56 protein-coding genes (1 of these 56 running past the window's edge) are annotated in these 57,671 nt (G+C 44.7%); 14 read left to right on the forward strand and 42 right to left on the reverse strand.

What is annotated here, in order from left to right:
* Positions 1-195: 195 nt before the first annotated feature.
* The 5 genes from treC to gmhB form a co-directional block, all read right to left on the reverse strand.
* Complete coding sequence (gene treC / locus ACQEXS_RS17315) at positions 196-1,881, reverse strand: alpha,alpha-phosphotrehalase (RefSeq protein ID WP_427014672.1); 1,686 nt, start codon at positions 1,879-1,881, stop codon at positions 196-198.
* Between the two features lie 84 nt (positions 1,882-1,965).
* Positions 1,966-3,390: a PTS trehalose transporter subunit IIBC gene (gene treB, locus ACQEXS_RS17320; RefSeq protein ID WP_427014673.1), complete on the reverse strand. Its 1,425-nt coding sequence runs from the start codon at positions 3,388-3,390 to the stop codon at positions 1,966-1,968.
* A 168-nt stretch (positions 3,391-3,558) separates the two neighbouring features.
* Complete coding sequence (treR, locus tag ACQEXS_RS17325) at positions 3,559-4,506, reverse strand: trehalose operon repressor TreR (protein ID WP_427014674.1); 948 nt, start codon at positions 4,504-4,506, stop codon at positions 3,559-3,561.
* 114 nt (positions 4,507-4,620) lie between these two features.
* Positions 4,621-4,962: an MliC family protein gene (locus tag ACQEXS_RS17330; protein ID WP_367988381.1), complete on the reverse strand. Its 342-nt coding sequence runs from the start codon at positions 4,960-4,962 to the stop codon at positions 4,621-4,623.
* 84 nt (positions 4,963-5,046) lie between these two features.
* Positions 5,047-5,619 carry a D-glycero-beta-D-manno-heptose 1,7-bisphosphate 7-phosphatase gene (gmhB, locus tag ACQEXS_RS17335; protein WP_367988380.1) on the reverse strand — a complete coding sequence of 191 codons (573 nt, stop codon included), beginning with the start codon at positions 5,617-5,619 and terminating at the stop codon, positions 5,047-5,049.
* A 278-nt stretch (positions 5,620-5,897) separates the two neighbouring features.
* Between gmhB and metN the strand changes: the two genes are divergently transcribed.
* The 4 genes from metN (at position 5,898) to ACQEXS_RS17355 (ending at position 8,819) form a co-directional block, all read left to right on the forward strand.
* Complete coding sequence (metN, locus tag ACQEXS_RS17340) at positions 5,898-6,932, forward strand: methionine ABC transporter ATP-binding protein MetN (protein ID WP_427014675.1); 1,035 nt, start codon at positions 5,898-5,900, stop codon at positions 6,930-6,932.
* Entirely contained in the window at positions 6,922-7,599 is a 678-nt protein-coding gene (locus tag ACQEXS_RS17345; protein ID WP_427011631.1) for a methionine ABC transporter permease, read from the forward strand. The genes metN and ACQEXS_RS17345 overlap by 11 nt, the downstream gene beginning before the upstream one ends.
* Positions 7,600-7,628: 29 nt before the next feature.
* Positions 7,629-8,438 carry a methionine ABC transporter substrate-binding lipoprotein MetQ gene (metQ, locus tag ACQEXS_RS17350; RefSeq protein ID WP_427014676.1) on the forward strand — a complete coding sequence of 270 codons (810 nt, stop codon included), beginning with the start codon at positions 7,629-7,631 and terminating at the stop codon, positions 8,436-8,438.
* A 141-nt stretch (positions 8,439-8,579) separates the two neighbouring features.
* Positions 8,580-8,819, forward strand: coding sequence for an RNA recognition motif domain-containing protein (locus ACQEXS_RS17355; RefSeq protein ID WP_367989141.1), 240 nt, complete (start codon positions 8,580-8,582; stop codon positions 8,817-8,819).
* Between the two features lie 133 nt (positions 8,820-8,952).
* On the opposite strand, the gene ACQEXS_RS17360 is transcribed toward ACQEXS_RS17355, so the two are convergent.
* The 3 genes from ACQEXS_RS17360 to ACQEXS_RS17370 form a co-directional block, all read right to left on the reverse strand.
* The gene (locus ACQEXS_RS17360; RefSeq protein WP_367988376.1) at positions 8,953-10,539 is read right to left on the reverse strand and encodes an AbgT family transporter; all 1,587 of its coding nucleotides are present in this window, start codon (positions 10,537-10,539) and stop codon (positions 8,953-8,955) included.
* A 231-nt stretch (positions 10,540-10,770) separates the two neighbouring features.
* On the reverse strand, positions 10,771-10,896 hold the full coding sequence (gene ykgO / locus ACQEXS_RS17365; protein WP_005380299.1) for a type B 50S ribosomal protein L36: 126 nt from the start codon (positions 10,894-10,896) through the stop codon (positions 10,771-10,773).
* Positions 10,897-11,157, reverse strand: a complete 261-nt coding sequence (locus ACQEXS_RS17370) for a type B 50S ribosomal protein L31 (RefSeq protein ID WP_427011628.1) — start codon at positions 11,155-11,157, stop codon at positions 10,897-10,899.
* Positions 11,158-11,281: 124 nt separating this feature from the next.
* On the opposite strand from ACQEXS_RS17370, the gene tsaA reads away from it, so the two are divergent.
* On the forward strand, positions 11,282-11,977 hold the full coding sequence (tsaA, locus tag ACQEXS_RS17375) for a tRNA (N6-threonylcarbamoyladenosine(37)-N6)-methyltransferase TrmO (RefSeq protein WP_427014677.1): 696 nt from the start codon (positions 11,282-11,284) through the stop codon (positions 11,975-11,977).
* A gap of 111 nt (positions 11,978-12,088) precedes the next feature.
* A complete protein-coding gene (locus tag ACQEXS_RS17380) occupies positions 12,089-13,804 on the forward strand; it encodes a proline--tRNA ligase (RefSeq protein WP_427014678.1) in 1,716 nt (571 codons plus the stop codon).
* Positions 13,805-13,861: 57 nt separating this feature from the next.
* Here the strand turns inward: ACQEXS_RS17380 and ACQEXS_RS17385 are convergent, their stop codons facing one another.
* Positions 13,862-14,707: a class II glutamine amidotransferase gene (locus ACQEXS_RS17385; RefSeq protein WP_427014679.1), complete on the reverse strand. Its 846-nt coding sequence runs from the start codon at positions 14,705-14,707 to the stop codon at positions 13,862-13,864.
* Positions 14,708-14,739: 32 nt separating this feature from the next.
* Positions 14,740-15,318, reverse strand: a complete 579-nt coding sequence (gene lpcA / locus ACQEXS_RS17390; protein ID WP_367988371.1) for a D-sedoheptulose 7-phosphate isomerase — start codon at positions 15,316-15,318, stop codon at positions 14,740-14,742.
* A gap of 311 nt (positions 15,319-15,629) precedes the next feature.
* Here lpcA and fadE point away from each other — a divergent pair, with 311 nt between their 5' ends.
* Positions 15,630-18,074, forward strand: coding sequence for an acyl-CoA dehydrogenase FadE (gene fadE, locus ACQEXS_RS17395; protein WP_427014680.1), 2,445 nt, complete (start codon positions 15,630-15,632; stop codon positions 18,072-18,074).
* 59 nt (positions 18,075-18,133) lie between these two features.
* Here fadE and ACQEXS_RS17400 read toward each other — a convergent pair whose 3' ends face one another.
* Complete coding sequence (locus ACQEXS_RS17400) at positions 18,134-19,384, reverse strand: TIGR03503 family protein (RefSeq protein WP_427014681.1); 1,251 nt, start codon at positions 19,382-19,384, stop codon at positions 18,134-18,136.
* An 8-nt stretch (positions 19,385-19,392) separates the two neighbouring features.
* The gene (gene dnaQ / locus ACQEXS_RS17405) at positions 19,393-20,136 is read right to left on the reverse strand and encodes a DNA polymerase III subunit epsilon (protein WP_427014682.1); all 744 of its coding nucleotides are present in this window, start codon (positions 20,134-20,136) and stop codon (positions 19,393-19,395) included.
* Positions 20,137-20,192: 56 nt separating this feature from the next.
* Here dnaQ and rnhA point away from each other — a divergent pair, with 56 nt between their 5' ends.
* Positions 20,193-20,657, forward strand: a complete 465-nt coding sequence (gene rnhA, locus ACQEXS_RS17410) for a ribonuclease HI (RefSeq protein ID WP_427011624.1) — start codon at positions 20,193-20,195, stop codon at positions 20,655-20,657.
* Here the strand turns inward: rnhA and ACQEXS_RS17415 are convergent.
* A complete protein-coding gene (locus ACQEXS_RS17415) occupies positions 20,645-21,397 on the reverse strand; it encodes a class I SAM-dependent methyltransferase (protein WP_367988365.1) in 753 nt (250 codons plus the stop codon). The genes rnhA and ACQEXS_RS17415 overlap by 13 nt on opposite strands.
* Positions 21,398-21,436: 39 nt before the next feature.
* On the opposite strand from ACQEXS_RS17415, the gene gloB reads away from it, so the two are divergent.
* From gloB to ACQEXS_RS17430, 3 genes are all read left to right on the forward strand, one after another.
* Positions 21,437-22,195 carry a hydroxyacylglutathione hydrolase gene (gene gloB, locus ACQEXS_RS17420; protein WP_367988364.1) on the forward strand — a complete coding sequence of 253 codons (759 nt, stop codon included), beginning with the start codon at positions 21,437-21,439 and terminating at the stop codon, positions 22,193-22,195.
* 70 nt (positions 22,196-22,265) lie between these two features.
* Positions 22,266-23,834, forward strand: a complete 1,569-nt coding sequence (locus tag ACQEXS_RS17425) for a LysM peptidoglycan-binding domain-containing protein (RefSeq protein ID WP_427014683.1) — start codon at positions 22,266-22,268, stop codon at positions 23,832-23,834.
* Positions 23,834-24,520: a YIP1 family protein gene (locus ACQEXS_RS17430; protein WP_367988361.1), complete on the forward strand. Its 687-nt coding sequence runs from the start codon at positions 23,834-23,836 to the stop codon at positions 24,518-24,520. The genes ACQEXS_RS17425 and ACQEXS_RS17430 overlap by 1 nt, the downstream gene beginning before the upstream one ends.
* Here the strand turns inward: ACQEXS_RS17430 and ACQEXS_RS17435 are convergent.
* From ACQEXS_RS17435 to rpsB, 21 genes are all read right to left on the reverse strand, one after another.
* Positions 24,510-25,352: an endonuclease/exonuclease/phosphatase family protein gene (locus ACQEXS_RS17435; RefSeq protein ID WP_427014684.1), complete on the reverse strand. Its 843-nt coding sequence runs from the start codon at positions 25,350-25,352 to the stop codon at positions 24,510-24,512. The genes ACQEXS_RS17430 and ACQEXS_RS17435 overlap by 11 nt on opposite strands.
* A 33-nt stretch (positions 25,353-25,385) precedes the next feature.
* The gene (glnB, locus tag ACQEXS_RS17440; RefSeq protein ID WP_427014685.1) at positions 25,386-25,724 is read right to left on the reverse strand and encodes a nitrogen regulatory protein P-II; all 339 of its coding nucleotides are present in this window, start codon (positions 25,722-25,724) and stop codon (positions 25,386-25,388) included.
* Positions 25,725-25,831: 107 nt separating this feature from the next.
* Entirely contained in the window at positions 25,832-26,143 is a 312-nt protein-coding gene (locus ACQEXS_RS17445; protein ID WP_427014686.1) for a c-type cytochrome, read from the reverse strand.
* 54 nt (positions 26,144-26,197) lie between these two features.
* The gene (tilS, locus tag ACQEXS_RS17450) at positions 26,198-27,511 is read right to left on the reverse strand and encodes a tRNA lysidine(34) synthetase TilS (protein ID WP_427014687.1); all 1,314 of its coding nucleotides are present in this window, start codon (positions 27,509-27,511) and stop codon (positions 26,198-26,200) included.
* Positions 27,512-27,630: 119 nt separating this feature from the next.
* Complete coding sequence (gene accA, locus ACQEXS_RS17455; protein WP_367988357.1) at positions 27,631-28,590, reverse strand: acetyl-CoA carboxylase carboxyl transferase subunit alpha; 960 nt, start codon at positions 28,588-28,590, stop codon at positions 27,631-27,633.
* Positions 28,591-28,629: 39 nt separating this feature from the next.
* Positions 28,630-32,109, reverse strand: a complete 3,480-nt coding sequence (gene dnaE, locus ACQEXS_RS17460) for a DNA polymerase III subunit alpha (protein WP_427014688.1) — start codon at positions 32,107-32,109, stop codon at positions 28,630-28,632.
* A 70-nt stretch (positions 32,110-32,179) separates the two neighbouring features.
* Positions 32,180-32,797, reverse strand: coding sequence for a ribonuclease HII (gene rnhB, locus ACQEXS_RS17465; RefSeq protein ID WP_427014689.1), 618 nt, complete (start codon positions 32,795-32,797; stop codon positions 32,180-32,182).
* 5 nt (positions 32,798-32,802) lie between these two features.
* Positions 32,803-33,945 carry a lipid-A-disaccharide synthase gene (lpxB, locus tag ACQEXS_RS17470; RefSeq protein ID WP_427014690.1) on the reverse strand — a complete coding sequence of 381 codons (1,143 nt, stop codon included), beginning with the start codon at positions 33,943-33,945 and terminating at the stop codon, positions 32,803-32,805.
* A gap of 114 nt (positions 33,946-34,059) precedes the next feature.
* A complete protein-coding gene (gene lpxA / locus ACQEXS_RS17475; protein ID WP_427014691.1) occupies positions 34,060-34,848 on the reverse strand; it encodes an acyl-ACP--UDP-N-acetylglucosamine O-acyltransferase in 789 nt (262 codons plus the stop codon).
* A 1-nt stretch (position 34,849) separates the two neighbouring features.
* On the reverse strand, positions 34,850-35,302 hold the full coding sequence (fabZ, locus tag ACQEXS_RS17480; protein ID WP_367988351.1) for a 3-hydroxyacyl-ACP dehydratase FabZ: 453 nt from the start codon (positions 35,300-35,302) through the stop codon (positions 34,850-34,852).
* A gap of 100 nt (positions 35,303-35,402) precedes the next feature.
* Positions 35,403-36,434: a UDP-3-O-(3-hydroxymyristoyl)glucosamine N-acyltransferase gene (lpxD, locus tag ACQEXS_RS17485; protein WP_427014692.1), complete on the reverse strand. Its 1,032-nt coding sequence runs from the start codon at positions 36,432-36,434 to the stop codon at positions 35,403-35,405.
* Between the two features lie 7 nt (positions 36,435-36,441).
* The gene (locus ACQEXS_RS17490; protein WP_427011614.1) at positions 36,442-36,951 is read right to left on the reverse strand and encodes an OmpH family outer membrane protein; all 510 of its coding nucleotides are present in this window, start codon (positions 36,949-36,951) and stop codon (positions 36,442-36,444) included.
* Between the two features lie 16 nt (positions 36,952-36,967).
* Positions 36,968-39,373 carry an outer membrane protein assembly factor BamA gene (gene bamA / locus ACQEXS_RS17495; RefSeq protein WP_367988348.1) on the reverse strand — a complete coding sequence of 802 codons (2,406 nt, stop codon included), beginning with the start codon at positions 39,371-39,373 and terminating at the stop codon, positions 36,968-36,970.
* Between the two features lie 38 nt (positions 39,374-39,411).
* The gene (gene rseP / locus ACQEXS_RS17500; protein WP_427014693.1) at positions 39,412-40,770 is read right to left on the reverse strand and encodes a sigma E protease regulator RseP; all 1,359 of its coding nucleotides are present in this window, start codon (positions 40,768-40,770) and stop codon (positions 39,412-39,414) included.
* Positions 40,767-41,975, reverse strand: a complete 1,209-nt coding sequence (gene ispC / locus ACQEXS_RS17505; RefSeq protein ID WP_427014694.1) for a 1-deoxy-D-xylulose-5-phosphate reductoisomerase — start codon at positions 41,973-41,975, stop codon at positions 40,767-40,769. Before ispC ends, rseP begins: the two co-directional genes overlap by 4 nt.
* 55 nt (positions 41,976-42,030) lie before the next feature.
* Positions 42,031-42,873, reverse strand: coding sequence for a phosphatidate cytidylyltransferase (locus ACQEXS_RS17510; RefSeq protein ID WP_427014695.1), 843 nt, complete (start codon positions 42,871-42,873; stop codon positions 42,031-42,033).
* Between the two features lie 12 nt (positions 42,874-42,885).
* Entirely contained in the window at positions 42,886-43,641 is a 756-nt protein-coding gene (locus ACQEXS_RS17515) for an isoprenyl transferase (RefSeq protein ID WP_367988344.1), read from the reverse strand.
* A 97-nt stretch (positions 43,642-43,738) separates the two neighbouring features.
* On the reverse strand, positions 43,739-44,296 hold the full coding sequence (gene frr, locus ACQEXS_RS17520) for a ribosome recycling factor (protein ID WP_367988343.1): 558 nt from the start codon (positions 44,294-44,296) through the stop codon (positions 43,739-43,741).
* Positions 44,297-44,396: 100 nt separating this feature from the next.
* A complete protein-coding gene (gene pyrH / locus ACQEXS_RS17525) occupies positions 44,397-45,128 on the reverse strand; it encodes a UMP kinase (protein ID WP_367988342.1) in 732 nt (243 codons plus the stop codon).
* 186 nt (positions 45,129-45,314) lie between these two features.
* Positions 45,315-46,157, reverse strand: coding sequence for a translation elongation factor Ts (gene tsf, locus ACQEXS_RS17530; protein ID WP_367988341.1), 843 nt, complete (start codon positions 46,155-46,157; stop codon positions 45,315-45,317).
* A gap of 131 nt (positions 46,158-46,288) precedes the next feature.
* Positions 46,289-47,017 (reverse strand): 30S ribosomal protein S2, encoded by a 729-nt coding sequence (gene rpsB, locus ACQEXS_RS17535; protein WP_367988340.1) that lies wholly within the window; start codon positions 47,015-47,017, stop codon positions 46,289-46,291.
* Between the two features lie 352 nt (positions 47,018-47,369).
* Between rpsB and map the strand changes: the two genes are divergently transcribed.
* The 3 genes from map to ACQEXS_RS17550 all read left to right on the forward strand — a co-directional run bounded on the left by map (position 47,370) and on the right by ACQEXS_RS17550 (position 51,465).
* Positions 47,370-48,248 carry a type I methionyl aminopeptidase gene (gene map, locus ACQEXS_RS17540; RefSeq protein ID WP_427014696.1) on the forward strand — a complete coding sequence of 293 codons (879 nt, stop codon included), beginning with the start codon at positions 47,370-47,372 and terminating at the stop codon, positions 48,246-48,248.
* Positions 48,249-48,347: 99 nt separating this feature from the next.
* Positions 48,348-50,972: a bifunctional uridylyltransferase/uridylyl-removing protein GlnD gene (glnD, locus tag ACQEXS_RS17545; protein ID WP_427014697.1), complete on the forward strand. Its 2,625-nt coding sequence runs from the start codon at positions 48,348-48,350 to the stop codon at positions 50,970-50,972.
* A gap of 109 nt (positions 50,973-51,081) precedes the next feature.
* The gene (locus tag ACQEXS_RS17550) at positions 51,082-51,465 is read left to right on the forward strand and encodes a DUF3461 family protein (RefSeq protein WP_427011608.1); all 384 of its coding nucleotides are present in this window, start codon (positions 51,082-51,084) and stop codon (positions 51,463-51,465) included.
* Positions 51,466-51,541: 76 nt separating this feature from the next.
* On the opposite strand, the gene pgpA is transcribed toward ACQEXS_RS17550, so the two are convergent.
* From pgpA to ribD, 8 genes are all read right to left on the reverse strand, one after another.
* Positions 51,542-52,048 carry a phosphatidylglycerophosphatase A gene (gene pgpA / locus ACQEXS_RS17555; protein ID WP_427014698.1) on the reverse strand — a complete coding sequence of 169 codons (507 nt, stop codon included), beginning with the start codon at positions 52,046-52,048 and terminating at the stop codon, positions 51,542-51,544.
* Positions 52,045-53,019: a thiamine-phosphate kinase gene (thiL, locus tag ACQEXS_RS17560; RefSeq protein WP_427014699.1), complete on the reverse strand. Its 975-nt coding sequence runs from the start codon at positions 53,017-53,019 to the stop codon at positions 52,045-52,047. The genes pgpA and thiL overlap by 4 nt, the downstream gene beginning before the upstream one ends.
* 75 nt (positions 53,020-53,094) lie before the next feature.
* Complete coding sequence (gene nusB, locus ACQEXS_RS17565; protein WP_367988334.1) at positions 53,095-53,562, reverse strand: transcription antitermination factor NusB; 468 nt, start codon at positions 53,560-53,562, stop codon at positions 53,095-53,097.
* Positions 53,562-54,032 carry a 6,7-dimethyl-8-ribityllumazine synthase gene (gene ribH, locus ACQEXS_RS17570; protein WP_193288390.1) on the reverse strand — a complete coding sequence of 157 codons (471 nt, stop codon included), beginning with the start codon at positions 54,030-54,032 and terminating at the stop codon, positions 53,562-53,564. Before ribH ends, nusB begins: the two co-directional genes overlap by 1 nt.
* 188 nt (positions 54,033-54,220) lie before the next feature.
* Positions 54,221-55,117 carry a 1,4-dihydroxy-2-naphthoyl-CoA synthase gene (locus ACQEXS_RS17575; RefSeq protein WP_427011606.1) on the reverse strand — a complete coding sequence of 299 codons (897 nt, stop codon included), beginning with the start codon at positions 55,115-55,117 and terminating at the stop codon, positions 54,221-54,223.
* 245 nt (positions 55,118-55,362) lie between these two features.
* On the reverse strand, positions 55,363-56,472 hold the full coding sequence (gene ribBA, locus ACQEXS_RS17580) for a bifunctional 3,4-dihydroxy-2-butanone-4-phosphate synthase/GTP cyclohydrolase II (RefSeq protein WP_427014700.1): 1,110 nt from the start codon (positions 56,470-56,472) through the stop codon (positions 55,363-55,365).
* A 50-nt stretch (positions 56,473-56,522) separates the two neighbouring features.
* A complete protein-coding gene (locus ACQEXS_RS17585; protein ID WP_427014701.1) occupies positions 56,523-57,179 on the reverse strand; it encodes a riboflavin synthase in 657 nt (218 codons plus the stop codon).
* Positions 57,180-57,671, reverse strand: partial view of a bifunctional diaminohydroxyphosphoribosylaminopyrimidine deaminase/5-amino-6-(5-phosphoribosylamino)uracil reductase RibD gene (gene ribD, locus ACQEXS_RS17590; protein WP_427014702.1) — the final stretch only. 621 nt of this gene lie beyond the right edge of the window; only the last 492 of its 1,113 coding nucleotides appear in the window; the start codon falls outside the window, past its right edge — the gene reads right to left on this strand; the stop codon is at positions 57,180-57,182.

The raw sequence follows: 57,671 nt of genomic DNA on the forward strand, positions 1-57,671 counted from the left end.
CGAGTGGCCAAAGGGAGCAGACTGTAAATCTGCCGGCACTGCCTTCGATGGTTCGAATCCGTCCCCCTCCACCATATACATTAAAGTCAGCTCATCGAGCTGGCTTTTTTGCATTTAAAATTCGTAAGACTCAAAAAAGGCCTTCGTCATGAAGGCCTGAATCAATTCTTAGTTATATCTGAAGGGAAACAGACCCTAAAATTCAATTAAAACAATTCGTGTTTCATAAGGCCTTAGCCATTGATGGCGAGTCACATGCTGCTCATTCCACTTGTTGTAGTTACCAAGCACATATTGCGCACCTTCTAACGCGATGTCTTCAGGCAAAACAAATTCAACCTCATCGGCATAATAGTTATTCAAACAGAGTAAAGTCTGGCGTTCAGACTGGCGTCGATAGGCAAAGACAGACGGATGCTCCGGCAACAAGTCGGTATAGTCACCCGTTGTAATGACTTCAAGCTGTTTCCGCAGTTCGATCAGTTTTTGATAGAAGTAAAATACCGAGTCTTTATCGGCGATAGCGTGTTTAGCATTGAGTTGACGATAATTCTGCGCAATATCTAACCAAGGCTGCCCTTTTGAGAAACCAGCAAACTCAGAGTCATCCCACTGCATTGGAGTGCGTGAGTTATCTCGGGATTTTTGCGCAAGAATAGCCAGCATCTCTTGTTTGGGAAGGTTTTGTCCGCCGACCATGATGTTGTACATATTGATACTTTCTACATCTCGGTACTGTGTAATGCTCTGATAGTTTGGATTAGTCATGCCAATCTCTTCGCCCTGATAAATATAAGGCGTGCCTTGCATCATATGTATCGAAGCCGCCAGCATTTTCGCTGACTCAACCCGATATTTTTTATCCTCTCCCAAGCGGCTCACAATACGTGGTTGATCGTGGTTACACCAAAACAATGCCCCCCACCCTTTGCCATTTAACCCTGTTTGCCAGTGACCAAAAATCTGCTTCAACTGAAGAAAATTAAATGGTGCCTTGGTCCACTTCTCACCGTTTGGATAATCCACTTTCAGGTGATGGAAGTTAAACACCATCGACAACTCTTTACCCTCAAGCGATGAGTATTGCTGGCAGTGCTCTAGCGTTGTCGATGACATTTCTCCCACCGTTACGCTGCCATACTTTTGAAATACCGCTTGGCTGATTTCCTGTAAGTATTCATGAACTCGGGGGCCATCGGTGTAGAAGCGGCGACCATCACCATAACTGTCATCTGGAAAGTCTTGCTGCTTTGAGATCAGGTTAATCACATCAAGGCGGAAACCATCCACTCCTTTATGGGCCCAGAACTCAATCACCTCTTTAACTTCTGCGCGAACCACCGGATTTTCCCAGTTGAGATCGGCTTGCTCTTTAGCGAATAGATGCAAATAGTATTGACCTGTTTTGTCATCCAGCGCCCACGCACTGCCACCAAACTTTGATTGCCAGTTATTAGGCACGCCCCCATCGACAGGATCTTTCCAAATATAATAATCACGATAAGGACTTGCTTTATCGCCTAATGCAGATTGAAACCATGGATGCTGGGTCGAAGTATGATTAACCACGATGTCCATAATAATGCGGATCCCACGTTGATGCGCTTGTTCAAGCAATGCATCAAAGTCATCCATGGTGCCAAAGTCTGGGTTAATCGCATAGTAATCGGAAATGTCGTACCCATTGTCGACCATTGGAGATTGATACACGGGTGTCAGCCAAATGGCATCCACACCCAGTAACTTCAAATAATCCAATTTCGAGATGATCCCTTTGATATCCCCGGTTCCTTGCGCACCACTATCACAAAAACTTTTAGGATAAATTTGATAGATGGTTGCAGTTTTCCACCAGTTTGCATCTTGATTGCGGATTGTCATCTTTCAGACTCACTTACCAAAAAAAGAAAGAATAAGGAGCAGCAAACACCGCTCCATCAGAAAAGAAGTTAGGCTATTAAGCATTTAAGCATTAATTGGCTCAAGCTCACCTTTCGCTTGAGCGCGCTTGTACAACATCAGAGTCATCATCGCGGGTAAGATAATCGCCACAAGCATTGCCACGGCGTAAATACCCCAAAACTGTGGTTGAATAGAGAGAATACCAGGCAGACCACCGACACCAATGCCGTTCGCCATAACGCCTGCACTACCACAAATCGCAGCGGCGACTGCACTACCGATCATCGCACTTAGCATAGGGAATTTGTATTTTAAGTTAATGCCGTACATGGCAGGCTCTGTTACACCAAGGTAAGCAGAGATCGCCGCAGGAACAGAAATGTCGCGCTCACCGTGTTTTTTACTGATGATGATAATGCCAACGACCGCTGAAGCTTGTGCAATATTCGATAATGCAATCAATGGCCAAATTGGAGTACCACCGAGATCTTGCATCAACTGCAAGTCAACGGCGTTAGTTGTATGGTGGATCCCCGTGATCACCAATGGTGCATACAAAAAGCCAAATATCATGGAGCCAATCACCGCAAAATCACCAGTCATGGCAGCTTTAGCAGCAAAGGCAACACCATCACCCAACACACGACCAAACGGACCAATTAGAGAGTGCGCTAAAATAACGGCGACAATGATCGAAACAAAAGGCACAACAACTAAATACAAGTAAGACGGAACAATGCGTTTTAAATGGGTTTCAATAAACGCCAGCGCCATGCCCGCCAACATTGCAGGGATCACCTGCGCTTGATAACCGACTTTTTCGATGGCAAATAAGCCAAAATCCCACACTTCAGGAACTTGCTTACCAATCAAGTAAGCATTCATCAACTGTGGCGATACTAATGTCACCCCTAGCGTGATGCCAAGAATCGGCGTACCGCCTAATTTCTTCACCGTCGACCAGCAAACACCGACAGGTAAGAAGAAGAAAATCGCTTCACCAATCAACCAGAGGAAACTATGGACTGTTGCCCAAAACTGGCTGATCTCTGTCAGTGACTGGCCATCAAACATTTTGATGTCACCAATCACATTACGGAAGCCTAGGATCAAACCACCCGTGATGATGGCAGGGAGCAGTGGTACAAAAATTTCAGCAAGATGGGAGATGCCACGCTCTAATATATTCATGTTCTGACGAGCCGCTAACTTGGCATCCTCTTTCGAGGCTTCCGTTTGTCCGGTGAGCTCAATCAGTACTTTGTAAACCTCATCCACTTCCGTTCCGATGACAACTTGAAACTGACCAGCATTGGTAAAACATCCCTTCACCAATGGTAAGGCTTCTAGCTTAGCCGTATCTGCCAAGTTCGTATCATTCAAGACAAAGCGTAATCGTGTCAAACAGTGGCTAACACTGGCAATATTGCCTTTGCCGCCGACCAGTTCTATCAGACGCTCAACCTCTTGTTTCGCTATCTTACTCATAAGTTTGTCCACCCTAGTTGGAATCTCATTCTGATATAATTTTTATTTTGGGAACATTCCCATTTCGACAATTATATTGCCATAGCAAATTAAAACCCAAAATGGGAACATTCCCATTAATTGAATAAGATCACAGTACAATTATAAATCAGTAAATAAAAGAATGGGTTAGCCGTTGAGTGGTGACTGAGTCATATGGATCAGTTCAGTTTCACCGTTTAAGTGGGAAATCAATAAATTAGCAGCTTTTTCACCCGCCTCTGCATAGCCGGGATCAATACTAAAGACATTAGGGAAAAGGAAAGACAACAACTCATTACCACCAACTCCGGTGACGACAACATCTTCACGTCCGAGTTCTTGTAAACGCTTAATTACCCCCATAGCGAGAGTGTCACTGGCACAAACAATGGCTTGAGTTTGTTTAGTCAACACATCTGTCACGAGATGATAGGCACTATCATGATGCAACTGACCCGTTTGGTAGTTAGGCTTCACTCCATGCTGCTGGCACCAGTCAAGATATGCCTCGAGACGGAGTTTCCCGGTCGTTTTATCACTTGGGTCGACACCAATAAATGCAATGTCTCGGCAATTTTTTGCAAGGAGATACTCAAGAGCACAAAAAATCACACCACGATTATCATAATTAATGGAAGAAACAGCTTGAGTATCCATGGCTAACACCACAGCTCGATTTTGCCAAGCGGCAAGCTTGTCGATGTCTAACTCACTAAAGCCAAATACAATGATCCCATCAACATTGCGACGTCGCAGTACCTCTAAATGCTCCGAGGTTTTCTCACGGTCAAACTGACTCTCCATGATCACCGCATCGTATCCCGCTTTATACAAGGCTTGCAGTATACTGCCAACCGCGCGGTTTTCTGATGGAGAATCCAGACGAGAAATAATCACCCCGACGACTTTCTGACTTCCGCCTCGCATCGCTTGAGCCGATTTCGAAGGCACATAGCCTGATTGCTCAATAACTTGCTCTACTTTGGCTCGAGTTTCCGGCTTTACTTTTGGATCATTGGTCAATACACGAGAGACCGTTGATTTACCAACGCCCGATAGTTTAGCAATATCCAGAATCGTGAGTTTTTTACTCATATAAGTCAGCAGTGATAGTTAATAGAAAAGAAACGGGGATCAGAAAGGCATTCATGTCGAATGCCTTTTTTGCTATTTCGCAACCCGCAGGGTTGTCCGCCAATACGTATTACGTTATTGAGTTTTACAATTCTTGTAAATCTCTCGGTCCAATTCCAAGCGAGCTTCGTACCCTTTCGTGTACAACGTCACAGGATTACCGATCTCAGCGGTGCCGTCATCAAGAATATAGCGAGTCCCCGACCCCATGATCACTTGTTTCATCTGAAACTCTTCATCGGCAACCTGCAACACCGCCGAACGTTGTTGTGGGTAATACGCCGCTGAAAACGTTTCATTTTGGTCACAATGATAATGATAGAATCGCCCTTCGCTTAAGCCCTCTTGCGAGCCAGAGCCTGCACACCCTAACGCAGCCATTAAGCTAAACATAGAAATAGCGATGAGTTTTTTCATTAAGCCCTCCTTCCACATCAAAAGGTTGCCTACTAAGTATATACACTCAAGTTAGCAAGCTACCTGTTTGACAGGAAATGAGGCTTATTTGGTAAGGTAAGCGGGTACTTCTTTAATGCTGTCTAACACAGCAGTCGCTATTGCTTCACCTTGCTCTGTCACAGGCTTTCCTGTGCGAACTAAAATTTTTGTTCCAACGCCAGCGGCATCAGCTGCCATCATGTCTTCTGCTTTATCACCAACCATGACAGAGTTAGCCATATCAATGTTCAGAAAATCACGCGCAGAGATAAACATACCAGGTTTGGGTTTGCGGCAATCACAATCTTCTTTGTACTTCCCAACACCATGCTCTGCGTGATGAGGGCAGTAATAAATACCGTCAAACTCCACCCCATTATCGACAAAATTCCAGTCCATCCATTGGGTCAAAGATAAAAAGCGATCTTCACTAAATTTACCGCGAGCAATCCCTGACTGGTTGGTGACCAATACCAGCTGATAACCCATTTGCTTCAACTGTTTCGTCGCTTCAAATACACCATCAATAAACTCAAAATCATGTTCATCATGAACATAACCATGATCGACGTTAATCACGCCATCACGATCTAAAAAGACTGCTGGTTTCGCCAAAATTTGCTTCTCTGTCTGCATTTATAGGGAAAGGCCGATTATACATGACTTGGGTGCAAGTAACATTAAGATGCGAGTAGGAGCTCACGAAGCCTTAGTACAACACCTCATCATGGATATGCATTCCGATTTGTCATATCTAATGACACTTTAATTAGCTGCAACTCTCCGTTTAGCCATCTAGACGTAAAAATATCTATTGACTTGAATCTCTGAACACCATAGCATCATCTACTAATTGAGACATTGCTCAAAATATTATTCTGTTTCCTCTGCACTCAAGTTAAACAGGTTTTTAAATGATTGAGATTAAACAAGTTAATAAGGTTTTCTATCAAGGCGATAAACAAATTAATGCCCTGAAAGACATCAACCTTCATGTTCCACAAGGCACTATTTTTGGTGTCATTGGTTCTTCTGGTGCGGGGAAAAGTACGCTCATCCGTTGCGTGAATATGCTTGAAGCGCCAACATCAGGCAATATCGTTGTTGACGATGTCGATCTGACCCAGTTGTCGAAATCTGAGCTAAGTAAAGCGCGCCGTAATATTGGTATGATTTTCCAACATTTTAATCTGCTCTCTTCTCGTACCGTATTTGACAACGTTGCCCTTCCACTCGAGCTTGCTGGCAAAGAGAAAAGCCAAATCAACGCGAAAGTTTCTGAACTACTAAAACTGGTTGGTCTTGCAGACAAACATGAAAGCTACCCTTCAAACTTGAGTGGTGGTCAGAAACAACGTGTCGCTATCGCTCGAGCATTGGCATCCGATCCTAAGGTTTTATTATGTGATGAAGCCACCAGCGCACTGGATCCAGCGACCACACAATCCATTCTTGAGTTACTGAAAGAGATCAACCGCACCCTCAACATCACGATGTTACTGATCACCCACGAAATGGATGTTGTTAAAAGCATCTGTCACGAAGTAGCGATCATCGGTGATGGTGAGCTGGTCGAAAAAGGCACTGTTGGCGAGATTTTCGCCCATCCAAAAACAGAATTAGCCCACGATTTTATTCGCTCTACACTCGACCTTTCTATTCCTGAAGACTACCAAGCACGTCTTCAGACAGCACGAGTTGAAGGTAGTTACCCATTGGTACGCCTCGAGTTTACTGGCGCTACCGTTGATGCGCCTTTGATGTCACAAATCTCACGTAAGTTCAATATTGATGTCAGTATTCTGAGCTCAGATCTGGATTACGCCGGTGGTGTTAAGTTTGGCATGATGGTCGCTGAACTCTTTGGCAACGAATCAGACGATAATGCGGCGATCCATTATCTTCGCGACCATAATGTAAAAGTGGAGGTGCTAGGTTATGTCCTTTAATACAGTTTCTGATTGGATTAGCCTGAATGGCGATCTTCTACTGGGGGCAACATGGGAAACCCTCTACATGGTTGCTGTGGCGGGTATTGTTGGTTTCGCTGTCGGTATTCCGCTAGGTGTGATCCTGCATATCACCAAAAAAGGTGGGCTACTTGAAAATACCACATTGAACAATGTGTTAGGCGCAGTGGTAAACGTTGGTCGCTCAGTGCCATTCTTAGTCCTAATGGTGGCTATTATTCCCGTAACTAAGTTACTCGTCGGGACCTTTATCGGCACAACCGCCGCAATCGTTCCTCTCACCATTGGCGCAATCCCATTTGTAGCCCGCTTAATTGAAGGGGCATTACTTGAAGTGCCGACGGGCTTAGTCGAAGCCGCTCAATCCATGGGCGCAACACCACTTCAAATTATTTCAAAAGTTCTACTACCAGAAGCACTACCAACTATTGTTAACTCAGTAACCATTACACTGGTGACTTTGGTAAGTTACTCAGCCATGGCTGGAACGGTAGGCGGTGGTGGCTTAGGTGACGTTGCCATCCGTTATGGCTTCCACCGTTACGATGTGGTCATTATGGCTGTGACGGTCGTCATGCTTATCGTATTGGTACAAATTATTCAAATGATTGGCGATGCTGTTGTTCGCCGCGTTGATCACAGATAACAACACAAGATTTTATAAGGAGATAGTCGATGAAATTTAATTTAAAAGGTCTTTTGGCAATTGCAGCAGCCGCTTCAGCGTTGGTACTTTCAGGTTGTGGTGAGAAAGCCGTAGATAACAGCAAAATCAAAGTTGGCGTCATGGCTGGTGCAGAAGCACAAGTGGCAGAAGTAGCAGCAAAAGTTGCAAAAGAAACTTATGGCTTGGATGTAGAACTGGTTACGTTTACTGATTACGTCACACCAAACGCTGCGCTTGATGATGGCTCTATCGACATCAATGCATTCCAGCACAAACCATACCTAGATCAACAAGTGGCCGATCGCGGTTATAAGCTGACTATCGCTGGTAATACTTTTGTGTACCCAATTGCTGGTTACTCAAAGCAAGTAAAATCGGTAGATGAAATCAAAGATGGCGACCGTATCGCTGTACCAAACGATCCAACTAACCTTGGCCGTTCATTGCTATTACTTGAGCAACAAGGCTTGCTAAAACTACGTGAAGGTGTTGGCCTGCTAGCAACAGTGCGTGACATCGTAGAAAACCCGAAAAACATCACAATCGTTGAACTCGATGCTGCACAGCTTCCTCGTTCATTAGATGATGTTGCGCTATCAATCATTAACACCACTTACGCAAGCTCAATCAACCTAACACCACAAAAAGACGGCGTTTTCGTTGAAGATAAAGAGTCGCCATATGTAAACCTAATTGTGGCGCGTGAAGACAATGTGAAAGCTGAAAACGTACAAAACTTTGTGAAGTCTTACCAAACTGAAGAAGTGTACAACGCCGCTTCAGAGATCTTCCAAGGTGGTGTGGTAAAAGGCTGGTAATCACTTACTACACTATACTAATTGTAAGGGCTAACGTTAACGTGTTAGCCCTTTTTTAATCCCCATAATTCCATTCTTTGCTTGGTTTGTCATAACGAACCTGCGACAATCCGCCCTTAACTACTCAATAAGACCTATATGATGAAACTACTAGTTCGTAACCTTGCACGTACAACAACAGAACACGAAATTCGCGTTCTATTTTCAGCTCACGGTACTGTTGCTCAATGTACTTTGGTCTTAGATCAAGAAACAGGGCAATCAAAAGGCTTCGCCTTTGTTGAAATGGCAAATGAAGATGAAGCTAAAGCGGCGATGACTCATTTAAACCTTAGCACGCTTGCTAAGAGTAAGATTCGCGTGAAGATAGCAAACAACTAAGCAAGTCATTACGGATACAGAAAGTGAAGTCAGCATAACGCTGGCTTTTTTATTATCTAATAAGCTCCTAAATGAAAAAATGAAAAAGCCAGAGCAAGAGCTCTGGCTTTTAATGAAGATTTAATAACCTCTACTAAGGTGTGTAATACGTTGCAGCACCCGGACCTACTGGTAGACCAAACACGAATACCCATAGGTAGAACAACACACTCCAACCAACGATAAAGCAGATTGAGTAAGGGAGCATGGTCGCGATCAGTGTACCGATACCTAGATTCTTCATATAACGGCTAGCAACCGCAAGGATCAGACCAAAGTAACTCATCATCGGGGTAATGATGTTAGTAGTCGAATCACCGATACGGTAAGCTGCCTGAATCGTTTCTGGCGCATAGCCAACTAGCATCAACATTGGAACGAAGATTGGCGCTGTTACTGCCCACTGAGCTGACGCTGAACCGATCATTAGGTTAATGAAGCCACACATTAGGATGAATGCGAAAAACAGCATTGGACCAGTCAAACCAATTTCCTGTAGGAAGCTTGCACCCGCAACCGCAAATACCTGACCGAAGTTAGTCCACTTAAAGAACGCAACAAACTGCGCTGCAAAGAAGACCAGTACGATGTACATGCCCATTGAAGACATTGATTTCGCCATCGCATCAATCACATCACGGTCCGTTTTCATTGAACCAGTAACTTTACCGTAGACAAAACCAGGAATCGCAAAGAATACAAAGATAAACGCAACGATACTTTTCAGGAATGGTGAACCTGCCACTGTACCGGTTGCTGAGCGTAGTACGCCATCTTCAGGAACAATGGTCCAAGCAAGTAATGCAGAAACAACCAATACCGCTAGACCCGCTAACTTAAGACCTTTCTTCTCAACAGCCGTAAGTTTACCCATGGTGTCTTGAGATAGATCTTCTGCCGCTTCTTCTTCATTGTATTTGCCCAATTTAGGCTCAACAATTTTCTCGGTAACAAACGCACCCATGAACGCGATGAAGAATGTCGATACAAACATGAAGTACCAGTTTACTTCTGGGCCAACAGTGTAAGTCGGGTCAATCATTTGCGCCGCTGTTTCTGTAATGCCAGAAAGCAATGGATCAACGGTACCAATCAGTAGGTTTGCTGAGTATCCGCCAGAAACACCAGCGAAGGCAGCGGCAAGACCTGCAAGAGGGTGACGTCCTAAAGAGTGGAATAGCATTGCTGCTAATGGGATAAGAACGACGTAACCCAACTCAGATGCAGTGTTAGAAATGATACCAGCGAATACAACAGTCACTGTCACCATACGCTTAGACGCGCCCATCACCATGCCACGCATCGCGGCAGAAAGTAGGCCTGAGTGCTCTGCGATCGCAACACCTAACATCGCCACCAAAACAGTACCGAGCGGTGCGAAGCCAACAAAGTTTTTAACCAGATTGGTCACAATCAGTTGGAGGCCATCTGCATTAAGCAAGCTGACAACGTGGATCATGCCATCAGCCGCTCGACCTTTCGCACCTTCAGGGCGAGGGTCAACGACAGAAACATCAAAATAGCCAGCGATGCCAGATGTGATAAGAATGGCCACACAGAAGATGGCGAAAAGAGTGATTGGGTGGGGTAAAAGGTTCCCCAAATATTCAACAGCATCTAGGAAACGCGTAAATAACGGTTTCTTAGGTGAATTTTGTTTAATTGAAGCAGATGAACTCATCTGTTCCCTCCTTGTAGTTATTCCTCCGAATTTGTGACAAATCATTCACAAATCCAGCGCAGGTTACTTGAGAGAAGGCTCAATTAAAAATCCTAAATGTTACAAAGTGTTGCTGCAATCACAATTTTTCACCATTTTTTATCAAATATGTAGATTTTATATCCAGTTACAAACAATTTGTTAGCATAATTATTAAGCTAGATTAATTAGAGTAACTAATAAGTTTGTCAGTTATTTCTGAACTGCCTTAAACCTCGGATTGGTTTTACAAATCACATATAAGCGACCACGACGCTTCACGATTTGGCAGTCTGGGTGACGACTTTTCGCACTCTTTAATGATTTAACTACCTTCATTTACTCCTCTCCTTTTGAAAACTGAGCAAAACGACGGTTAAAGTTGGCGATACGTCCTTCTTTTTGGATCACACGTTGCTTGCCAGTGTAGAAAGGGTGAGATTCCGAAGAAACGTCTAACGTAAAATAAGGATACGTTTCGCCGTCTTCCCACTTGATCGTACGATCGGTTTGCAAGGTTGACCCCACAACGAAATACTTGTCGACGCTCGTATCGTGAAAAACCACTTTCCGGTATTCAGGATGGATGCCTGGTTTCATATTCTACTCCTCAAAAGATAAATTGTTATGTTATAACATTTTAATTAATAATCATTCTCAACCAGTTTTGCAAGTAAAAAATGTGATACTTTGTGTCGCAGTCTTTTTCGTCATAACAATCAATATGTATTCCATAGACCCAATTGGTACCGTAGAAAACCCATATAAAGAGAAATTTGCGGTTCCTCGCCAACCTCGTTTGGTGCCTGCAGCAACAGCACGGATCAAGCTTTCAGGGGCCGCCAATTGTTTGGAAGCCGTAAGAGGCATCGAACAATTTAGCCACGTGTGGCTGTTATTTCTGTTTGACCAAAATCTTTCAGCAGGTTGGAAGCCGACCGTGCGACCACCTCGCCTTGGTGGCAATGAGCGCATTGGCGTATTTGCCTCACGCTCAACGTTCCGCCCAAATGGCATTGGGATGTCAGCCGTTGAACTAAAAGGTGTCTCAATTGAGGGGGATCAGGTGTACCTCGAGCTGGGCAGTGTCGACTTAGTCAGTGGTACGCCTATTGTGGATATTAAGCCCTACATCCCCTACTCCGATTCAGTAACAAACGCAAAAGGTGGGTATGCGGACGCAGAGCCTGCCACCTCAGTGGTCATTTTTTCTGAGCAGGCTCAACGGCTACTCGCGAAGAGAGCAGACGGTCGTACTGAGCGTGAGATCATCGAGCAAGTACTCGCGCAAGATCCTCGGCCGGCTTATAAGAAGAGAAAACCAGATAGTAAAGAATATGCGGTAAATTTGTTCGATCTGAACGTTAAGTTCACAGCGAGCGATAACTTAATAACAGTTACTGCGATTGAACACTTTTGACAAAGCCATTTGGCTGATATTATAAGCGGCTAACAATTTCCCCCCTCGGGGACCTTCATACTCCAGTCCATTCTGGCTTGAGTATCTAACTTTAATAAACGGATAAATTTAATGCGTACCAGTAATTATCTTCTTTCTACTCTGAAGGAGACTCCAAACGACGCAGAAGTAGTGAGCCACCAGCTCATGCTACGCGCGGGTATGATCCGTAAGCTGGCTTCAGGTCTTTATACCTGGCTGCCTACTGGTCTACGTGTGCTGCGTAAAGTCGAAAACATCGTTCGTCAAGAGATCGACAATGCAGGTGCAGTCGAAACTTTGATGCCCGTTGTTCAGCCGTTTGAACTATGGGAAGAGACAGGTCGTTCTGAGAAGATGGGTCCTGAGCTACTTCGCTTTACTGACCGTCATACTCGTCCGTTTGTTCTTAGCCCTACAGCTGAAGAAGTGATCACTAGCCTTGTGCGTAACGAAGTGAGCTCTTACAAACAGCTTCCGCTAAACCTGTACCAAATCCAAACTAAATTCCGTGATGAGCGTCGCCCGCGTTTTGGCGTAATGCGTGCTCGTGAATTCTGCATGATGGATGCCTACAGCTTCGACATCGACAAAGAAGGTCTAGAGAAGTCTTACCAAGCGATGCACGATGCTTACTGTAAAGCATTCGATCGTATGGGTCTTGAGTACCGCCCAGTACTGGCTGACTCTGGCGCTATCGGCGGTAGTGGCTCTCAAGAGTTCCATGTACTTGCAGAAAGCGGCGAAGACCTAATCGCATTCTCTACTGAATCTGATTACGCAGCAAACATCGAAAAAGCAGAAGCGGCAGCGCCTGCAGGTGAACGCGCAGCGCCAACTCAAGAGATGACGCTGGTTGATACGCCAAACGCGAAAACTATCGCGGAACTTGTAGAGCAACATGGTCTACCAATCGAGAAGACAGTTAAGACGCTATTCGTTAAAGCCTCTGATGAAGTAGACGCAGACATCATCGCGCTTATCATCCGTGGTGACCACGAGCTAAACGAAGTGAAAGCTGAAAATCTTCCTCAAGTAGCTTCTCCTCTAGAGATGGCAACAGAAGAAGAAATTCGCGCACTTGTCGGCGCAGGCCCAGGTTCTTTAGGTCCAGTAAACCTTGAACTGCCGTTCATCGTTGACCGCACTGTTGCTGTAATGAGCGACTTTGGCGCCGGTGCTAATGTTGATGACAAACACTACTTCGGCATCAACTGGGGTCGTGACGTTGAGCTAGGCCAAGTTGAAGATCTACGTAACGTTGTTGAAGGCGATCCAAGCCCATGTGGTCAAGGTACATTACAACTGAAACGTGGTATCGAAGTTGGCCACATCTTCCAACTGGGTAATGCTTATTCAGAAGCGATGAACTGTGGCGTGCTTGGTCCTGATGGTAAGAACGTAATCCTAGAAATGGGTTGTTACGGCATCGGTGTTTCACGTGTTGTTGCTTCTGCAATCGAGCAGAACCACGACAAATACGGCATCATTTGGCCAGACGCACTAGCGCCTTTCCAAGTAGCGATCGTTCCAATGAACATGCACAAGTCTGAAGAAGTGAAAGAAGCAGCTGAGAAGCTGTACGCTGAGCTGACGGCTATGGGTATCGAAGTGCTATTTGACGACCGTAAAGAGCGCCCAGGTGTTATGTTCTCTGATATGGAGCTTATCGGTATTCCTCACACTATCGTGGTCGGTGATCGTTCAATGAAAGAAGGCAACTTCGAGTACAAGAACCGCCGCTCAGGTGAGAAAACAGCTGTAGCGATGGCTGATATTGTTGAACACATTAAAGCGCAACTGGCTTAAATTGTTTAACGCTTAGAAATTAAAAAGGCCGATGGAAACATCGGCCTTTTTGTTTATCTACTCCAACGGTTCTGTTGGTGCTTGGCTTGCGACTTTCTTCGGCGCGTATGGCACATCAACAAGTTCATCAGCATTACCATCAATCAATTCACCAAAGTGAAAAATACCGAACTCGCCCGGCTTCATTCGATGCCAAGTTTCATTGTCCGTTAAAGGTTGAGTGGCAATCACCGACACAACATCGTTTGGCGTAGTCTCTTCTTGGAAGTTGATCTCCACGTCCTCATCAATCAATGACGCTTTACCAAAAGGTGCACGGCGAGTGATCCAATAAAGATGATTGGTACAATACGTCATGACGTATTCCCCATCAGAAAGCAGCATATTAAACACCCCCTTCTCACGCAGCTCGTCACAGCATTGCGCAACAAAACGGAAAACACCAACCATATCTTGCGGTGGCTCAGGGTACTTATCTTCCATCTGTTTAAGTAACCAGCAGAAAGAAAGCTCGCTGTCGGTCTGCCCGACTGGCCGGTGGCGTCCCGTTTGGAAATCCTGATAATCAGACAATTGCCCATTATGAGCAAAGGTCCAATAACGCCCCCATAACTCGCGGGTAAATGGGTGGGTATTTTCAAGGTTAACGCCACCACGATTCGCTTGCCGAATGTGGCTGATCACCGCACAACTCTTGATGGGATAATTCTGTACTAACTCTGCGATTTTAGAGTCGCAGCTTGGGTTTGGATCTTTGAAATTACGGAATCCTTTCCCCTCATAAAAGGTGATTCCCCAACCATCGCGATGAGGGCCTGTATTGCCCCCACGCTGCATCAAACCAGTAAAACTAAAACAAATGTCTGTCGGCACATTTGCGCTCATTCCGAGCAACTCACACATGGTTTAAAACACTCCTTTGAAAATTAAACCAATTATTTTTCCATTTCCTTTTCAATCAACTGAATCACAATGTGAATGATCTTGATGTGGATCTCTTGAATGCGATCAGCATAACCAAAGTGTGGCACACGGATTTCAATATCCGCGAGTCCTGCCATTTTACCACCATCTTTCCCTGTCAATGCGATGGTCTTCATGCCTTTTGCCTTCGCAGCATCAATCGCTTTTAAGATATTGCCAGAGTTACCAGATGTAGAAAGGCCAAACAGCACATCACCTTGAGCACCAACCGCTTCGACATAACGTGAGAAAACAAAATCATAGCCAAAGTCATTACTTACACACGACAAGTGGCTTGGGTCTGAAATAGCGATACCAGGATAGCCCGGACGATTTTCACGATAACGGCCAGTTAGCTCTTCCGCAAAGTGCATCGCATCACAGTGAGAACCACCATTGCCACAAGAAAGGACTTTGCCACCTTGCTTAAATGAATCCGCTATCAATTTTGCTGCGGCTTCAATTTGAGCAATATTGTTGTCATCACTCAGAAATTTGTTGAGAACGTCGGCAGCTTCAGTCAACTCACTTTTAATCAGGTCGTGGTACATAGGATTTTTCTCTTAGTTATTCTGTAACAAGATGACCTCCACTGAGGGAGGTTCTGCGTTATCTCTGAGTTTACTCAAACAATTCTCACTGTCGATAGTCAGCGTCCAAGAATATTCTCTTTCGATACTTCCTACGCTCACAAAATCGGCACAACCCCTCATTTTTAGAATTATTGCTCTACACGGATCACTTTTTAACTACGTCATCGTTTTACATTTATTTAATATTTTGATTACACTTAACTGGTACGACCTCTTATTCAAACCAGACCAATAATCAAAATTACAGTGTCTGAACAAGGAACAGATATATGGACATCTTGCTCTCCCTGCTTGGCTTTGTTGTCGTTTGTGCAACCTGCCTATACCATCGCGCAACAATAGCGCTGACACTTACAGCCTTAACTGCTGTCATGGTGCTGTTTACTTTCTTAGGCACTGCTGGCTCTATTGCTTGGCTGTTGTATCTAACAGCCGTGGTGATATTTGCCGTTCCCGCTATTCGACAAACGTTGATCAGTCGAAAAGCCTTAACATTATTTCGGAAAGTATTACCGGCAATGTCACAAACCGAAAAAGAAGCACTGGATGCCGGGACAGTATGGTGGGAAGCCGAACTGTTTAAAGGAAAACCAGACTGGCGCAAACTTCATGATATTGCAGCACCAGCATTAAGTGATGAGGAACAGGCTTTTTTAGACGGACCCGTTAACCAAGTGTGTGCAATGGTCAATGATTATCAAGTCACGCATGAACTGGCTGATCTACCCCCTGAAGTATGGCAATACCTAAAAGACCATAAATTCTTCGCCATGATCATCAAGAAAAAATACGGTGGTCTCGAGTTCTCCGCATACGCGCAATCACTTGTGTTGCAAAAACTGACAGGCGTTTCCAGCGTACTCTCTTCTACCGTGGGTGTGCCTAACTCACTGGGCCCGGGCGAACTGTTGCAACACTACGGAACTGAAGCACAAAAAGATCATTACCTACCTCGTCTAGCCGAAGGCAAGGAAATACCTTGTTTCGCATTAACCAGCCCAGAAGCCGGTTCAGATGCAGGCTCGATTCCAGACTACGGTGTGGTTTGCCAAGGTGATTGGCAGGGCGAAAAAGTACTGGGCATGCGACTGACATGGAACAAGCGCTATATCACGCTAGCTCCGGTAGCAACCGTATTAGGGTTAGCATTCAAACTGCGCGATCCCGATGGATTGCTCGGTGAACAAGAAGAAGTTGGCATTACTTGCGCCCTGATCCCTACGGAGCTTCCGGGCGTCGATATTGGCAACCGCCACTTTCCACTCAATGTGCCATTCCAAAATGGCCCAACGCAAGGCAACGACATTTTTGTCCCTCTCGATTTCATTATTGGTGGCCCCAAAATGGCAGGCCAAGGCTGGCGAATGCTGGTTGAATGTTTGTCCGTTGGCCGTGGCATCACACTGCCTTCCAATTCAACTGGTGGGATTAAAACTGCTGCGCTCGCAACCGGTGCTTATGCGCGCATTCGTCGCCAATTCAAGCAACCTATTGGCCATATGGAAGGGATTGAAGAACCACTCGCTCGCCTTGGTGGCAACGCCTATGTGATGGATGCCGCCAGCAACCTTACTGTCGCTGGCATCGATGCCGGTGAAAAACCCTCTGTGATATCAGCCATAGTAAAATATCACTGCACTCATCGCGGCCAGCAAAGCATTATCGATGCTATGGATATCGTCGGCGGAAAAGGGATCTGTTTGGGCCCTTCAAACTTCCTTGCTCGTGGCTATCAGGGTGCTCCAATTGCGGTCACTGTCGAAGGAGCAAATATTCTGACACGCTCTATGATCATCTTTGGTCAAGGCGCGATTCGCTGCCATCCATACGTACTGGCTGAAATGGATGCCGCTTATTCAGAAAGCGCGGATGCAGTAGCTCAGTTTGACCGCGCGCTTGCTGGGCATGTTAGCTTTACAATGAGCAACCTTGTTCGCAGTATGTGGTTTGGCTTAAGCGATGGTATTGGTTCTGATGCGCCAACCTCTGACACAACCGCACGTTACTATCAACAGTTAAACCGTTACAGCGCGAATTTAGCTCTGCTTGCCGATATCTCAATGGCGATGCTGGGAGGCTCTCTGAAACGTAAGGAGCGGTTATCTGCGCGCCTTGGTGATATTCTTAGCCAACTTTACTTAAGCTCTGCAACGCTGAAACGCTTCGAACAAGACGCTCGCCCTGAAGAAGATCTGGCGTTGGTACATTGGAGCTTGCAAGACAGCTTGAAACAAACCGAAGTCGCTATCGATGAATTTTTAGCTAACTTCCCTAATCGTTGGGTCGGTCGAGCACTGCGCATCATGCTAATGCCATTTGGACGTGTACGCAGAGCCCCAAGTGATGCGCTCGACAGTGCCGTCGCGCAAATTTTACAAACGCCAAGCGCTTCTCGCTCACGTATTGGTCGACATCAATACTTGCAACCAACAGAGCACAACCCTGCAGGTCGCATTGAGCAAGCGTTAGACGTGATCCTCAAAGCCGAGCCTTTGTTTGATAAAGTTTGTAAAATGACTAAGCAGCGCCGTCCATTCCTGAGGTTAGATTTAGTTGCTGAAATTGGTTTAGCGCAAGGCATCATTGATAAACCAGAAGCCGATCTGCTATGTGAGGCTGAGGAGCAGCGTTTATACGTTATCAATGTTGATGACTTTGAGCCTGAATCCCTAGCCGCAAAGCCAAGATTCCCAGTGATGGATAACGTCGCGTAAACCACTGGGAATATAACGCTGAACAAAAAAGGACTGCCTCATGCAGTCCTTTTCCTTTTTCATTTCTTGGGCATTTCCAATTGCATCTCAGGGATGGCTTCACGTTTAAATTTCACTTTGCGCCATACAAACCAACCAATCAGCCCCAGCAGTATCGCAACAACGTTGCCTATGGCAATAAACATAATGCTGCGCTGACGCTTTTCCTCACGCAGTTGCAATAAACGTAACTCTTCTTGGATTTTCTGCTGCTTAAGTCGTTCCTCTTCCTGAAGGCGACGAGTTTCTGCCATATCAACTTCTTTCACTACGCTGTACGTTTGCTGCGTGAGTGGAAAAACAAGCGGCCTGCCAGCGGCAAGCTCAGTGGCAAAGGCACGGCCCGTCCATGAATACTGGCCTATTTCCCCTGAATATGGGATCTTCAATGACACTTTCATCGATTCTTCCGCAGCTGCACCAGCAAGAATATTTTCTGATCCATCAGGATTTTGGTGTTCAATTTGCGCCGCGACAGAGCCCGGAGATACCATGCCTTGCTCCCCAGAAAAAACCAACTCATGAGGAGTGCCTTCTGTGCGAGACTGAATAAAAGTATGTTGCAGAGGTGACGGGTAAACCAATACTTCATTTTCACGAGCGCGTAGGAATACACCATTGCCAGAAGTCACTCGTACGCGATATTTACCCGGTTGTGGTGTGATAGGTAGCGACACAGTAAAAATACCGTCACCAGCACGTTCATCGAGTCCCTGCCCGTCATCGGCAAACTCACCAATAGTGGTTGGAATTGGGCGAGCTTCTTTAATCAAGCTATCTTCATTTTCGACATACTTGGTGAACGTCACCATCAACTTAACTCGATCTAAAAAGTCCCTTAGCACTAAGGGTTTTCCATCAGACGTCAGTTGGGCAGTAAACTTAATCTCTTCCCCTTGAAATAATCGTTCAGGCAACTCATCCGTATTTAGCTCTAAATGCGAAATCAGTTTAATTTTGTTTTTTGGCGTCACTTTGCCAATCGCCTGCCAAGGTCCCGGCATCGGGTTATCGATTGAGATGATATCCATAGCAGACTCTTGATACCAACGAACATTATCAGGGGCACGCCAAGCATAATATTTCTTACCATCAGGCCGCACCAATACCACTGGTTGAGAACGCTCTGCACGATAAATCACAAAGGTAATTTGTTTAATGGTGGGATCAACACGAAAACGGTTATCGAGTAAAGACATTGAGGATCCCTCAGCGGCATAACTGAGTGATGTATAAACCAGAGCTAACAGGGTAAACCAAATCCTCAACATTCCTTCTCCTACTGACGCCAGAGGCAACTTCCACTTTTTTCGACGATATCTAAACGACCTTGATGTGCTTCTAATTCATCGGCGGTTGCACGTAAAACCTTTAATGCTTTTCGTCCACCAGCAACACGTTTTATCGACTCACCACTCAAATCACCATCAGATGACGCGTCGCCCCCAAATTGCATTGACGTTTGCCCACCAGTCATCAGCAGGTAAACATCCGCTAGGATCTCCGCATCGAGCAATGCGCCGTGGAGAGTACGATGCGAGTTATCAATACCGTAACGATCACAGAGTACGTCGAGGTTGTTACGTTTACCCGGGAAGATTTTCTTCGCCATCGCAAGGGTATCAGTCACCTTACAGTAGTCGACTGTCTTACCTATGTCTGGGTCGAGCTTTTCAAACTCGTAATCCATAAAGCCCACGTCGAAGGGCGCGTTATGGGCAACAAGTTCTGCGCCTTTAATAAAGTCTAGAAACTCTTGGTGAGTATCGCGATATTCTGGCTTATCAATAAGAAATTCATCCGTGATACCGTGAACTTCGACGGCGTCTGGCTGTATTTCACGATCAGGTTTGAGATAAACATGGAAATGGCGCCCTGTGAGCTTACGGTTGATGATTTCAACCGCACCGATTTCGATAATACGGTGCCCTTGGTAATGAGGACCACCTTCTCTGTTCATACCCGTGGTTTCGGTATCGAGCACCACGATGCGTTGGGAATTCGATTTGTTACTGGTATTCATAACGATATGTGTGTCAGACTATGCTTTATAACTGCTTAACCCAATAGTATCAAATCATGACAAAACAGGTGGAAATTTTCACTGATGGTTCCTGTTTGGGGAATCCAGGCCCGGGTGGCTACGGGATCGTACTTCGCTACAAACAAGTAGAAAAAACCTTGGCGAAGGGCTATACCCTAACAACCAATAACCGCATGGAAATGCTCGCAACCATCGTTGCTCTGCAAACTCTCAAAGAACCCTGTCATGTTATTCTGACGACGGATAGCCAATACGTACGTCAAGGTATCACCCAATGGATCCACAATTGGAAGAAACGTGGCTGGAAAACGGCGGATAAAAAGCCAGTGAAAAATGCGGATTTATGGCAAGCACTCGACAGTGAAACTCAGCGTCACGAGATCGACTGGCGTTGGGTCAAAGGCCACGCAGGTCACCGGGAAAATGAAATGTGTGATGAACTTGCACGTACGGCTGCAGAAAACCCAACCGACGAAGACACTGGCTATCAGCCTTCTTGATGGTTAGTCTTTTCGACTCTGACCTTATAGTTCACCCCAACTGGAGACAGCTTACGTTTAAGCTTCCAATGAGGTTTGATCGGTTTTAGTGGGTAGGTCCGTTTTCGTGCCACAATAAAATACAAACTACCAAAGGGGGAAGCCCACTCCCCTAGACTGTTCTCCATCCAAGTCCACATCGTGCGGTACCTCTGCATTGGGAACAAAGCATACCTGTCCATCTCAATCACTTGATAATTCAGTAAACCAAGCCAGTCTCGAACTCGCCCAGGAGTGAACATTCGCCCGCTCCAAGGTAAATTATTCCTGCGCCACGGCATCAAGCTTGCCAGCCCAGTGAAGCTAACAGGATTAAATCCCGTGATGATCAAGTAACCGTCATCAATCATAACTCGATCAACTTCGCGCAACATTCGATGCGGATCATTGCAGTAATCCAATTGATGGGCTAATAAAACAGCATCAAAGCTTTTTTCAAGAAAAGGAAGCTCGTAACCATCCGCGATAACATTATGCAATGGGTTCTGGATATCTAGGTTTACTTGATGTTGAATGTTACAGTTACAACTGGTGGTGAGCTCACAGCTCAACCCTCCCAGCTTTAAAAAATGGTAACCAAACAATTTCGGGCACCATTCATCCACGCGGATTTGAATGGACTCACTCACCCATTGACCATTTTTTAGCTGAGACCATGAATGAGGCTTTTCAAGCTTTTTATTGCTGCGTGCTGGGTTCATGTGTAACCTGCTTCACTCTTGGGGATTGGAGACTCAACAATGTTAGATATCAAAAGCATACCCGCATTTAACGACAATTACATCTGGCTGATACAAAATAGCGATCAGCGTTGTGCCGTCGTCGATCCGGGTGATGCCAAGCCCGTATTAGAATATATTCAAACACATAACTTAACACTGGATGCCATTCTCATCACGCATCATCACGCTGACCATACTGGAGGGATCTCAGAACTGGCTCGCCACTTCCCTAATGCAGATATTGTTGGCCCTGCAAATGACCCCGTTCCACCACTGACGCATCCTGTATCAGGGGGGGACCAAATTAAACTTTTTGACGAGGTATTTTTTGTCCTTGGATTAGAAGGGCATACACTCGGTCATATCGGGTATGTCGGTGATGGTAAATTATTCTGTGGTGATGTGCTGTTTTCTGCCGGATGTGGACGAGTTTTTGAAGGCACAATGGAGCAAATGTACACATCTCTAGAAAAAATAGCAGCTCTACCAGAAGAGACCGAAGTGTACTGCGCACATGAATATACCGCAGGCAACCTTTCTTTTGCTTTAGCTGTTGAGCCAGAAAATGACCTCTTGCAACAATATCGCGATGAGGTAAATCGTCTGCGGGCACAAAACAAAGCCACCATTCCGACAACATTGCGCCAAGAAAAATGGGTAAATCCGTTCTTACGCTTAGATCAGCCTAATGTGATCAAATCGGTGGCAAATCGTACAGCACAAACCGATCCACTCGCTATTTTTACCGCATTACGTGAGTGGAAGAACGAATTTTAACGTTTTGGTGCTTGTCACTCGCATAACTAGACCTTTATTATCAGCAGCTACATAACAAAAGGGCTGTAGAATGCGAGTAACATACAGCTGGGTACTGGCGCTTTTTCTGACAGGATGTCAGCTTACCCAGCCACCACAACAAACCAATGCAGAACCAACGAATACTCAAGCAAAACCAAAAGTTGAGCATACGGTTAATTCTGAAGTTAAACCAAGTAAACCCGTTATCAAGCTCAAGCCAGTATTGACGCCTGAATCACAAGAAGACGTTTGGCAACGTATTGCTATGCAATTGGAAATGCCTATTCCAATGCATAAAAAAGTCGACTATTACCGTAATTGGTACCTCAAGCACCCTCGTCATCTTAAGACTGTGTCTGAACGCGCGGAACCTTTCCTGTATCTGATCACTGAGAAAATTGAAGAACGTAATCTTCCACTCGAGCTGGCGCTTTTACCTGTTGTTGAAAGCTCCTTTGATGCGTTTGCTTATTCACATGGCCGTGCGGCAGGTTTATGGCAGTTTATTCCTGCGACAGGCAAGATGTATGGATTAGAGCAAAACTACTGGTATGACGGTCGCCGTGATGTCGCAGCTTCTACCGATGCTGCACTTGATTACTTAATCTCACTCAATAAGCGTTTTGATGGGAATTGGGATCATGCGATTGCTGCCTACAATAGCGGTGGTGGTCGAGTTTCTAGCGCGATACGCAAAAACAAAAAACTCGGCAAACCAGTGGACTTTTTCTCCTTGGACCTACCAAAAGAGACCAGCGGTTACTTGCCTAAGCTTCTCGCTCTTTCGGATATCATTGCCAACCAAGATAAATACGGCATCAAGATCCCAGCGATTGCAAATAAACCAGTCGTAGAACAAGTTGACCCGAAAGAGCAGCTCGATCTCGCTATTGCCGCGCAATATGCCGGTATTTCTGTTAAACAACTTCAGAGCCTAAACCCTGCCTATAACCAATGGGCAACGGCTCCAAATGGGCCACATCGATTACTGTTACCAATTGAAGCAGTTACCCAGTTTACTCAGCAAGTGGATAGCAACCGCGGTAAAGGGATGAAACTGGTTCGCTATAAGGTGAAATCAGGGGATAGCCTTAGTGTCCTAGCGCAAAAATATAACACCACCCCAAAAGTGATTCGTACCGCCAATAACCTATCAGGCAATACCATTCGTGTTGGTCAGGCACTAATGATCCCAACATCGACCAAAGATGATAAAGCCTATTTACTAAGCGCTTCGAATCGCTTGCAGAAAACTCAAGATAAAAGTCGCGGAAAGTACAAACTGATCCACAAAGTCAGCGCTGGAGAAAGTTGGTGGAGTATTGCCAACGACAATAAAGTATCTCATCAAGCACTCGCGAAGTGGAATGGGCTCAGCCCACGCGATACATTACGTATCGGACAAAGTTTAGTGATCTGGAAAGATGGTAGCGATGGTGCCATCATTCGAACCGTTTTTTATAAAGTCCGCTCTGGTGATACCATCAGTGGGATTGCAAATAGATTTAAAGTGAAAAGTAACGATATCGTCAAATGGAACGCATTAAGCAAGAATAAGTACCTGCAGCCGGGTCAAAAGCTTAAATTATATGTCGATGTCACTAAGGTAAGTGTTTAATGAATCCTTCAAGTAACCCACTCATCATGCTGGTGGACATTTTTCGTTCACCAAGTTCATGTTTTCTCGCATTGTATCAAAGAGGGATGTGGGGCTGGCAACCGTATATCTTTTTGATGCTGACCCCTTTCCTATTTTGGGGCGCATACTTTGATATCGTTGACTTTGAATGGCTAAAAGCCGGTCTATCCGCACAACTTGGCCAAACAAATCCAGAGCAACTAGAGCTTTTGGATGCTAATACACTCATGGCGAGCGAAATCATTAGTGATATTGTCAGCCGAACGCTCACAATTATTATGCTGGCATTTTGGTTCAACCTAGCGACCAAACCAAGCCAGCATCAACATGGCTTTTGGCGTTGGTTTGCCGCCAGTGCCGTCATCACTTTCCCAGCTGTACTTGGTGATCTCGCCAGTTATGCCAGCTTACTACTTAAACATGGTCAAGTGATGACCTATGCAGCTGATCTCAATAGCTTAAATGGTTTACTCAAACTACCTCTAACCAATGATTGGTCTCAGTTTGCCAGCTCATTTCCACTGCTTCTTCCTTGGTACATCGTACTCGGCTATGCCGCAATAGGTACATGGACTGAATTTGAACGAGGGCAGGCTCTGGTTATTTCGGCATTACCTTGGTTAGGTTACTACCTAATTTGGGCCATTTACATTGCTATAAGCTAAATTGAACTAATAAAGGATTATGATCAGAGGCGTCAGAAACAGGCGCCTCTGCTGTTTTTAGAGAAAGGCCCTTGTAGAACACATGATCCAGTGGCAATCCAGTCACAAATTCCACTCGGTGATCAGGGGAAAACTTAACTTCTGTCAGTTTCAAACCGCTCAAAGCTTGTTTCAAGACCTGTAAGCGCTGCTCACTCCAGCTATTAAAATCTCCTGCAACAATAATTGGCCCCGTGTGCTCATTTAACGCAGCAACCAAGCTATCTAATTGCCGTTGATACTCTGTCGTGCCATAAGTAAAGTTCACCCCATGAATGTTGACAACAGCCAGTTGTTGACCATCAGAGAGCTGATAAGTTGCATAGAGTGCCGATTTAGGTAATCGAAGCCATGGTTCCAATTCTGTGTATGCACACGCTTTTACAGGCAATTCTGGTGCTAAATTTAGCACCCCAGCACTAACATCAAATGCTTTAAACGCGTCAACCTGATTGCCATTCCACCCTCGTTGAGCAATCCATTGCTTTAACTCAGAAGTCATACTGGCTTCTTGCAGTAAAACCAACTGTTTGTTTGTGGAGTATTGCTCTAGTGCTTGCTGCCAATTGTCCCGATTTTGCTTATAAATGTTCCAAACTAAAAGGTTAATCACGCCACTTTCATCAATAGAGACAGGAGCAGGATTATGGTAACAATTGAGTGAAGGCAACTCTGAGTGGCTTTCTATCGTTGTTAATTGAGGTGTATCTGAAAGGGTAAATATGGTCTGGTAACCCCAAATGATCACAGCGGTAATCATGAAAGGAAGCCCAAGGAGTAGCTTTTTTCTCATATCAATAAAAAAGAGCCTTACGGCTCTTTTCTCTTAAATTGCGTCTTCGTCTTCTTCTCCAGTACGGATACGCACTACGCGTTCCACGTCCGTAATGAAGATCTTTCCATCGCCAATTTTACCGGTTTGAGCGGTCTCAATAATAGTATCGACACATTGATCAGCGTCGTCATCAGTCACCACAATCTCAAGCTTCACTTTTGGTAAAAAGTCCACCATGTACTCAGCACCACGATACAGTTCTGTATGCCCTTTCTGACGACCAAAACCTTTCACTTCTGAAACCGTCATACCAGTAATGCCAACTTCAGCCAGCGCTTCACGAACATCATCAAGCTTAAATGGTTTAATGATCGCTTCAATTTTCTTCATGTTCATCCCTTAAACTTTTGGCGTTGCCGCTATTATCAGCCAGCAAAGGCTAACAATCAACAAAAAGCCCGAGCATATAGGCTCGGGCTCATCATGAATACATTCAACTATTTCAAACTCGAATAGTACGCGGCCAAATTCGCAATATCATCATCGTTTAGCAATGCAGCCTGCGCTTGCATCACCGCGGCAAGGCCACCCGTTCGCTCTTTGTTTTTATAAGCTTTAATCGAGGAAATAATGTATTGCTCATTTTGTCCTTTTAAATGTGGGTAGCCAGGAATGGTCGCCATACCATCTGCACCATGGCATGCAGCACAAACCATTGCTTTCGCTTTACCCGCATCAATATCACCAGCGACCGCTTGCCCTCCAATCATGCCTATGCCGATAATGATTCCCAGTGCGACTTTTTTCATTGCTCTTCCTTAATTTATCGTGTTTTTATTATACGATTCTTACACAAAATCTGATTACTTGCTCCAGAGAAGTTCACAATCGTGACCTGCAAACGCTTGATCTATAAACAAACCTGCAACTGCAACTACCCGACCTTGATGGAGCAAAATTGGAGTTCGGCGTCTCTGCCAGCTAGGCACATCATATTCTTGAAACAGCTTCTTAAGCTTACGGCTATGACCACGACCAACAGGATGAGCACTTAAACCTTGCGGCTCAAATACCACATCAAAACACGTCGCTTTCCCTTCTGGTAGTCGGAGATGGTTCTGAGCACCGCTGTCTTGGAGTGATAAGCAGCCAAGACTATCAGGTAAGTTCAAGGTCTCACCCAGCTTAAACACACTACGCCATTGACTCACGTCTGCCCACTGCGCAAGCATGTGTAGCTCACCATTAAAACGGCGAATTTGTATAGATTGAAGATTAAGTTGCGGATTTGCATCTTGCTTAGCCAATGCAATTTGTTGCCAAATCATCAAACTGTGCTCTCGACTAGGCATCAGCTGATGATGATGCTCAAACCACATTCTGAGTAAGCGTACTCTCGCCAACTCTGAGCTATCCGCTAGCACAGCAATAGACAGGCTACCGTCACTTTGCAGTGCTAATTGAAGTTTTTCAGCTAATAGCTCATTGAGCAGTGCTTCTTGTTCGGCGCACAATTCTGCACTGCGCTGCACTGACTGACGATAAAAAGGCCAGCGCTCAGTTAACACTGGAGTTACTTGATGGCGGATGAAGTTGCGATCAAAACGAGTATCTTGGTTACTTTCATCCTCCACCCAAGCTAAGTTTCTGGATTCAGCATACGCTTCAATTTGAGCGCGTGAGCATTTCAGTAAGGGGCGAAGTACTTTTCCACCAGCAAACGGCATACTTTCAGCCATTGAAGATAAGCCTTTGGGCCCACTACCTCGCTTTAATGCCAGCAAGAACGTTTCCAATTGGTCATCTGCATGTTGCCCTGTTAACAGCAGATCACCTTGGTTCAAGTGCTTTTCGAGAGCTTGGTAACGTGCTTCTCTCGCCAACTTCTCGATACTTTCACCACTAGCGGAAGCTAACTGAACATACTCGACCTTAAAAGCAATACCAGCTTGCGCTGCCCAGCGTGCACAATTTTCCGCCCATTCATCCGCATTTGAGCTCAACCCATGATGAACATAGATTGCCATTATATTTACCGGGTGTTGCTGCTGATATTGATGGGCCAAATCAAGCAAAACACGGGAGTCGATGCCACCACTAAAAGCGATAACGATTTTATGTTCAGGTTGGTAGTGCTGATGTAGTAGCTGAGAGAACTGGTGATATAACTCGGGCATATTCAGTGACAAGTAATCCAAAATCAGAGCTAGTTTAGCGTGAAACCCAATCTTTGTCCTTGTCGGTTAGGTACAAAAAAGACCGAACTCAGTTCGGCCTTTTTATCAATACATACTGCTTAACAGTAACCGTAGCTCATCAAGCGTTGGTAACGACGCTCTAGCAAATCTTCAGCACCAAATTGCTCAAGCTCTTCTAATTGTTTTAGAAGTGTTGCTTTCATGTTTTCAGCCATTTGAATGTGATCACGATGCGCGCCACCAAGTGGCTCTTCAATGATTTCATCAATCAGCTCAAGCTCTTTTAAACGAGGAGCAATCAGACCCATCGCTTCTGCAGCTTGTGGTGCTTTATCTGAATCACGCCAAAGGATAGATGCACACCCTTCAGGAGAGATCACTGAGTAAGTCGAGTACTGAAGCATATTCACGTAATCGCCAACACCAATCGCCAATGCGCCACCAGAGCCGCCTTCACCAACAACGTTACAAATAACAGGCACTTTAAGGCCAGCCATCACTTTAAGGTTTTTTGCGATTGCTTCAGATTGACCACGTTCTTCTGCACCAACACCTGGGTATGCACCAGCCGTGTCAATGAACGTGATGATAGGCATTTTAAAACGCTCTGCCATTTCCATTAGACGAAGGGCCTTACGGTAACCTTCCGGTTTTGGCATGCCAAAGTTACGCTTAACTTTTTCTTTCGTTTCACGACCTTTTTGGTGGCCAATGATCATCACTGGACGCCCTTCTAGGCGAGCAATACCACCAACAATAGCTTTATCATCAGCATAAGCACGATCACCAGCCAATTCATCAAACTCCGTGAAAACGTGCTCAACGTAGTCTAATGTGTATGGACGAAGAGGGTGACGAGCAAGCTGCGCTGTTTCCCAAGCACCAAGATCGTTAAAGATTTTCTTTTTAAGCTCTAAGCTTTTTTTCTCTAGCTGTTCGATTTCTTTATCTAAATCAACGCCCGCTTCACCACCGTGGCGAGAAACATCACGTAACGCTTCGATTTTCGCTTCAAGTTCTGCAATTGGCTTTTCAAATTCTAGAAAGTTTAGGCTCATCTATGGATCCTTTTCACTCGATATTTGTATATCGAATTTTTAGTTAAATTCGAGTTCTACCTGGCTCTTACCAAGCAACTGTTTTAATTCGTCTAATAATGTATCACTTGGCGTCACTCGCCATTCTGTCCCCAAGGCGATCCGCGCTCGCGCATCACAACGTTGGTAGTATACATTCACAGGTACGCTACCTGCTCGGTGAGGCTCCAGTATTTTACTGAAACGCTCGAAAAACTGATCGTCTATCTGAGATTCATCAATCGAAACAGATACACCACGTGCGTATTTTTCACGTGCAGCGCCAAGATCCATGACCTCGCGCGCGGACATTTTAAGACCACCATTGAAATCATCAAAGCTGACCTGTCCAGAAATCACCAAAATTTTGTCTTTTTCGAGAAGTTCAGCATAACGATCAAGCGCATCAGAGAACAGCATGACTTCCATTCGTCCACTGCGATCATCCAACGTCATGATACCAATTCGGGTGCCACGCTTAGTTGTCATCACTCGAGCGGCAATAACTAAGCCTGCCACAGTAACGGATTGATCACGACGCGTTGGCGTGGCGTCTTTTAGTCGACAACTGGTGTACTTACCAAGTTCCTTGAGATAGGCATTAATTGGGTGCCCGGTCAAATAAAGCCCTAATGTATCACGCTCACCTTCCAGCCAAACCTTTTCAGGCCATGGTGGCACCTTAGTGTATTTGTGCTCAACTTCTTCTGGCGCTTCGGTTAATACGCCAAAAAGATCGGACTGACCAAATGCTTCAGCTTGGTGATGTTGGCTTGCTGCTTTGACCGCATCATCCAGCGAAGCCATCAATGCCGCACGATGAGGACCAAGGCGATCAAGCGCCCCTGCGTAAATTAATTTCTCAATGACTCGTTTATTCACTTTTTTCAGATCAATACGAGCACAGAAGTCAAATAAGTCTTTAAAGTGACCATCTTTATTGCGCGCAACCAATATTGCTTCAATCGGGCCTTCACCAACCCCTTTGATTGCGCCGATGCCATAAACAATCGCACCATCTTCATCGACGTTAAAGCGATACAAGCCTGCATTGATGTCTGGCGGTAATACCTTTAATTTCATTCGGAAACATTCGTCGACTAAGCCAACCACTTTTTCCGTGTTATCCATATCAGCGGTCATTACCGCCGCCATAAACTCTGCAGGAAAGTGTGTTTTAAGCCAAAGCGTTTGGTAAGAAACTAAGGCGTAGGCTGCTGAGTGAGATTTGTTAAAACCATAACCGGCGAATTTTTCTACCAAGTCGAAGATTTTCATCGCCAACTCGCCATCAACACCATTCTTCACCGCGCCATCTTCAAATGTCGCACGCTGCTTAGCCATTTCCTCAGGTTTTTTCTTACCCATCGCACGTCGCAACATGTCTGCACCACCAAGGGTATAACCAGACAGTACCTGTGCGATCTGCATGACCTGTTCCTGATAGAGAATAATGCCGTAGGTCGGATCAAGGATTTCCTTCAACGACTCATGTTGCCACTTTTCATCAGGGTATGAGATGGCTTCGCGACCATGTTTACGGTCGATAAAGTTATCTACCATGCCTGACTGCAATGGTCCTGGACGGAACAAGGCCACCAATGCGATGATATCTTCAAAACAGTCAGGCTGAAGGCGTTTGATCAGCTCTTTCATACCACGCGATTCAAGCTGGAATACTGCTGTGGTTTCAGAGTTCTGAAGCAAACGGAATGAAGTGTCGTCAGCCAAGTCGATCGATTCAATTCGAACGGGGTCTTTACCCTCTTTCTCTAAACGAGGGTTGATCAACCCTAACGCCCAATCGATGATGGTTAGAGTTCGTAGGCCCAAGAAGTCAAACTTAACTAAGCCTGCGGTTTCTACGTCGTTTTTGTCGAACTGTGTTACGGGGAAATGGCCTTCAGCATCCGCATAAATCGGGGCAAAATCGGTAATGGTGGTGGGGGAAATCACAACCCCACCCGCGTGCTTACCAGCATTTCGCGTACACCCTTCCAAAATGCGGCACATATCGATAAGGTCTTTGACTTCCTCATCGTTATTATAAAGCTCAGGTAACGCGGGCTCGGCTTTGAATGCCTTTTCCAGTGTCATACCCGGATCCGGCGGTACCAGTTTAGAGATACGATCGACAAAACCAAATGGGTGCCCTAATACGCGGCCCACATCTCGGATAACCGCCTTCGCAGCCATGGTACCAAAGGTGATGATCTGAGATACCGCATCGCGGCCGTACATTTCTGCTACGTGATCAATCACCTGATCACGTTTATCCATACAAAAATCGACGTCGAAATCGGGCATCGAAACACGTTCTGGGTTTAAGAAACGTTCGAAGAGCAAATCATATTCAAGCGGGTCAAGATCCGTGATTTTCAGTGCATATGCTACAAGGGAACCTGCACCAGAGCCTCGACCTGGGCCTACAGGGATATCGTTATCTTTCGACCACTGGATGAACTCCATTACGATCAAAAAGTACCCCGGGAAACCCATGTTGTTGATCACTTCCAATTCAATTTTCAAGCGATCATCATACTCTGGTCGGCGCTTTGCGCGCTCTTCTACATCAGGAAAAAGAAATTCCAAACGCTCTTCCAACCCTTCTTCCGATTTCTTTACTAAGAACTCGGTTTCTTCCATTCCTTCAGTAGGGAACGCAGGTAAGAAGTATTCACCTAAACGTACCGTCACATTACAGCGTTTAGCGATCTCAACACTGTTTTCTAATGCTTCTGGAATATCAGCAAACAGTTCGCACATTTCTTCTTCTGTACGAAGGTATTGTTGCGGACTGTATTTTTTAGGGCGACGAGGGTCTTCAAGTGTGTAACCATCATGAATCGCTACGCGGATTTCATGGGCGTCAAAAAGATCTTCTGAGATGAACACAACGTCGTTTGTTGCAACAACCGGAAGCTCAAACTGCTCCGCAAGCTCTAAAGCAAAATGAAGGTAGCTTTCTTCATCAGCTCGACCAGTACGGGTCAGCTCAAGATAAAAACGATCGGGGAAATGCGCTTGGTAAAAGGCTACGCAACTGTTAACAAGGGCCTGATTGCCTTTGAGTAAAGCTTTGCCTATTTCTCCATCTTTACCACCAGATAGTAAGATCAGGCCTTCTGCATGATTGATAAGCCACTCTTTATCAATTACAGGCTGGTGCTGTACATGACCACGAAGATAAGCCTCAGAAATCAGTAACGTTAGATTCTTATAACCGGTATTGTCTGCTGCCAGAACTGTAATCTTACTCAGCTCTTCACCAAATTCTGGTGACTGCATGGCAAAGTCGGCGCCGATGATTGGCTTGATACCACAACCATGAGCCGTACCATAAAACTTAACGAGACCACACAAGTTTGTGAAATCAGTCAATGCTACCGCAGGCATCCCCATTTCAGCCACTTTCTTGACCAATGGAGGCACCTTAGACAGGCCGTCGACCATGGAAAAGTCACTATGAACTCGAAGGTGGATAAACTTAGGATCTGACATGAATAAAGTTCCGGAATATAACGCGTTGCGGAAAGTTAGGGGCTATTTTACGTGAATAGCCCGCAAATTGTTACTCTATACCAAGAGCTTTTTTTACTGGCTTAAAGCTTTTGCGATGTTCGGCGATCACACCATATTGCTCTATCGCTTCAAAATGTGCTTTGGTTGGATAACCTTTATGTTTAGCAAAACCAAATTGTGGATGAACCTTATCCAGCGCTTCCATTTCTTGATCACGCACCACTTTGGCAATAATGGAGGCTGCACTTATCTCTGCCACACGCAAATCACCTTTCACTACAGCCTGAGCATCCATTGCTAATTCAGGACAACGGTTACCATCAATTAAGGCTAAATCCGGCTGAACCGATAGTCCCGCAATCGCTCTTTGCATTGCTACCATAGTGGCTTGGAGAATATTCAACTCATCAATTTCAGTTGGAGAACAGCGCCCTACCGACCAAGCTAATGCTTTTTCTTTGATCTCAGGAAGAAGTGCTAAACGCTTTTTCTCCGACAATTTTTTAGAATCATTAAGCCCTTCTATTGGATTATTCGGGTCAAGAATAACGGCTGCAGTCACAACATCCCCGACCAAAGGCCCACGCCCGACTTCATCGACACCAGCGACCAAGTGGTAACCATGAGGATACTCAAAAGGTGGTAATTCTTTTTTATCTTTTGTCATAGTCATTATTTGCCTATCAGGGTTAACACGGCGCGTGCGGCTTGTTGATCGGCATCCTTTCGTATCCAGTGATGCATCTCGGTAAATTTTTCTATCATTGCACTGCCAGCGTCAGTATCGAGCAGGCGACTAATTTCTTCTGATAAATTCTCTGCTGTGCATTCTTCCAAGAGGAATTCTTTCACCAGTTCCTTATCCGCAAGAATGTTGGGTAGAGAGACGTATTGAGTCTTAACCAAGCGTTTGGCAATGAATGCGGTAAGCGCGTTTACACGGTAGCCAACCACCATTGGACGTTTAATCAACATACATTCCAAAGCTACGGTTCCCGAAGCAAGCATAACGGCATCCGACGCGGTGATCACATTACGAGCAGTATCATCAACAAGTTTGAAGTCCAGCTCTGGTGCAAATTCCTGCCATGCAGCTTCAAATTGCTCACGGCGCTTCTGATTCACCAACGCCACAACAAACCCAAGCTCAGGGTATCGTTCGTGTAGTCGTTGACACGCTTCAATAAATGGCTGTGATAACATTTTTAATTCATTGCCGCGGCTACCTGGTAAAACGGCAAGCCATTTTTTATCTTGAGCAAGGCCAAGTAACTCCCGAGCAGGAGCTTTCTCAGAAACCAACGGAATCGCATCAGCCAGCGTGTGACCAATAAATTCACATGGAACATTAAACTTATCGTAAAACGCTTTTTCAAACGGTAAAAACGCCAACACCAAGTTTGTTGCCGCTTCAATTTTATAGATTCGCTTCTGGCGCCACGCCCAAACGGAAGGGCTGACGTAGTGAACCGTCTTAATGCCAGCGTTCTTTAGATCCAGCTCTAAGCGTAAATTGAAGTCTGGTGCATCGATACCAATAAAAACATCTGGTGGATTTTCCGTAAAAAACTTAACCAATTCAGCTTTCACTTTGAGCAAACGGGGTAACCGACCAAGCACTTCAACCAAGCCCATCACCGCCAGCTCTTCCATATCAAACAAAGACTCGCACCCTTGAGCCATCATCTTTGGACCGCCAATACCAACAAACTCTGCATCGGGATATTGTGATTTTATTGCTTTGATGAAGCCTTCACCAAGTGTATCGCCAGACAGCTCTCCTGCGACAATACCAATACGTAGTGGTTTTTCCATAAGAGGTTCACTTCTGTCCTATGTTTTATGGATAAAGGTTCTCTCTATCCATAAAACACAAAAAGATCGCCACTGATAAAATGGCGATCTTTATCTATTCCATGCATTTTCGCCTTAACGAATAATGCCACGCTCACTGTTTTCAACGATATCAATAATGCGTTGCACTGACGACCACTCTTGGGCCATTTCTTTCAGAATAGGCATCACTTCTTCTAACGTTTTACCAGAGCGATAAAGTTCTTTGTATGCTTTTTGCAGAGCACGTAATTCTGGTTTTTCAAAACCATTACGCTTTAGCCCTACCAAGTTTAAGCCAAACGGAGATGCATGATTTCCTTGAGCTAATACGTAAGCGGGAACATCTTGTACCACTGCAGAGCAGCCCCCGATGTAAGCATACGCACCAACAGTACAGAAAGGATGAATTGCAGACAATGCCATAACACCCGCATGATCATCCACGGTTACATGACCACCTAATATTGAGTTGTTACCAATGTGAGTATGGTTACCAACTACAACGTCATGGGCAATATGAGCATTCACACACAATAGGTTGTCATCACCAATCACCGTCGACGCTTTGTCTTGCACCGTACCACGGTGAATTTGAACAGCTTCACGGATCACATTGCGATCACCTATCACCACGGTCGTATCCTCACCACCATACTTTTTGTCTTGGTTCTCTTCACCAATCACTGCATGTGGGAAAATGCGGTTGTCTTTGCCTATTTTGGTGTGGCCTTTAATCACCACATGTGACATCACTTCAGTACCTTCACCAATTTCAACGTTAGAAGTGATGTAAGTAAATGGTCCAACGGTCACGTTAGCACCAATTTTTGCACCTTCTTCAACGACCGCTGCTGGGTGAATTTGAGCTGTTTCATGAATCATATTAAAACTCTCGACGAGCACATTTTAGTTCAGCAGAACAAACTACTTCACCATCTACTTTCGCCACGCCATTGAATGCAGCAATACCACGGCGCTCTTTTAGAAACTCAACTTCAATGACCAATTGGTCACCTGGAGTTACTGGCTTACGAAACTTCGCATTATCAACACTTGCAAAGTAGTAAAGCTCATTACCTTGAGGAGCACCAAAAGATTTAAACGCCAGTAGACCTGTCGCTTGAGCCATAGCTTCAAGAATAAGTACGCCAGGGAATACCGGAAGCTGAGGGAAATGACCTGTGAACTGAGGCTCATTTACAGAGACGTTTTTAATCGCAGTTAGGTATTTCTCTTCTTGAAAATCGGTAACGCGATCAATTAGCAAAAAAGGGTAGCGATGAGGAAGAAGTTCCTGAATTTCAGTGATATTCATCGTTTTCTTTTCAGTAGTCAAAGTCATATTCCTATTTAATACTTAATATTCTTTACTAGTTGGCAGGCATTATAGACGAAAAAGACTCGCCTTTCGCGAGCCTTTTTCAACAGAAACGGAATCAAGATTCACCTTTCTGCTCTAACTGCTTCTCAACAGCTTTCAGGCGTTTGTTCATCTCATCAATACGATGAACACGAGCAGCTGTTTTACGCCACTCTTTATTGGGCTGCAAAGGAATACCTGAAGAGTACATTCCTTTTTCTGAAATGCTACGCATCACCATTCCCATTCCGGTAATGGTTACTCCATCTGCAATTTCAATATGGCCGTTAATTACAGTAGCACCACCAATAATGCAATACTTACCAATCGTAGTACTGCCAGCGATTACTGTACCACCAGCTATCGCTGTACCATATCCGATGTGCACATTATGGGCGATCTGCAATTGGTTATCGAGGATAACATTGTCTTCAATCACCGTGTCATCTAACGCACCACGGTCAATGGTTGTGCTAGAGCCAATCTCAACTCGATTGCCAATTTTCACCGAGCCAAGCTGAGGAATTTTAATCCATTCGCCCTTCTCATTCGCATAACCAAAACCATCAGCACCAATCACCGTATTTGCCTGAACCAGACAGTCAGTGCCGATTTCAACATTATGATAAACACTAACGTTAGACCACAACTTACTATTGCGACCAATCTTTGCGTTTTTGCCAACAAAACACCCAGCACCGATCACTGCATCGTCATCTAACGTAACACCCGATTCAATCACAGCATTTGCACCGATTGAGACGCGTTTCCCGATACTCACATCCTCTGCTATCACAGCAGAAGGGGCGATGCCAGATGCAGGTGCCGGCGTCGAATCTAACGCTTGAGTTACTTTAGCAAAAGCAACGTATGGATCATCAACAACTAATACATTACCTGCACATAACGCTTTGTGTACGTCTTTCACCATGACAACCGTTGCCTGACAATCAGCAAGGTGTTTAGCGTATTTCGGGTTAGACAAGAAGGTTACGTGACCTTCTTGAGCTTTATCCATCGGTGCAACCATAGTGACGCTAGCGTTCGCGTCACCATGTAATGCTCCCCCAGTAATTTGTGCCAATTCGGCTAAAGTCAGTACTGCCATAAACGAATTATTTTACTTGTTTAATTACTTTCTCTGAGATGTTGTATTCTGGTTTTGCAAACGCTACAGCCTGAATATCAACAACAACATCATAACCTTCTTTTTTCGCGACTTTAGAGACTGCGTCTTGAATCACTTTAAATAACTTTTGTTTCTCTTCAGCTTCACGACGCGCAGAAGCTTGTTGGAAAGCTTGAGCTTTTACTTTGTATTTGCTGTCTAAAGAGGCAATTTCAATACGTAGCTTTTCAACCTGATCTGAAGATAGTAGCTCGCCATCACGTTTTAGTTTCTCAAGCTTAGTTTTTGCTTGCGCTTGAATTGACTTCAACTCAGCTTCTTTGTCTTTAAACTCATTTCGCATTTTTTGAAGAACAACTTCACGTTGAGGAAGCGCCTGAAAAACCTGAGCTGTATTCACATAACCGATTTTTTGAGCAGCTTCAGCAGCATTGGCGAAGAAAGAAGACGTTAGAACTACAAGGCTTACACCAGCCGCTTTGATCATTTTATTCAAAATATTTTCCTCAGTTTTAGAAGGTTCTGCCGATGGTGAAAGTGAAGAACTCTTCATCATCACCTTCATACATTTTAATAGGTTTAGCAATCGAGAAGACCAATGGCCCCATTGGTGACATCCATTGCAGAGCCGCACCATAAGAAGCACGGTAATTCGTTGGATCTGAGTAATCGTAATAGTACTTATCGTCCACACCATCACGATAAACAAACTCTGTATCCCAAACACTTGCTGCGTCAACAAAAAGGCTGGTACGAATCTGGTTGCGTACTTCATCCGAAGCAAATGGCGTAGGTACAATCAGCTCCAAACTTGCCAAAGCGATCGCGTTCCCCCCCACAGAGTCATCTGTCGCAGACACGCAGCCATTGTTACCACATGAGCCACTGTTGTCAGTGTAAACGGCACGTGGACCCGCACTGTTTGATCCAAAACCACGAAGCGTGGTAAAGCCACCTGCGTAGTAGTTTTCATAGAATGGGAATAAGTTGTCGCTACCGTCTGTCTGACCGTAACCATTACCATAACCCAAACGACCACGCATCAATACCGTGAACTCATGTTTGCGTGTTAATGGGACATACTGACGCACGTCGTATTGCACTTTAAAGTACTGGGCATCAGAGCTTGGTACTGTCATCTTCGCAAAAGCACGCTGATAGTTACCGTCGGTAGGGAAGTAACCTCGGTTCAAGTTGCTACGCGTCCAAGAGACGTTAACATCAAAGTCACTGGTAACAATTTCGTTTTGATCACCTTGACCAATACTTTGGGCAAACTGTTGCGCTTGATCGTAAGTCGGTACATTACCGATCTTGTTGTGTGTGTATCCCACACCAAATTCAAAACGGTTTAATTCATCGAATGGGAAGCCCCACGTTAAACTACCGCCGTAACTTTCGTTGGTATAGTCGATGATACCGGCTTCAGAGGCTTCAAACTCGTTATAGAAAACTTTCCCGCCTAAACTGACACCATCAAGGTTCCAATACGGGTCACGATAATCCAAACTGACGTTTTTCTGATAATCATTCATCATCGCATTGATACCAACGCGATTACCTGAGCCCATAAAGTTATCTTGTTGTAAACCGACCTGGAAACTCACACCTGACTCAGTACCATAACCGACACCGAAATTAATGCTGCCTGAGTTTGCTTCTTTAACGCTATAAACCAGATCTACCTGATCTTCACTACCTGGAACTCGAACCGTTTGAACATCAACCGTTTCAAAGAAACCTAAGCGATTTAATCGAGTTTTACCCGTATCTATCGCTTTAGAGTTCAACCAACTGCCTTCCATTTGGCGCATTTCGCGGCGCAGTACTTCATCTTTAGTTGAATTGTTACCAACGAAACGAATATCGCGTACATACATTCGTTTACCCGCGTCGATATTCACCACTAAAGAGACTTCTTGAGTTTCTTCATTAAATTCTGGAATGGTGTTGACTTGAGGGTACGCATAACCCGCTTCACCTAGTAAGCGTTTCGCACTCTCTTCCAATGATGTCACCGCAGAGCCATTGTAGGTATCACCAGGAAGAAACGGTACTAAGTTCTCAAACTCTTTGCGCTTACCGATCATATCACCACGGAACTTAACGTTCTTCACGGTATAAGGGTTACCTTCATTCAAACCAAGCGTGATGTAGACCCCTTTCTTGTCTGGGGAAATCGCAACTTGGGTCGATTCGACTTTGAATTTAAGATAGCCACGATCTTGGTAATAGGATTTTAATGCTTCGATATCGGCAGCGAGTACTTGCTTTTGGTATTTATCATCAGCAAGGAAATTCCACCAAGCGATATCAACATTTAGGTTGAAGCGGCTTAATAGCTCTTCATCCGTAAATATTTCATTACCGATAAAGTTAATTTGTTGGATTTTCGCAGAGACACCTTCAGTAAAAACAAACTTAAGGTCAGAGCGATTTCGAGGAAGAGGTGTGATAACAGCTTTTACCGAAGCATTGTATTTACCAACGCTGTAGTAAAAGTCTTCCAATCCTTTCTCAATATTGGACAACGTTGTACGGTCAAGGGCTTCACCAACTCGAATACCTGATGCATCAAGGTTTTGCTGTAGCTGCTCTTCTTTAATCGCTTTATTGCCAGAGAAAGAAATACTAGCGATGGTAGGACGTTCTTTAACCTGCACTAATAATGCATTGCCATCACGTAGAACCTTAACGTCCTCAAAGTTTCCTGAGGCGTAAAGCGCTTTAATGATGTCCGCAACGTCTTGACCATCGACTGTATCGCCAATACGCACAGGCATTTTTAGCAACGCCGCACCAAGTGCGACACGCTGTAATCCATCGATTTTAATATCCTGAACAACAAAGTTCTCGGCACCGTTCGCTGAGACACTCGTCGCTAGCAATGTCGCAAACAGAATTTTTTTCATCGCCATATTTGTTTTAGTTATTCCTTACTACAACCTTTGCTCTGTTACAAACGAGCAAAATCATTAAATATTGCCACAGCCATCAATGAGAAAATGATCGCACCACCAACGCGATACCCCATTTCCTGAATTTTTTCTGGAACAGGGCGTCTGATCACTGCCTCAATAGCAAAAAACAGTAAATGGCCACCATCAAGCATTGGCAAAGGTACGAGGTTAATAATGCCTAAATTGACACTAATTAATGCTAAAAAGCCTAAAAAGTAAACGAGGCCATATTCAGCTGTCGTACCTGCGCCTTTCGCAATGGAAATGGGACCACTTAAATTATTTAACCCAACATCACCGACAATCAGCTTCTTAAGCATGCTGACGGTTAACTCGATAATTTGACCAGTTTTATCTACTGCCTTACCGATAGATTCAAATACACCAAATTGCAGCTCAAATCGATAATTTTCCGGCCATTCTGCGACTTCAGGAGCGATACCAGCAAAACCGATCACTTTCCCTTGCGCAACATCTCGACTTGCCGGCGTCATTGATAGTTCCAGAGTCTGAGCGTTACGCTCTACTATTATCGAGACTTGAGTGTCTGGGTTCTGTTGAATGACATCAACAACTTGTTGCCAATGGCTGATTGATTCGCCATTAACCTCAATAATCTTATCGCCGGCCAACAGCCCAGCTTTTTCACCTGCACCACCGGCTGAAATATTCGCAAGTGTCGTTTTAATTTCCGGAGTATAAGGCCTAAAGCCCAACGCTCCCATAGCAGACTCTTTTTCTGGGTCAAAGTTCCATGTTGTCAGATTTAATGCGAGGGTTTGCTCAACACCGATACCTTCTTCAGGCTTAACCGTCAAAGTAAGCTCTGGGTCACCGATATGAGAAATCAGCCCCATATTGACAGATTCCCAATCTGCGGTTTTGACGCCAGAAACAGCGGTTAGTTCCATCCCCTGCTCTAGACCAGCTTGCGCTGCAATGGAGTGCGGAGTCACCTGACCAACGACAGGTTTAATGGCAGGAACACCAATAAGAAAGACTAACCAATAAGCAAAAATCGCAAATAGGAAGTTAAAAGCAGGCCCAGCAGCAACAATAGAAGCTCGTTTCCATAATGGTTTGGTATCAAATGCGAAACGACGCATGTCGTCTGGCACATCATCAACACGCCCATCCAGCATCTTGACATAGCCACCTAACGGGATAATAGACACGCTATATTCTGTGCCATCTTTCCCAACTTTGCTCCAGATCGATTTACCAAAACCAATAGAGAATTTTTCTACTTTAACGCCACAACGGCGTGCAACCCAGAAATGACCGAACTCGTGCACCGCAACCAATATACCTAGTGCGATAATAAACGCGACGAAGTTCCACAATACTCCACTCATAACGAACACTCATTCACAGTTTCAGTTGCTAGCTTGCGAGCTATTCTATCGAGCTCCAATATGCTTTCCAAGTCATCACATTGCAATGATGTATTTAATCCACAAAGTCGGGACGTTACCACATCATTCACTCTCGCAATGTCAGTAAAACGTAGTCTTCGCTCTAAAAATGCCGCTACTGCCACTTCATTCGCCGCATTTAATGCCGTAGTTGCATGCTGGCCTTCGTAACAAGCATCTATGGCTAACTTAAGGCACGGATAACGATTGTAATCCGGCTCAAGAAAAGTCAGTTCACCAACTTTAGTAAAATCTAGCGGAGCAACTCCAGCGGAAACCCGTTCTGGATAGGAAAGGGTCAGTGCAATAGGTGTCGCCATATCAGGCTCCCCCATCTGTGCGAGTACTGAGCCATCTTTGTATTGCACCATAGAGTGAATAACAGATTGAGGATGAATCAATACCTTCAGCTGATCTCGTGACGTATTGAATAACCACTTGGCTTCAATATACTCCAAACCTTTATTCATCATGGTAGCGGAATCGACAGAGATCTTAGGGCCCATAGACCAGTTAGGGTGAGCGATAGCTTGCTCAGGTGTAACACAGCTTAAAGAATGAATATCGCTATAACGGAAAGGGCCGCCAGAACCTGTTAACAGAATATGGGAAAGACCTTGCTTGGCTAAGTCACAACGACCTAAATTTGTTTGGATCGAATTTGGCAAACATTGGAAAATTGCATTGTGCTCACTATCAACAGGTAATAGTTCAGCACCATATTGGGCAACAGCATCAATAAAGAGCTGCCCAGTCATGACAAGAGCTTCTTTATTTGCCAATAACACTCGCTTACCAGCTTTGACTGCTGCCATCGTTGGTAACAAACCAGCTGCTCCAACAATGGCAGCCATTACAGTATCAACATCATCCATCGAGGCAACATCACACATTGCCTCAACACCAGACATTACCTGTGTGGATAGGTTAAGTTGAACGAGTTGTTGCTTCAGTGCTTTTGCAGCATCTTCATCCGCCATGACGGCATATTTTGGTTTCCATTGCTCACAAAGCTGACGCATTTTTTCAACGTTCTTCCCTGCCACTAATGCAACGACAGAGAACTGCTCCGGATTCTGCGCCACGACTTTTAACGTGCTCGCACCAATTGAGCCAGTTGCACCTAGAATTGTTAACTTACGCATAACACGAAACCAATAGTAATTAAGAAGGCAAGCCTAATGCTTGCCTTCTTATGTATTAGAAGAAGAAATAAAGAAGAGCAAATACAGGGAAAGCCGCAGTCAAACTATCGATACGATCAAGAACACCACCATGGCCCGGTATGATATTGCTGCTGTCTTTGATACCAGCCACACGTTTAAACATGCTTTCGACTAAATCACCTAATACCGAAATAACAACCGTCACCAAGGTAATCATGATCATCACCGCAGGGCTACTAAACTCGATACCAAACCATTTTGCGGAAAACCAAGCCACAATAATGGCGGTAATGATTCCCCCAATTAATCCTTCGATAGTTTTATTTGGACTAACATGAGGGGCCATTTTTCGCTTACCTAATGTCTTCCCTGCGAAATAAGCCCCACTATCAGCAGCCCACACTATAAAGCACACAAAGAGAACAAGTTTGGCACCATGATATGGATCGGCGTTTGCTGGCTCTGCTCTTAGCAGCACAACGCTCCAAAAGAAAGGTAAGAGAGTAAGAATACCAAACAAGTGACGCAATAAATTAGAATCCTGCCACATGGCACTGGATCTTGGGTAGGTGACGGCTAACGCGCTGGCGGCTAACCACCAAACAAAACCAATCGCTAACATACTTAAATGTAGATGAGACGGATTATGTAAGCTTGCACTGTCAAAAGGGATAACAAAAAGGCTCCCCACACTGATCAAAACGGCGGGCACAAGTGCAGCAATACGAGATTTGTGTTCAACAAATTGAGTCCACTCCCAAAAACCCAATAAGGTTATGCCTGCGACAGCAAACATAAACCAATAGAGTGGCAACTCAAAAATCCCAAAGATAACGATTGGCGCAAGAATTAGTGCTGTTATTATTCTTTGTTTCAAGCAATTAGTCCTTTATTGATTTTCTATCAATGCCTTGATTTGTTCACCGGTACAACCAAATCGTCTTTCACGATTAACAAACCAAGTCACTGCTTCAATTAAGCTATCTTCATCAAACTCTGGCCAATAGATAGGCGTAAAGTACATTTCGGCATAAGCCATTTGCCAAAGCATGAAGTTACTGATTCGACATTCACCACTGGTTCGAATCATCAAATCAACTTCAGGTAAATCAGACATCGTTAGTTGCTGCGTAATCAACTCTTCAGAAATTTCATCAACTCGAATTTCACCTAGCTTGACCTTAGCCGCAATTTTTTGTGTTGCTTGAGTGATATCCCACTTACCGCCATAATTTGCGGCGATGTTGATCACCATACCTGTGTTGTTTTCTGTTAATGCTTCTGCCTGAGCAATTTTGCTACGCAAACGTTCATTGAACCGATTAGTGTCACCTATTACTCGAAGGCGTAGGTTATTCTTATGCAGTTTTTTTACTTCGGTAGAAAGTACACTGATGAACAACTCCATCAGAACTCCCACTTCGTCTTCAGGTCGACGCCAGTTTTCACTACTAAAAGCGAATAACGTCACCGCTTTGATCCCTAGCTTTGCTGCCGTAGAAATCGTTTTTCGAACCGCCGCAACTCCATTTTTATGACCAAACACACGAGGTTTACCCTGAGCTTTCGCCCAACGGCCATTTCCGTCCATGATAATTGCAATATGTTGAGGTAAAGAATCAGGAGAGAGTTGTGAGTTTTGCATAAAGAGAATAGTGAATATCAGCAGGTGACAAAGATTAGCATAAAAAAACGCTGTGCTGCGAGCACAGCGTTTTTTATATGAAGAGTATGAGCAGGAATTATACTTCCATTAGCTCTTTTTCTTTTGCAGCAAGGACTTCATCTACATTTTTTACAGCTGCATCAGTAATTTTTTGGATTTCGTCTTGTGCTTTACGATCTTCATCTTCAGAGATTTCTTTATCTTTCAAAAGCGCTTTTAGATCATTATTTGCGTCACGACGAATATTACGGATAGCCACACGGCCACCTTCTGCTTCACCACGAACGATTTTAACTAAGTCTTTACGACGTTCTTCTGTCAGTGGTGGAAGTGGTACTCGAATCACAGTACCAGCAGACATTGGGTTCAGACCTAGGTCTGACATCATGATCGCTTTTTCAACTTTTGGAGCAAGCTCTTTATCAAACACAGTGATCGCTAATGTACGAGCGTCTTCAGCCACAACGTTTGCAACCTGGTTTAACGGGGTTGGAGCACCGTAATACTCTACGCTGAGACCGGAAAGAAGGCTTGGGTGCGCACGTCCAGTGCGAACTTTAGAAAGGGTATTTTTCAGCGCTTCAACGCTTTTGTCCATACGCTCCTGAGCGTCTTGTTTGATTTCGTTAATCACAATATCACCTTAATGTGTAATTCTTTCTAAATGAAAGCCTAATAGGGTGTTTTGAAAAGGCAACACCATGACAATAAAAATATTGTCATGGTGTTATCTATTATTCAGCGTTGCTGATTAGCGTGCCTTCAGCTTCACCCATAACCACGCGACGTAGTGCACCTGGTTTGTTCATGTTGAATACACGGATTGGCATTTTATGGTCACGAGCCAGTGTAAATGCTGCCAAATCCATCACTTTCAGTTCTTTATCAAGAACTTCGTTGTAAGCAAGCTTATCATACAGCTCTGCGTCAGGGTTTGCCACCGGATCAGCAGTAAATACACCATCTACTTTTGTTGCTTTTAGAACTACGTCCGCTTCAATCTCGATACCACGTAGGCAAGCAGCAGAGTCCGTTGTGAAAAATGGGTTACCCGTACCTGCTGAGAAAATCACTACACGACCTTGACGAAGTTCACGGATCGCATCTGCCCAGTTGTAATCGTCACACACACCTTTTAGAGGAATTGCAGACATTACGCGAGCATTTACGTATGCACGGTGCAGTGCATCACGCATTGCCAAACCGTTCATCACTGTCGCAAGCATACCCATGTGATCACCCACTACGCGGTTCATGCCAGCTTCAGCTAGACCTGCACCACGGAAAAGGTTACCACCACCAATTACAACACCTACCTGAACACCCAGTTCAACCAGTTCTTTAACTTCTTGAGCCATACGATCCAAAATTGCAGGATCGATACCAAAACCTTCTTCACCTTGAAGTGCTTCACCACTCAGTTTTAATAGAATTCGTTGATACGCTGGTTTAGGGTTCGTAGTCATGGAGTTTACCTTCCAGAAAGAGTTTGTTGATTAACAGTCATGAATAAAGGCTCAAATTGTAATGCATAAGGCTGCATTCATTTTGAGAAAAAAGTAAATAACCCTTTATTCATCACGATTAGCCGCGATACTCATGAAAAGACCGTAGCCAAGGCCACGGTCTCTTCAAAAACACTTCTCTAAGGATTAACCTTTTTGAGCTAGTGCAACTTCTTCAGCGAAGCTCATTTCTTCTTTCTTCTCGATACCTTCGCCAACTTCTAGACGAACGAATGCAGAAACAGAAGCGCCACGCTCTTTCAGGATTTCACCTACAGATTTCTTAGGTTCCATAACGAAAGGCTGACCAGTTAGAGAGATTTCGCCAGTGAACTTCTTCATGCGGCCAACAACCATCTTCTCTGCGATTTCAGCTGGCTTGCCTTCGTTCATTGCGATCTCAACTTGAACCGCTTTCTCTTTTTCTACTACGTCAGCAGGTACGTCTTCTGGGTTAACGAACTCAGGACGAGAAGCAGCTACGTGCATAGCTACGTGCTTAAGTGTTTCAGCGTCACCTTCACCAGCAACAACTACACCGATTTTCTCACCGTGACGGTAAGAAGCGATTGCTGTACCTTCAACGTATTGAACACGACGGATGTTGATGTTTTCACCGATCTTAGCAACTAGAGCAACGCGAGTTTCTTCGAATTTCGCTTGTAGCTCTTCAGCTGTTGCTTTAGACGCTAGAGCGTCAGCTGCAACTTCTTCAGCAAATGCAGTGAAGTTAGCATCTTTAGCAACGAAGTCAGTTTGGCAGTTAACTTCAAGAAGAACAGCAACGCCATTTTCTTCTTTGATGATGATTGCGCCTTCAGCAGCTACGTTACCTGCTTTCTTAGCAGCTTTAGCAGCGCCTGATTTACGCATGTTTTCGATTGCTAGTTCGATGTCGCCGTTAGTTTCAACAAGCGCTTTCTTACATTCCATCATGCCTGCGCCAGTACGTTCGCGCAGTTCTTTAACTAGAGCAGCAGTTACAGCCATTCTCTATTCCTCAGTTGATTCTGGATTTGGTAAAAATCAGGGGCCTACGTTATCGGCCCCTGATGCTAACTATATCTTGGTCTATGTGACAAATTGATGCCATATAAACCAAGAATGACGCGGAGCCGCTATTATTCAGCTTCTACGAAACCGTCTTTTTCAGCAGCTACAGCAACGTCTTTGTTACGACCTTCTGTTACCGAAGCAGCAGCAGCGTTTAGGTAAAGCTGTACCGCACGGATTGCATCGTCGTTACCTGGGATGATGTAGTCAACGCCGTCTGGGTTAGAGTTAGTATCTACCACAGCGTAAACTGGGATACCTAGGTTGTTTGCTTCTTTAACTGCGATGTGCTCGTGATCAGCGTCGATTACGAATAGAGCGTCTGGTAGGCCGCCCATATCTTTGATACCACCAAGAGATTTCTCTAGCTTCTCCATTTCGCGAGTACGCATTAGAGCTTCTTTCTTAGTTAGTTTATCGAAAGTACCGTCTTGAGCTTGAGCTTCAAGATCTTTCAGACGCTTGATTGACTGACGAACAGTTTTGTAGTTCGTTAGCATGCCGCCCAACCAGCGGTTGTTAACGTAGTACTGGTTGCTTGCGATAGCAGCTTCTTTAACAGCTTCAGATGCAGCGCGCTTAGTACCAACGAAAAGAACTTTACCTTTTTTCTCGCCAACTTTAGCAAGCTCAGCTAGAGCTTCGTTGAACATTGGTACAGTTTTTTCTAGGTTGATGATATGAACTTTGTTACGAGCACCAAAGATGAATGGTTTCATTTTTGGGTTCCAGTAACGAGTCTGGTGACCGAAGTGAACACCAGCTTTTAGCATATCGCGCATTGATACAGTTGCCATTTTATAATCCTCTATGGGGTTAGGCCTCCACATCCCCCATGATTCCGACTAGGCTTCTGCCCAGCACCCCGGAATATGTGTCGGAATGTGTGTGATTTAAAGATAATTGGTTAATGGAAGGTGCATCTACCTCGCCAAGTTTGAAGAGTATAGACCACGATTCCGGCGCGCTTTATACCATATTTCGGTGCTAATTGGCTAGAAAAAAATCCTGTTGACGATCAATCAACCCGAGATTCGAGGCATGCAGTAGCCTTTGTAAAAACAAGACCAATACACATTCTCATCTCTTCCTGTTAGAATGCGCGCAATTCGCGCAGAACTCGGCGCAACCTGTTAGTAGAGAAAACCAATGTCAATCAAGATCAAAACTGCTCAAGAAATCGAACGTATGCGTATTGCGGGCGCGTTGGCCGCTGAAATCCTAGAAATGATCGAACCACACATTAAAGAAGGTGTGACGACAGATGAACTAAACCAGCTCTGTCACGATTACGGGATTGAAAAAGGCGCATACTCAGCACCTCTTGATTACCATGGTTTCCCTAAATCAATCTGTACTTCTATCAACCACATTGTTTGCCATGGCATTCCAGCTTCTGAAGATGAAGTGGGCAGTAATGGTCAACCAAAACCAGCCGTATTAAAAAATGGCGACATCATTAACGTAGACATCACTGTTATCATTCCAAATGAAGAAGGTGCAGACCTAAGTGTTCGTCCAGAAGGTTACCACGGTGACACTTCTAAAATGTTCTTCGTTGGCGATGTATCACCCGCTGACAAACGTCTTTGCATGGTAACTCAAGAAGCCCTTTATGTTGGCATGCGCAAAGTAAAACCGGGAGCAACCGTTGGTGATATTGGTACAGCTATTGAAAAATACATCAAAGACAACAACAAAAAGAACCCACGCAATAAGTTCTCAATTGTAAAAGATTTTTGTGGTCACGGTATTGGTAATGAGTTCCACGAGGAGCCACAAATTGTTCACTACAAAAACAACGATCGCCGTGTATTGAAGGAAGGCATGTGCTTTACCATCGAACCGATGATCAATGCAGGCAAATTTGGGGTGACTGTTGATGCTGAAGATGACTGGACAGTTTACACAGGCGACGGTAAGAAATCAGCGCAATACGAACACACAATTTTAGTGACCAGTAATGGTTGTGAAGTGTTAACACTACGCAGTGATGACACCATTCCTCGCCACATGAACAACGCATAAATTTCAATATCCCTGCTTCGGCAGGGATATTTTTTTATCCGCCTGAATTTGCTAGAGTGGATTCCATTATATGGAATCATCTTGCATGGATCGCAGTATATGCCATACCAATCTCCCCTTACCTTCTCTGAACAGCAGCTGACCGTTGCTGAAATCAAAACTCAGCTTGATCAGTTTGCCCTTTATCAAAAACAAGAGTTCTTAAACCATCATCCAGTAACTGATTTGGTCTTAGGACGAGCTGAATACATCGATATGCTGCTCAATCGGCTATGGTGCCATTATGGGTTTGATGCCTTACCCAATATCAGCTTAGTGGCAGTGGGCGGATATGGACGCGGCGAGCTGCATCCACTTTCCGACATCGATATTCTTGTTGTCTCACGCAAACGCCTTCCCGAAGGACTTGCTGAGAAAGTCAGTGAATTTATTACCCTACTGTGGGATCTACGGCTTGAAATCGGCCATGCCGTTAGAACCGTTGAAGAGTGTGCCGATATTGGTCGCCAAGATCTAACCGTGGCAACCAACCTGCAAGAGTCTCGTTTACTGTGCGGCTGTGAAGAAACATTTCATCAACTACAGTTGGTGATCCACTCTGAATCATTTTGGCCAAGTGAAGTCTTCTATAAGGCCAAACTGGATGAACAAAAAGCACGTCACGCTCGCTATCACGACACTACCTATAATCTAGAGCCCGACATCAAATCGACCCCCGGAGGATTACGCGATATCCATACCTTAAGCTGGGTTGCTCGTCGTCACTTCGGCGCCACATCACTGTTCGAAATGAGCCGATATGGCTTTCTGACTGATGCGGAATACCGAGAGCTGGTAGAATGCCAAGACTTTCTTTGGCGTGTACGTTTTGCTTTGCATATCGAACTGAGGCGCTACGACAACCGCTTAACTTTTGCCCATCAAGCACAGGTGGCTGAACATCTTGGTTTTACCGGAGAAGGTAACCGTGGTGTTGAAATGATGATGAAAGAGTTCTATCGCACGCTACGTCGTGTAGCTGAGCTCAATAAAATGCTACTCAAGATTTTTGATCAAGCGATCTTGAATAATGGTGTGGAATGTCAGTTAGAAATACTCAGTGATGACTTCCAGCGACGTGGTCATTTGATAGAAGCGCGTAAGCCTGCCCTTTTTCAAGCGCGCCCAGAAACCATTCTCGACATGTTTATTCATATTGCCAATGACTCAAGCATCGAAGGTGTTTCACCGCCAACACTGCGTCAATTAAGAACAGCTCGAAGACGATTGAATAAGTTCCTGCATACCATTCCAGCGGCAAGAGAGAAATTTATGACCTTATGCCGTCACCCGAATGCATTGCACAAAGCTTTTAGCCTAATGCACAAGCTTGGGGTGCTCTCTGCCTACTTACCCCAATGGAGCCAAATTGTTGGCCAAATGCAATTCGACCTGTTTCATGTTTATACCGTGGACGAACACAGTATTCGTTTACTCAAGCACATCAACATCTTTAGCTACGCCAAGAATCACGATAAGCACCCTATTTGCTGCGAAGTCTATCCTAGAATTCAGAAAAAAGAACTCCTGATCCTCGCTGCAATTTTCCATGATATAGGTAAAGGACGTGGTGGCGATCACTCAGAAATTGGTGCTGAAGAGGCATACCAGTTTTGCATCGAACATGGCTTATCCAAGCCCGAAGCTAAACTGGTGACTTGGCTGGTGCGCAATCACTTATTGATGTCCGTCACTGCGCAGCGTCGTGACATTTACGATCCTGAAGTGATCACTGAATTTGCAAAACAGGTCCGTGATGAAGAGTACCTAGAATACTTAGTATGTCTAACCGTTGCAGATATTTGTGCTACCAATCCAGAGTTATGGAACAGTTGGAAGCGAACATTATTGGCCGAACTGTTTTATTCGACTCAGCGAGCACTGCGTCGCGGGTTGGAAAACCCTGTTGACGTCCGAGATCGCATCCGCCACAACCAACAGCTGGCTTCTGCCATACTAAGAAAAGAAGGCTTTACTGCTAGAGAAATTGAAGTGTTATGGCAACGCTTTAAAGCCGACTACTTCCTGCGCCACACTCATAAGCAAATCGCTTGGCACTGTAGTCACTTACTACGACATGATGCACCAGAAAAACCACTCATTTTAGTCAGCAAAAAAGCCACTCGTGGCGGCACTGAAGTCTTTGTTTATAGCAAAGATCAGCACGCATTATTTGCCACTGTGGTGGCAGAGCTCGACCGACGCAATTTTAACGTTCATGATGCGCAAGTCATGACAAGTAAAGACGGTTATGTCCTTGATACATTTATGGTATTGGATCAAAACAGCGAAGCGATCGAAGAAAGCCGCCATAAAGCTGTCATAAAGCACTTACTGCACGTTTTAGAAGATGGACGACCCACGAAGATCCGCACTCGCCGCGTACCAAGGAACTTACAACACTTTACCGTTAAAACTCGGGTTGATTTCCTTCCGACAAAAAGTAAAAAACGAACCTTACTCGAATTTGTGGCTCTCGATACTCCAGGGTTACTAGCCACAGTTGGAGCAACATTTGCGGATCTGGGTATCAGTCTTCATGCGGCTAAAATCACCACAATTGGAGAACGCGCTGAAGATTTATTTATCATCACTAGTGCTGAAGGTGGAAAACTGTCTGATGAAGAACAAACTCTGTTAAGACAGCAACTTATCGACAATGTCGCTGAGTTAGCTCCCAACTAGCGCGATCTCGTCCACAAGTTAGCTAACTGTTCGAATAATCGACTATCTGACACAAAAATAGGCTGCTACATTAGTTATGTTAATAACATCAAACTAACAGAGGTAGCCTATGTTTCCACACCTCACTGGTTTAGGCATTCATGAACCTAAACAGATTGAGCGCTATTCACTTCGTCAAGAAGCGCATAAGGATGTTTTAAAAATCTATTTTCGTAAACAAAAGGGAGAACTGTTTGCGAAAAGCGTGAAGTTTAAATACCCAAGGCAGGTTAAAAATGTGCTGGTAGATAGTGGTAGCCATCAGTATAAAGAGGTGACTGAAATCAATCGCAACCTAACCTTAGTGATTGATGAGCTAAATAAAATTACCAAACCAGAAAAGTTGGCCGAAGTCGATGTAAAACAAAAGATCTTGACCGACTTACGCCACTTAGAAAAAGTGGTTTCGAGTAAAATTGCTGAAATAGAAGCAGATCTCGATAAATTAAAATAGACATGAGATGAAAAAGGGTTGCCACTATGACAACCCTTTAAAATATTCACTCGCCAGCTAACATCAATGTACCATCTTATGCTAACCAACCAGCATAAAGTCCAACAAGGTACAGTGCTACGCCCGCCATGATACCTGCTACAATATCGTCCAGCATGATACCTAAGCCGCCATGAACACGCTTATCTAACCAGCCAATAGGCCATGGCTTCACCATATCAAAAAAACGGAATAGCACGAAACCGGTCACCAACCATTTCCAATCTGTTGCAGAAAGCTGGAATAACGGAACCACCAGCATGGTGATCCAAAAACCGGCAAATTCATCCCATACAATAGAGCCATGATCATGTACCCCCATATCATCAGAGGTGATCTGACAGATCTTCACCCCAATAATGCATGAGATCAAAACGACCGCTAGATACAAAGGTAGTGGCAGTTGCACCAACAACAAATAAAACGGAATCGCCGCTAAGGTTCCCATCGTTCCCGGGATCACTGGCGATAAACCACTACCAAACCCGGTAGCCAATAAATGCCATGGGTTTTTCAATGAAATAAGAGAAAGAGGATTGGTCATAAACCTACCTTAAAATGATCATACCCGCTTAACTGCCAATCTAACGCTAAGCTATTTTGATGAAGTTCTATATCGCTACCATGGCATGTTTGGCCAATGCAAGACACCTTCACAGCATGAGTGGAGATAACCTGCTCAAACTCCTCACGTTTGCTATCTGGCACGGTAAAGCACAGTTCGTACTCTTCACCGCTGGTCAATGCATAGCGTTGAGCCCCTTCTCTGCTACCAATAAACTCACACAGCTCTTGAGAAAACGGCAGTGTATCGATATCCACCCGTGCGCCCAAGCCTGAGCAACGCAAAATATGTTGCAGATCGGAAATCAAGCCATCTGAGATATCAATCGCTGCGCTAGCAATGCCACGTAAGGCTTCCCCCAATGCAATTTGAGGAGTAGAAAGGTAGTGCCGCCTCATAAGTTGCTGTGCAAAAGGACGAGTCGATAAAGACGGGTCTAAAATAACATCTAAGCCAGCCTTGCTATCACCAAGATCACCCGTAACGTAAATTCTGTCACCTACTTTTGCAGTGTCTCGACGCAATGACTGACCGCTAGGTATGAGGCCTTGAACCGTAAGTGTCAGACTTAATGGCCCTTTGGTGGTATCACCACCAACTAACTGGATATTAAATTGATCAGCCAATGCAAAAAATGAATCGCAAAAAGGCTTAAGCCATGCTTCGTCGACTTCTGGCATGGTTAGCGCGAAAGAAACCCATGCAGGCGTGGCTCCCATTGCCGCTAAGTCACTAATATTCGACGCCAGAGCTTTATGGGCAACCATTGCGGGATCAGCATCAGCGAGGAAATGAGTTCCTGCAACCAATGTATCTGTGCTAATCGCGACATGTTGGCCTTGCGCAACTGACACGATCGCACAATCATCTCCTGCCGCTAAAATGACATCAGCGCGATTTTGTTGCCGAGCAACAAAATACTTCTCGATCAAATTAAATTCACCAGCCAACTTATTACCTACCTTGGTCAGAGTAACGAACAAAAAAGGCCAGCATTAGCTGACCTTTTATTCGCTGAATCGCGATTATTTCTTACGAACGTGTGGTGCGGCTTTGTCCAGCACACCATTAACGAACTTATGGCTATCTTCAGCTGCAAACACTTTTGCTAGCTCGATAGCTTCGTTAATTACCACTTTGTATGGTACGTCTTCACGACGAGTCATTTCATACATAGCAAGACGAAGTAGTGCCAGTTCCATCATATCCAGATCTTGCATTGGACGAGATGTGTAAGGGCGGATCTTGCAATCTAACTCTGTGTGACTTAGCACAACACCTGTTAATAGGTCACGGAAGTATGCAACGTCTGTGTCAGGAGCTGACAAAGCAGGCTCTGATGCATGATGCTCTTCTTCATCATACTTACCACCAGATAAGAACTGCTCTTCAATTGTGGCAACATTTTCTTTAGTAATTTGCCATGAGTAGATTGCTTGTAAAGCAAATCGACGTGCATTACGACGTGCGGCTGGTTTCACACTGGCCCCCATTAGGAATCGATTTCTGAAAGAACGTTAATCATCTCAAGCGCGCTCAGTGCAGCCTCTGCACCTTTATTACCAGCCTTGGTTCCTGCACGCTCGATAGCTTGATCAATAGTATCAACGGTCAATACGCCAAATGCGACTGGAAGACTGTATTCCAGAGACACTTGCGCCAAACCTTTATTACATTCACTGCAAACATAGTCGAAGTGTGGTGTACCGCCACGAATAACTGTGCCAAGAGATACGATCGCATCGTATTTACCTGTTTTTGCAACACGTTGAGCAACCAATGGTAGCTCGACTGCACCAGGACAACGAACAACGGTAATATTCTCTTCACTAACTTGGCCGTGACGTTTTAGTGTATCGATCGCACCAGATAGCAAACTTTCGTTAATAAAACTGTTGAAACGAGAAATAACGATAGCAATTTTTGCATTTGGCGCAGGGAAGCCGCCCTCGATCACTTTCATAAGCCTTCCTTTAACTATATTCATCAAGTGAGAATCGCCGGATTCTAGCACAGTTTTGTGAGCAATATCTAATGATATTTGCCGTGGCTTGATGCTAAAAATGGATTTTTCGAGCGAGAATAAGTCGGCTTAAAAAACAAAAACGGAGCCGTTCAAGGCTCCGTTTACTGAATAGCATTTAAGCGATATTAATAGTGCCATGGGAAGCGACTGAAATCTTGATCGCGCTTCTCTAAAAAGGCATCTCTTCCTTCTTGCGCTTCTTCAGTACCGTAAGCCAAGCGAGTTGCTTCTCCTGCAAATAGTTGCTGCCCCACTAATCCGTCGTCTGGCAAGTTAAAACCATATTTGAGCATACGCATCGCAGTCGGTGACTTACTGTTGATCTCTTTCGCCCAGCGCAACGCCTCTTGCTCTAGCTCAAAGTGATCAACCACTTTGTTCACCATGCCCATTTCATAAGCTTCTTGCGCACTGTAATCAAAACCACAGAAGAAAATCTCACGAGCTCGTTTCTGACCAATCATTTTTGCTAGATAAGCAGAACCATAGCCAGAATCAAATGAAGCCACATCGGGATCGGTTTGTTTAAACACCGCATGCTCTTTAGAAGCGAGAGTCAAATCACAAACAACATGCAAACTATGACCACCACCAACGGCCCATCCAGGTACAACCGCAATCACAACCTTTGGCATAAAACGGATCATACGTTGCACTTCAAGGATATGAAGACGCCCCATTCGAGCAACGTCAGCTTTACCAGCTTCTTCGCCTTCGTATTTATAACCATCTTTACCACGAATGCGTTGGTCACCACCTGATGAGAAAGACCACTGTCCCTTTTTCGATGGTCCGTTGCCCGTTAACAATACACAACCAACATCTGACCATTGACGCGCATGATCCAGTGCCGTAAATAATTCATCCACCGTTTTGGGGCGAAATGCATTCAAACAATCCGGGCGGTTAATTGCAATTCGGACGGTTCCCTGATCTTTAGCACGGTGATAAGTGATGTCTTCAAAATCGAAACCTTCGACGGCGTCCCACAATTGCGGATCAAAAATCGTTTTGTCTTGCATACAATACGAGCTCCATTGGATTGTCTGATACTTCGATTAACCACAGTCAACAATAGACACGTTTATGGCCAATCATAAAAGGCATATTCTAGTGAAAAAAGTACGGGCTGCTAGGAATTTTCGTCTGCAATCTGTAGCAAACTTAAGCCAAGTCAAAAACAACACGCGATAGTAAACAATAAGCATAAAAAAACGTGAATGACTTTCCTCATTCACGTTCTTACATTTTTCACGATGGTGAGCAGTTACTCACATACGTATTCGACCACATTAAGGCCAAAACCACCTAAAGCATGGTAACGCTTATTCGTCGATGACAATAAACGCATATCATGTACACCAAGGTCTGCTAGAATTTGTGAACCGACCCCTACACGACGTGATGTACCTTGCTTCTTCGCTAGCGTTGGCGCTTCATCTTTATCTTGTGCTTCGAACATCTTCACACGATGAATCAACAGTTCGGTTGACTCTTCATTACCAAGAATCACCAACACACCACCCTCAGAGCCGATGCGTTTCATCGCTTTTTCGAGTGTCCAGCTACGTTCTGCATTACGGTCACTGCGCAATAAATCAGTGAATGTATCTTGTAAGTGAACGCGTACTAACGGTGCTGTATCCTTTAGATCGCCTTTCTGAAGCGCATAATGGACTTGATTATCGATGGTGTCACGGTACGTCACCAAATTAAACTCACCAAACTCAGTTGGTAGCTTACATTCAGCAACACGCTCAATGGTGGTTTCCGTGTTGTTACGATATTCGATCAGATCCGCAATGGTACCCAGTTTCAGTCCATGCTTTTCGGCAAAGATTTCGAGGTCTGGACGACGAGCCATAGTGCCATCATCATTTAAGATTTCGACAATAACACCGGATGGTTCAAGGCTAGCTAAACGAGCTAAATCACAACCTGCTTCGGTATGACCTGCACGTGTTAATACCCCGCCTTCTTGCGCCGCAAGAGGGAAAATATGGCCAGGCTGAACTAAGTCAGCTGCTTTAGCATCTTTTGCCACCGCCGCCTGAACCGTGCGAGAGCGATCCGCTGCCGAGATACCGGTTGTTACACCTTCAGCAGCTTCAATAGAAACCGTAAAGTTTGTCGTATACTGCGCATTATTGTCTTGTACCATCGGCGGCAAACCCAAGCGCTCACAACGTTCTTTTGTCATGGTCAAACAAATCAAACCGCGGCCATGAGTTGCCATGAAATTAATGGCTTCTGGGGTAATATGCTCTGCGGCCATGATTAGATCGCCTTCATTTTCACGATCTTCATCATCCATAAGGATAACCATTTTGCCTAAGCGGATATCTTCAATAATTTCTTGTGGCGTACTAATTGGCATGCTGTAGTTCCTATGATTTTAGCTGCTAATTGCAAGGTAATTGGGTTTGCTTAGGCAAAACCATTTTGTTGTAAGAATTCCATTGTGATCTTAGATTCAGGCTGTGTCGATGCTTGGTTTGCAGTCAGTAAGCGCTCCATATATCGCGCCAGCACATCCACTTCCAAATTGACTTTGCGCCCAACATGGAAACTGTCAATGGTGGTTTCTAAAGAGGTGTGAGGCACTATGGTCAATTTAAATGCATCTTTGCGTAGTGCGTTTACCGTCAAGCTAATACCATCAACCGTGATTGAGCCTTTTTCAGCAATGTACTTAGTCAGCTCTTCAGGCATTGAAACCCAAAACTCGATTGCACGACCTACTTGCTGGCGCTCGACGATTTCACCGACGCCATCAACATGCCCAGAAACAATATGCCCACCAAAACGTGTGGTGGGTAACATTGCTTTTTCTAGGTTCACTTTGTCACCAACCTGATAGTGGGTAAAACCAGTTTTATTTAGGGTTTCAAGTGATAGATCAGCACTGTAACTGTGGCTGTTAAACTCAATAACTGTCAGGCATACACCATTGGTCGCAATACTGTCACCCAAGTTAACGTCAGACATATCCAGCTTACCCACTTCCACGGTTACGGTAATATCTTCTCCTTTCGGAGTGATTGCAGTCAGCGTACCAACTGCTTCTACAATTCCAGTAAACATTTAATTTTCTTTCTTCGTTGGTTTGGCAATGATGCGAATATCTTGGCCTATCTGGCGAACATCGAGCAACGTGAGATCTAATACTTCATTCATGGCCTGTAAGCCGAATGCGCCAAATAACCCACGACCATCACTCCCCATGAGTTTAGGGGCTTGGTATAACACAATTTCATCGACTAAATTGGCTTTAAGCAAGCTACTCGCTAACGTGGCTCCAGCTTCGACCCAAATATGGTTGATATTATGTTGTTGTGCCAGCGTAAACATCGCCTTTTCTAAATCAATACTACCGTCTTCATCAATGGTGCAAGGTATCTCACCATGCTCGCTTAGTACCAGTTGAGTCCCTTCAGCTTGATGAAATTTTAGCGTTGGATACGTTGATAGTTGATTAGTTCTATCGAGAATGATTCGAGTCGGCTGACGCAGTTGCGCTTGAGGAATTTGTTGTTGAATCGATGGAGGTAGGTCATCCCAACGCACATTGAGTGA

Origin of the sequence: Vibrio sp. TRT 17S01 (genome assembly GCF_050113695.1) — a bacterium.
In the GTDB taxonomy this organism is placed as follows: domain Bacteria; phylum Pseudomonadota; class Gammaproteobacteria; order Enterobacterales; family Vibrionaceae; genus Vibrio.

Excerpts from the sequence above, each read along its gene's own strand:
- gmhB (WP_367988380.1), bottom strand. The coding sequence starts at position 5,619 with ATGCAGACAGAGAAGCAAATTTTGGCGAAACCAGCAGTCTTTTTAGAT.
- ACQEXS_RS17330 (WP_367988381.1), bottom strand. The coding sequence starts at position 4,962 with ATGAAAAAACTCATCGCTATTTCTATGTTTAGCTTAATGGCTGCGTTA.
- accA (WP_367988357.1), bottom strand. The coding sequence starts at position 28,590 with ATGAGCCTAAACTTTCTAGAATTTGAAAAGCCAATTGCAGAACTTGAA.
- treR (WP_427014674.1), bottom strand. The coding sequence starts at position 4,506 with ATGAGTAAAAAACTCACGATTCTGGATATTGCTAAACTATCGGGCGTT.
- ACQEXS_RS17400 (WP_427014681.1), bottom strand. The coding sequence starts at position 19,384 with ATGTTGAGGATTTGGTTTACCCTGTTAGCTCTGGTTTATACATCACTC.
- pgpA (WP_427014698.1), bottom strand. The coding sequence starts at position 52,048 with ATGACCAATCCTCTTTCTCTTATTTCATTGAAAAACCCATGGCATTTA.
- fadE (WP_427014680.1), top strand. The coding sequence starts at position 15,630 with ATGGACATCTTGCTCTCCCTGCTTGGCTTTGTTGTCGTTTGTGCAACC.
- ACQEXS_RS17415 (WP_367988365.1), bottom strand. The coding sequence starts at position 21,397 with ATGAACCCAGCACGCAGCAATAAAAAGCTTGAAAAGCCTCATTCATGG.
- ACQEXS_RS17435 (WP_427014684.1), bottom strand. The coding sequence starts at position 25,352 with ATGAGAAAAAAGCTACTCCTTGGGCTTCCTTTCATGATTACCGCTGTG.
- ACQEXS_RS17575 (WP_427011606.1), bottom strand. The coding sequence starts at position 55,117 with ATGCAAGACAAAACGATTTTTGATCCGCAATTGTGGGACGCCGTCGAA.
- ACQEXS_RS17585 (WP_427014701.1), bottom strand. The coding sequence starts at position 57,179 with ATGTTTACTGGAATTGTAGAAGCAGTTGGTACGCTGACTGCAATCACT.
- rnhB (WP_427014689.1), bottom strand. The coding sequence starts at position 32,797 with ATGACAAAAGATAAAAAAGAATTACCACCTTTTGAGTATCCTCATGGT.
- ACQEXS_RS17380 (WP_427014678.1), top strand. The coding sequence starts at position 12,089 with ATGCGTACCAGTAATTATCTTCTTTCTACTCTGAAGGAGACTCCAAAC.
- ACQEXS_RS17360 (WP_367988376.1), bottom strand. The coding sequence starts at position 10,539 with ATGAGTTCATCTGCTTCAATTAAACAAAATTCACCTAAGAAACCGTTA.
- dnaE (WP_427014688.1), bottom strand. The coding sequence starts at position 32,109 with ATGTCAGATCCTAAGTTTATCCACCTTCGAGTTCATAGTGACTTTTCC.
- metQ (WP_427014676.1), top strand. The coding sequence starts at position 7,629 with ATGAAATTTAATTTAAAAGGTCTTTTGGCAATTGCAGCAGCCGCTTCA.
- tilS (WP_427014687.1), bottom strand. The coding sequence starts at position 27,511 with ATGCCCGAGTTATATCACCAGTTCTCTCAGCTACTACATCAGCACTAC.
- ACQEXS_RS17370 (WP_427011628.1), bottom strand. The coding sequence starts at position 11,157 with ATGAAACCAGGCATCCATCCTGAATACCGGAAAGTGGTTTTTCACGAT.
- tsaA (WP_427014677.1), top strand. The coding sequence starts at position 11,282 with ATGTATTCCATAGACCCAATTGGTACCGTAGAAAACCCATATAAAGAG.
- ribBA (WP_427014700.1), bottom strand. The coding sequence starts at position 56,472 with ATGCCAATTAGTACGCCACAAGAAATTATTGAAGATATCCGCTTAGGC.
- bamA (WP_367988348.1), bottom strand. The coding sequence starts at position 39,373 with ATGGCGATGAAAAAAATTCTGTTTGCGACATTGCTAGCGACGAGTGTC.
- map (WP_427014696.1), top strand. The coding sequence starts at position 47,370 with ATGTCAATCAAGATCAAAACTGCTCAAGAAATCGAACGTATGCGTATT.
- treC (WP_427014672.1), bottom strand. The coding sequence starts at position 1,881 with ATGACAATCCGCAATCAAGATGCAAACTGGTGGAAAACTGCAACCATC.
- ACQEXS_RS17355 (WP_367989141.1), top strand. The coding sequence starts at position 8,580 with ATGAAACTACTAGTTCGTAACCTTGCACGTACAACAACAGAACACGAA.
- metN (WP_427014675.1), top strand. The coding sequence starts at position 5,898 with ATGATTGAGATTAAACAAGTTAATAAGGTTTTCTATCAAGGCGATAAA.
- glnB (WP_427014685.1), bottom strand. The coding sequence starts at position 25,724 with ATGAAGAAAATTGAAGCGATCATTAAACCATTTAAGCTTGATGATGTT.
- tsf (WP_367988341.1), bottom strand. The coding sequence starts at position 46,157 with ATGGCTGTAACTGCTGCTCTAGTTAAAGAACTGCGCGAACGTACTGGC.
- lpxD (WP_427014692.1), bottom strand. The coding sequence starts at position 36,434 with ATGGCAGTACTGACTTTAGCCGAATTGGCACAAATTACTGGGGGAGCA.
- ACQEXS_RS17385 (WP_427014679.1), bottom strand. The coding sequence starts at position 14,707 with ATGTGTGAGTTGCTCGGAATGAGCGCAAATGTGCCGACAGACATTTGT.
- lpxA (WP_427014691.1), bottom strand. The coding sequence starts at position 34,848 with ATGATTCATGAAACAGCTCAAATTCACCCAGCAGCGGTCGTTGAAGAA.
- nusB (WP_367988334.1), bottom strand. The coding sequence starts at position 53,562 with ATGGGGGCCAGTGTGAAACCAGCCGCACGTCGTAATGCACGTCGATTT.
- ACQEXS_RS17445 (WP_427014686.1), bottom strand. The coding sequence starts at position 26,143 with ATGAAAAAAGTCGCACTGGGAATCATTATCGGCATAGGCATGATTGGA.
- ribH (WP_193288390.1), bottom strand. The coding sequence starts at position 54,032 with ATGAAAGTGATCGAGGGCGGCTTCCCTGCGCCAAATGCAAAAATTGCT.
- ykgO (WP_005380299.1), bottom strand. The coding sequence starts at position 10,896 with ATGAAGGTAGTTAAATCATTAAAGAGTGCGAAAAGTCGTCACCCAGAC.
- lpcA (WP_367988371.1), bottom strand. The coding sequence starts at position 15,318 with ATGTACCACGACCTGATTAAAAGTGAGTTGACTGAAGCTGCCGACGTT.
- ACQEXS_RS17550 (WP_427011608.1), top strand. The coding sequence starts at position 51,082 with ATGTTTCCACACCTCACTGGTTTAGGCATTCATGAACCTAAACAGATT.
- ispC (WP_427014694.1), bottom strand. The coding sequence starts at position 41,975 with ATGCGTAAGTTAACAATTCTAGGTGCAACTGGCTCAATTGGTGCGAGC.
- ACQEXS_RS17515 (WP_367988344.1), bottom strand. The coding sequence starts at position 43,641 with ATGCAAAACTCACAACTCTCTCCTGATTCTTTACCTCAACATATTGCA.
- glnD (WP_427014697.1), top strand. The coding sequence starts at position 48,348 with ATGCCATACCAATCTCCCCTTACCTTCTCTGAACAGCAGCTGACCGTT.
- ACQEXS_RS17345 (WP_427011631.1), top strand. The coding sequence starts at position 6,922 with ATGTCCTTTAATACAGTTTCTGATTGGATTAGCCTGAATGGCGATCTT.
- rnhA (WP_427011624.1), top strand. The coding sequence starts at position 20,193 with ATGACAAAACAGGTGGAAATTTTCACTGATGGTTCCTGTTTGGGGAAT.
- ACQEXS_RS17430 (WP_367988361.1), top strand. The coding sequence starts at position 23,834 with ATGAATCCTTCAAGTAACCCACTCATCATGCTGGTGGACATTTTTCGT.
- dnaQ (WP_427014682.1), bottom strand. The coding sequence starts at position 20,136 with ATGAATACCAGTAACAAATCGAATTCCCAACGCATCGTGGTGCTCGAT.
- rseP (WP_427014693.1), bottom strand. The coding sequence starts at position 40,770 with ATGAGTGGAGTATTGTGGAACTTCGTCGCGTTTATTATCGCACTAGGT.
- ACQEXS_RS17425 (WP_427014683.1), top strand. The coding sequence starts at position 22,266 with ATGCGAGTAACATACAGCTGGGTACTGGCGCTTTTTCTGACAGGATGT.
- rpsB (WP_367988340.1), bottom strand. The coding sequence starts at position 47,017 with ATGGCAACTGTATCAATGCGCGATATGCTAAAAGCTGGTGTTCACTTC.
- treB (WP_427014673.1), bottom strand. The coding sequence starts at position 3,390 with ATGAGTAAGATAGCGAAACAAGAGGTTGAGCGTCTGATAGAACTGGTC.
- gloB (WP_367988364.1), top strand. The coding sequence starts at position 21,437 with ATGTTAGATATCAAAAGCATACCCGCATTTAACGACAATTACATCTGG.
- lpxB (WP_427014690.1), bottom strand. The coding sequence starts at position 33,945 with ATGGAAAAACCACTACGTATTGGTATTGTCGCAGGAGAGCTGTCTGGC.
- pyrH (WP_367988342.1), bottom strand. The coding sequence starts at position 45,128 with ATGACTACGAACCCTAAACCAGCGTATCAACGAATTCTATTAAAACTG.